Here is a 55,908-nt window from a genome sequence, read left to right as displayed (position 1 = left end):
CGCCGGTATTTCGTATCCAGCGATTCGGCGATGTTGGCCAGGTATTCGGGCTGATCCAGTCGATTGCCGCCACGCCGGGTTTCATCGGTCACCTGCAGGTCCAGGCGCAGCCGCGTGCCCGGCGTCGGCGCGTACCAGGCCTGCAGCCCGCCGACCTTGAGGTTCTTGCGGGTGATCTCGGTGTAGCCGTCACCGTTGTAGTCGATGCCGCTGTTCCAGTTGCGCTGGGCAATCACTGAAAGCCCGGCGTCGGCATCTTTCGCCACCAGGTCCAGGCGCACGTCGGCATTCTTCTGTGGTGTGCCCTTCAGGACATCCACGCCGGCCTGCACATGGCCTCCGCTGCGCGCCGGCAGCGGGGGAATCAGGTTGATCACACCGGCCACCGCACCCGGGCCGTACAGCGCCGAGCCACCGCCCTTGACCACTTCGATGCGGTCGACGAACCCGGCCGGGATCTGTTCCAGGCCATACACGCTGCCCAGCGTGGACAACAGCGGGATGCCATCGAACAACAGCTGGTTGTAGGCACCGGGCAGGCCCAGCAGCTGCACTTCGCTGGTGTTGCAGTTCTGGCAGTTGCTTTCCACGCGCAGGCCGTTGATCAGCTCGGCGGCGCGCGAGAAGTCGGTGGCCGCGCGCAGTGCGATGTCTTCCTTGCGCAGCACTTCGGTGCGGATCGGGACATCGGATAGCAGGCGTTCGCTGCGGGTGGCGGTGCTGACCTTGACCTGCACGCGGTCCAGCTCGGTCGGTTTCGGAGTGGCGGCCAGTGCGGGCAGCGGCAGGGTCAGGGCAATGGCGGCGGCCAGGGGCAGCCGATGGAAGAGGGGCGTGGCAACGGGCATGAGGGCGTCGTCCTTGGGAGAAGAAAGGCGGCGAGGGCGACCTGGCTGACGATATGAAAGCAGCGGCTTATGAATATAGCAAGTGCTATATAACGAAGCCGAGGCAATTGCGATTGGGGCGCCAGTCGAGTCAGATCATGCTTGTGTTATAACATTACATAAAACGACCGCAACCCTGCCGGTGGTCATGTCCATAGGATGGAGTTGCCGTGTAGGCGCGGTCGGATCGTCAGTCGCGACGGAATGCGGCGGGGGTACGGGCGCCGACGATGATCATGCGGATCATCGTGGAGATCTGTTCGACCAGTTCCGGATCCTTCTCCGGTGGCAGGTCCATGGCGGTGGCGCCCATCGCGAACACCAGCCGGGTGATGGCCTTGGCCACCAGTTCCGGGGCATGCAGTACCGCGCCATCCAGTGCGGCCAGGCGCACCAGATCGTGCTGCAGCTCTTCCTCGAAGTAGTGCAGCTCGCGTTCGACCGCGTGCTTGAAGTCGTCCGAGCCGACCGCGCCTTCCCGCAGCAGTACGTGCAGCAGCTTGTCGTCGGCGCGCAGCTGCTCCATGAAGGTCTCCACCGAGACCCGCACCACGCTGGTAGCGGTGGAGGTGGCGCGCTGGCGGGCCTCGCCGATGATGGTGCGCAGCGAACGGCCGGCTGCATCGATCAGCGCCACGGCCAGTTCGTCCATGTCGCGGAACTGCCGGTAGAAGCTGTTCGGCGCAATGCCGGCCTCACGTGCCACTTCGCGCAGGCTGAGCGTGGACAGGCTGCGGTGCGGCCCGATCAGTTTCAGGGCGGCGGCCAGCAGATCCTCGCGGGTCACCGTACGGCGGGCCGGGCTGTTGGCATCTTCGGGCGTCGACAAGGCGGTGGCGGCGGCCATGGGGGTTCCGGTAGGGCGAGGCTGAATCATACCCAATCCGGTTCAATATACACATGTATACACAGGTGTATGTGCGCCCGTATAGTTCACTCATGAGCGCTGTCGTCCGTCCGTCCCTGTTCTCTCCGTACCGCTGGGTGTCGCCGTCGCTGTTCGATTTCTGGGCGGGCCAGCTCAATCCCCTGTGGACCCTGCGCGAGCCGGTGGCCCGCCTGGTCCGCCGCGAGCCGGCTGGCGAGGGCGCGGCGACCCTGGTCCTGCGCACCAACCGGCACTGGGCCGGCATGCGCGCCGGCCAGCACGTTAACCTCGGCGTCGAGATTGAAGGACGCCTGTGGCAGCGCAGCTACAGCCCCACCGCACTGGGTAGGCGCGAGCTGGCGATCACCGTCAAGGCGATCGACGGCGGCCGGGTCAGCCAGCATCTGGTCAACCATGCACAGCCGGGCGAACTGTTCCGCCTCGATGCCGCCTTCGGCGAGTTCCATATGCCGGCCGCGGCGCCGGTGCTGCTGCTGGCTGCCGGCAGTGGCATCACGCCGATGCGCAGCCTGTTGCGCGACGCCTGCCAGCGGCCGCTGGCAGCACCGGTGGACCTGTTCTACTGGGAGCGCACTGCTGCCCATCTGCAGTTCCGTGATGAACTGCGGGCGCTGGCTGCGGCACATCCGAACCTGCGCGTGCATCTGCTGGCCACCCGCGAGGGTGAGGCGCCGGCCGCGCGAATTGATACCCATGATCTGCAGGTGGCCGGTGATGACACGCCGCTTGCGCAGCGCCATGTGCTGGCTTGCGGCCCGGACGGCTTCGTTGCCGCTGCGCGCGAACGCCTGGCGCACCAGGTGGCCGGCTTCCAGGCCGAAGCCTTCACCCCACCGGCGCCACTGCGCGATGCCAGCAGCGAAGGCGAGGTGTCGCTGACGCTTGCGCGCAGTGGCCGCCAGCTGAGCGTGCCGCGAGGCCGCTCGCTGCTGGAAAGCCTGGAAGCGCATGGCATCAAGCCCAAGCACGGTTGCCGCATGGGCATCTGCAACAGCTGCAGCTGTGACCGCGTCAGTGGCGCCACCCGCCATCTGCGCACCGGCGACCTGCAGTCCGAATCGGCACAGCCGGTGCGGATCTGCGTGAGCGCACCGACTACCGACCTGACCCTGGATCTCTGAGGATGCCTGCCATGACCCGCGCTACCGACCGTGCCCTGAGCACCGCCGAGATGCATGCCTTCGGTGAGGAACTCGATGCGATCCGCGACCGTGTGATCGGCAGCCTCGGCGCCTCCGATACCCGCTACATCCGCCGCGTGGCTGCCGCCGTGCGATGGTTCGGCGTGGGCGGCCGCGGCCTGCTGTTCCTGGCGGCATTCTCGCCGTTGTTCTGGATGCCGCTGCTGTGGCCGGCCGCGATCACCGGCACGCTGCTGCTGGCGCTGTCAAAGATCCTGGAGAACATGGAGCTGGGCCACAACGTCATGCACGGCCAGTTCGACTGGACCGGCGACCCCAAGCTCAATGGCAACACCTACGAGTGGGACATCGTTGCCACCGCCGACAACTGGCGAAAGACCCACAATTTCCGCCACCACACCTACACCAACGTGCGTGGCATGGACGATGACATCGGCTACGGTCTGCTGCGCATCTTCCCGGAACAGCGCTGGAAGCCGTTCTACCTGCTGCAGCCGATCATCGCGCCGATCTTCGCGCTGCTGTTCCAGTGGGGCGTGGCCGCGCAGGACCTGCGCCTGGGGCGTTGGCTGAAGGGCCGCATCAGCGGCCGTGCGATGTGGATGCAGACCCGCCCGGTGGCGCGGAAAATGGCCCGCCAGGTGCTGAAGGACTACGTGTTCTTCCCGTTGCTGGCCGGCCCGTTCTTCCTCACCGTGATGCTGGGCAACATGGTGGCCAACGGCCTGCGCAACATCTGGACCTACGTGATCATCTTCTGCGGCCACTTCACCGCCGAGTCGGAAACCTTCCCGAAGGAATGCCTGCGCAATGAATCGCGCGGCCACTGGTACCTGCGTCAGCTGCGCGGTTCGTCCAACATCAGCGGCGGCTTCCTGATCAATGTGCTGTCGGGCAACCTCAGCCACCAGATCGAGCACCACTTCTATCCGGACCTGCCGGCCAACCGCTATGCGGCCATCGCCAAGGAAGTGAAGGACATCTGCCGCCGTTACGGCCAGCACTACAACAACGGCTCGCTGCCGCGCCAGTTCGGCCAGGTGGTCTGGCGCATCCTGCGTCACGCATTCCCGAGCAAGCCGCGCCGCCTGCCGATGTCGGACATCATGCCCGCACCGGCATCGGCCAACGCGGGCTGATCGACTCAGCCCGCCTTCGCCAGGGCCGCCTGTTCGCGGTCCAGGCGGCGCAGGAACACCTGCATTTCCTTGCGTGCCTGCTGGTCACCCTTGCTGCCGGCCACGCTCAGTCCACGCTGCCACGCCTCGCGCGCCGCCTGCGGTTGGCCACCGGCCAGCCAGGCTTTGCCGAGCAGCTTCCAGGCGGCCGAGTACTGCGGATCAAGGACCACGCAACGGCCCAGATGGGTGGCCGCGCGCACCGGGTTGCCGGCATCCAGCCAGCCCTTGCCCAGGCCGAAGCGCAGCAGTGCGCCGTCCTTGCCGGCCGCAAGCATGCATTCCAGAGCTTCAATGTTCATCAGCGCACCTCCACCAGCAGTTCGGTGGGGCCGGGCTGGAAGCGGCCGCGATGGAACAGCAGCGGCGCGCCGCCGTTCTCGTGCACCTCGATGATGCGTCCGGCCAGCAGCAGGTGATCGCCCACCGGCCACATCGCGTGGCGGGTACAGGTGAGATGGGCGACTGCACCGGCGATGCGTGGTGGGCTGTCCTCGTCGTCATCCAGCATTGCCAGGCCGTCGAAGCGGTTGCGTACCTGTGGATCGGCAAAGCGACGGGCCAATGCTTCCTGGTCGGCTGCCAGCACGCTGATCGCAAAGCGGGTGGCGCGCTGGAAGGTGGACAGGCTCTGCGCGTGCAACGCCAGGTTCCACAGCACCAGCGGCGGCTGCAATGACACCGGCACGAACGAATTGATGGTCAGGCCGATGGGTTTGCCCTGCGCATCGCGCGCGCAGACGATGGCCACGCCGGTAGGAAAGTGGCCGAGCAGCCGACGCAGTGCCCGCGGCGGCATCTCGACCGACGGCACCGGGGCCGGGGCGGGGAAGACCCCCGCCCACGGCCCGGCGTACGGCAGTGTCTCGCCGCTCATGAGGCCCTGGCCTGGCGGTAGCGCCGGCCGACCTCGGCCCAGTTGATGATGTTGAAGAACGCACCGATGTAGTCCGGGCGACGGTTCTGGTAGTGCAGGTAGTAGGCGTGTTCCCAGACATCCAGTGCGAGGATCGGGGTGTTGCCGGACAGGCCGACGGCTGCACCCATCAGCGGGCTGTCCTGGTTGGCGCTGCTTTCCACCTGCAGGCGGCCATCGCGATCGCTGGTCAGCCAGGCCCAACCGCTGCCGAAACGGGTCTGCGCAGCCTTGGTGAACGCATCCTTGAAGGCATCGAAACCGCCGAGATCGCGGTCGATGGCCGCTGCCAGTTCATGATCGGGTGCGCCACCGCTGGCGCTGAGCACGGTCCAGAACAGGCTGTGGTTGGCGTGGCCGCCGCCGTTGTTGCGGACTGCGCCACGCTGCGCCTCGGGCACGGCATCGAGGTTGGCGATCAGCGCCTCGATCGGCTGCTCGGCGATGCCGGCCTGCTCGATGGCGGTGTTGAGGTTGTTGACGTAGGTCTGGTGGTGCTTGCTGTGGTGGATCTCCATCGTGCGCGCATCGAAGTGCGGCTCGAGGGCGTCATAGGCATAGGGAAGCGGGGGAAGCGAGTACGACATCGAAGCAATCTCCGTGGGGAAGGCCAGAGAGGCTGGCCGTGGGGAGATCGTTATCGCACCTCAACATTGGTTGAGGTCAAGGGGAAGGATTGAAATGCGTGAAAGGGAGCAAGAGCGACGTTGTAGTGCCGGCCACTGGCCGGCAATCAGCGAAGGTCGGGTTGGCGGCCAGCGGCCGGCACTACGAGAACCCGCTTTTCGAACCTCACCGGCGCGCTGATGTGTTGCCCGCGCTCGCAGGAAACCGTCGGGTGGCGGGGGAAGGGGCTGGCCGGGACCGTTGGCGCCATGGATGGCGCCATCGAGCCCCCAAGGATGGGTTTACGGCGTGTCCCGGCCAGCCCCTTCCCCCGCCACAACCGATATCAACAAAAGCGCCGGCAGACGAACCCGCCGCCAGCGCCTTCATCAACTCAACTCAACCAGTCCTTGCACGCACCATCCACCTGATCACCGCAGGCCTGCTGCATCCGCTGCTGCAGCCGCGCCAGTGTCTCCGCACCCTGGTGCTTGCCGCTCCACGTCTTCAACTGCCCGGCCAGGCGCTCGAAACGCTGGCGGGTACGCTGGTGGTAACCGGAAGGCTGCGCTTCCAGTTCGGCGATCAGCGAGGCGGTGGCCTGCTCGATGCGTGGTGCGTCGTCCGGCGCCAGCTTCAGCAGGCCCTCCACGTACAGCACGCCCCACTGCACGCGGGTGGCCGGGCCCTGCGCACCGTCGTAGGCACGCTTCAACCACTCCAGCGCACCGGCGGTGTCGCCGCGCTGCTCGGCCAGTTCGGCCAGCTCGGGCATGTAGTAGTACGGCTGTTCGCTGCGCTTCAGCTCAGCCAGCAACAGCGACTCGGCGCCTGCGTCGTCACCGACCTGGCGCAGTGCGTAGACCGCGCTGCTGATCGTGGCCTGGCGCGCATGCGCATCGGTGGCGGCAGCGTCGGCAGCAGCCACGCGCTGCTTGACCCGATCAACCAGGGCCACGGGCAGTGCGCCCTTCGGCTGCTGCTGGCGGGCCAGCGATACTTCGGTCAGCGCACGCGACAACGCGTCGTCGGCGCGGTCACCGCGCTCGGCATCTGCGCGCTCCAGTGCGACCAGCAGCTGCTGTCCCAGCGTGTTGCTGGTGGCCGGCCCGGCACTGGCCTGCTTGACCAGCTGCACGCCTGCATAGCCCAGCAACTCACGGTTGCGGCGTACTTCCGCCGGTTGCGCCAGCACGGCCTGCAGCAGCTCGCGTACTTCGGTGGGCGAGGCATCGGGCTTTTCGGCCGTTGCCAAGGCCAGCAGGGCGAAGCGGCGCTGCAGGGCGGCGTCGGGGGCGGCCTTGGACAACTGGCGCAGCACATCCTGGCTGCTGCGTTCGCCGGCCAGTCGGTTGGCGTCCACTTCCCAGCCGTAGTCACCCAGCACTTGCCAGTCTTCTGCGGCCAGTCGGTCCGGCGTTGCCAACGCGGTGGCCAAGGTGGCGGCAACAGCACTGCGGCGGCCCGCGGCGACGGTCAGTGCCCGGGTCAGTTCGTCGGCGTCATTGCCGCCGGCCACGCGGGTGATTTCGTTGCGCTGTGGGTCCAGCACGATCAGGGTCGGATAGCCGCGTACGCCGAAGCGCTCGCCCCAGGCCTGCGCACCTTCCTCGTCGCCATCCAGGTAGACGGGAACGAATTTGCTGGTCAGCGCGATGAAGGCCGGGTCCTTGAACAGGCCCGCCTTGAGCTGGTTGCACGGTGGGCACCAGACGGCGCCCCAGTACAGCAGCACCGGCTTGCCGCTGTCGGCGGCCTCGGCGAAGGCATCATCGACATCGCCCTGGCGCCAGGCGATTGCCTTGGCCGGCGCGGGCACCTCGGCGGAGTTGGCGATGGAAACCGGGGCCGGGGTGCAGGCGCTCAGCGCCGAAGCCAGCAGCAACATAGAAAGCGCGACGCGCATCGGCAGCATCTCGAAGGGCAGGGTGACAGGCCATTGTAGGAACGGCCGGGGAGCCTGCTGATTCAGTTTGCTTATGACGGGCGTGCGGCAGGGCATGACGCCCGCCGGGCATTGGCCGGCGGATGCCTTCAGGCCGCTGCCCGCACCATCTGCTGATACACCAGCCCATTGAACTCGCCGACGTCACCGTCCAGCGTGAAGCCGTAGCGCAGGTAGGTTGGTACTGCATTGAGTGAGGCGCGCACGGTCAGGACCGGCTCGCGCACCTTCGGCAGCACGGCTACGAACAAGGCATGGCCGATGCCCTGGCCCTGGCAGGCGGGATCGACGAACAGCATCGCCAGGTGCTGGCCTTCCTTCAGTTCGATCACGCCGACGACGCGGCCGTCCTGCTCGGCCACCAGGATGTGGTTGTCGCCCTGCAGGCGCGTACCGAATGCTTCGGCTGCGGCGATATTGCCGAAGGTGGCGATGCCGGCGGCGCTGAGCGAAGGTGCGACCGCCGCAGTGAATGCAGCCAGGCACACCGCGCTGATCGCGGGCAGGTCATCGACGTGGGCAGGGCGGATCCTCGGCATGCAGTGTTCTTCCAGTGGTGGGCGGCGCGTCATCGTTGCCGCAGGCCTGCACGCTAAGCTGGCGGCATGAGTGATTTCAATCCCGCGTACGCTGCCTTGTTTCCGCAGCAGGGTCTGAGCCTGGGCCTGATGACGCCCGTGGCGTCGCATGGATTGGCCGATCCACGTGAGGCGCGACGTATCGCGCGACTGGCCGATGACCTGGGCTTTGCCGCGTTGTGGACGCGCGATGTGCCGTTGATGGTCCCGCAGGGGCCAGATGCGACAGCCAGCGCGCTGGACGATCCGTTCCTGTGGCTGGGCATGCTGGCTGCGGCGACCGAGCGGATCGTGGTTGGCAGCGCGGCCATTGTGCTGCCGTTGCGCCAGCCGCTGCAGGTGGCGAAGTCGGCCTTGAGCCTGGACCGGATCAGTGGCGGCCGCTTCGTGCTGGGCCTGGGTTCGGGCGACCGCCCGGAAGAGTTCGCCGCATTCGGCGAGGATCTGGAGGGCAGGGCGGCGACGTTCCGTGAGCGCTGGACATTGTTGCGCGCGGCGCTGTCACCGGAGGCCGATGAGCGGACCGCCGTACTGCAGGTGACCGGTGGCTTCGACGTGCTCCCGGCCCCGGCCACGCGCATTCCGATGCTGGTGGTGGGTACCGCGCGGCAGAGCCTGCAGTGGATCGCGCGCGAGGCCGAAGGCTGGGCCACCTATCACCGCGAGGAGGCCGCGCAGGAAGGACGCATCGGGCTGTGGCAACAGGCACTGGTGCAGCGCGGTGGGCCAGGCAAGCCATTCGTGCAGTCGATGCTTCTGGATCTGCAGGCAGACCCGCAGGCGCCAGCCGAGCCGCTGCCGCTGGGCCTGAAGGTCGGCCGCGATGGCCTGCGTGATTACCTGCTGCGCGTGCATGCGCAGGGCGTGGCGCATGTGATGTTCAACCTGGTCGACAACGGGCGACCGATGGACGCGGTGTTGCGGGAGATCGGGGAGCACGTTCTGCCAGCGGTCTCCGCGCGCCGTATGTAGAGTCGAGCCGTGCTCGACTGCTTCTGCCTGATGAGCGGAATCAGCAGTAGTCGAGCATGGCTCGACTCTACACGGCGCGTGCATCTGCGTATCATTCGCATTTGATACGCCGATGCCGGAGCCCCGCGTGACCCAACGTTCCCCCATGCACCCGACCGGACGCCTGTTCGCCGCGGTCGCTTTCATCGAGGCTGTGACCTGGGCCGGCCTGCTCATCGGCATGTGGATGAAGTACGGCCCGATGGCCAACGTAGCGCTGGTGAAGCTGTTCGGGCCCCTGCACGGCGTGGCCTTCCTGGCCTATGTGGCGGTTACCCTGTTTGCGGCGGTGCGCCTGCGCTGGCCGTGGTGGGCCAGTGCCTTGGCGCTGCTGGCGGCAATCCCGCCGCTGGTGACGCTACCGCTGGAGTGGTGGTTCAAGCGCCGCGGCCTGCTGGGCCTGCGTGCGATGCGCTGAGCCCACTGTTGCATGCCCATTCAAGAGAATGGGTATCAAATGCAAATACGAGCCGTTATCATTTATGGGTGGCGTCCGGTTCTGAGTTGGACGGGTGCCGGGCGGGGCGTGCAGACGCGCCCGGCCAATCCTTTCCTGTTACGGCTGGTGTTCCATGCACGCACGTCCCGTCGTTCCCGGCTTGCCGGCGCTGGTGTTGGCTGCCCTGATCGGCACCATGGCGATGATGTCCTTCGTCGCCGTGATCGGCCCGGTGGTCCGCATGCTTGGCCTGTCCGAGTGGCATGCCGGGCTATCGGTCACCGCTGCAGGCGTGCTGTGGATGCTGGCCGCGCGCCCCTGGGGCCAGCTCAGCGACCGCATCGGACGCAAGCGCGTACTGATGCTGGCGATGAGTGCCTACACCGTGGTCTACATCGCGCTGGCGGTGTTCATCGACGTCGCCCTGCAGGCAGTGCCGCCGGTGCTGGTGTCAGTGCTGGTGCTGGTCGGCGCGCGTGGCCTGATCGGCCTGTTCTACGCGGCGGTGCCTCCTACCGCAGCCGCGCTGATCGCCGACAAGGCACCCTCCGGACAGCGTGCAAAATTCCTCGCCCGCCTGGGCAGTGCCAACGCGCTGGGCATGGTGCTCGGTCCGGCCGCCGCGGGCTGGCTGGCCTATACGAACCTGTCGCTGGCGCTGTACGTGGCCGCGCTGCTGCCGTTGCTGGCACTGGCATTGCTGGCCTGGCGGCTGCCGGCTACACCGCCGGTGGTGGGCGCGTCCGCACAGCGCCGCACGCCGATGAGCCGCCTCGACGCGCGCCTGCGCCTGCCGCAGCTGGCAGCGTTCATCGCGATGGTCTCGGTGACCATCGCGCAGGTCACGGTTGGCTTCTTCGCGATTGATCGCCTGGGCCTGGATGCGGCGGCTGGTGCACGCATGGCCGGCATCGCACTCACCGCCGTTGGTGTCGGCCTGATCCTGGCGCAGGCGCTGGTGATGAAGCTGGAGGTACATCCACGCCGCTGGATCGTCCTTGGCGCCCTGATCTCCGGCATTGGCTTTGCCTCGGTGGCAGGCGTGCAGCAGGCCTGGCAGTTGCCGGCGGCGTATGCGCTGGCCGCGTTTGGCATGGGCTTCGTATTCCCCTCGTTCCAGGCGCTGGCCGCCGATGCGGTGGAGGCGCACGAGCAGGGCGCCGCCGCAGGCACCGTGGCGGCCGCGCAGGGGCTGGGCATGGTGGCCGGGCCGATGCTCGGCACGCTGTTGTATCGCGGCGGGCCAAGCCTGCCTTACCTGCTGGTGGGCGCGCTGCTGCTGTTGCTGTGCGCGCTGGCCGCAGTGCATCGGATGAAGGAGACCCCATGAACGATTCCCTGATGCAGGGCGCGTGGCCGGAGGCTGCGCCAGCACCACAGGAGAGCACCGACGACGCGTCGCTGTTCCTGCTGCAGCATGCCGGCCAGCACGTGCACGCCCGCGGTTGCCGCGCCACGTTGCCAGCCGGTGCACTGGCGACATTGGCAGAACGCGTTTCGGAGTTCTTTGCCCAGCAGCGTGGCGGCCCGGGCCTGCTGGTTGGCGCGGTGCCGTTCGAGCCGCGTGCCGACGATGCGCTGTACCAGCCCGAGCGCCTGCTGCCGGCGCTGGCACTGCAGCCGCAGGCCGCACCGCCGCTGGACGGCGCCCTGCGGGCCGAACCTGTGCCGCAGGACTATGCCGCTGCAGTCGCTGCGGCAGTGCAGGCCTTGCGTGCGCCCGAGCAGAACCTGCACAAGGTGGTGCTGGCGCGCAGCCTGCTGGCACGCACCCGCCAGGTGCTTTCTCCGGACGTGCTGCTGGCACGCCTGGGCGCGGATCCGTCGGTGGCGACCTACGCGGTGCCGCTTCCGGTGGAGCTGGGCCAGGCACCGGCCTGGCTGGTCGGTGCGACGCCGGAGCTGCTGCTGCGCAAGCGCGGTGCCGAACTGTTGTCGCATCCGTTGGCGGGCTCCGCGCGGCGCAGCGCCGATGCCGCCGAGGACGAGCGTGCGGCGCAGGCGTTGCGGGCCTCGACCAAGGACCACGACGAGCACCGCCATGTGGTCGAGGCCATCGTCGAGGGCCTGGCACCGTACTGCAGCCACATCGATGCGCAGCCGCGGCCGGTGCTGCATGCCACCGCCAGCATGTGGCATCTGGGCACCCGCATCCACGCCACGCTGAAGGATCCGCAGGCGTCTGCCGCCGAACTGCTGGCGCAGCTGCACCCCACGCCGGCGGTCTGCGGTACGCCGCGGCTGGCGGCATTGCAGCGCATCCGCGAGCTGGAACCGGTGCCCCGTGGCTTCTATGCCGGCGCCGTGGGTTGGTTGGACGCACAGGGTGACGGCGACTGGTACGTGGCGATCCGCTGCGCGCGCCTGCAGGGCACGCAGCTGCGCCTGTACGCCGGTGCCGGCATCGTCGCCGAGTCGCAACCCGAGGCCGAGGTGGCCGAAACCGCAGCGAAGTTTGCTGCCCTGTTGAACGCGCTGGGTGTCCATGAATCCGCGCCCGCCATCGAGCCTGCTGCATGAACACTTCCACTGACGCTTCCCGCCTGCCACTGCAGCAGGTGTGGCCGGATGACCTGATGGCGCGCTATCGCGAGGCCGGTCACTGGCGTGGCGAGACCTTCCCGGCGTTCCTGCGCGAACGTGCGGAATGCTATGCCGACGACATCGCGGTGGTCGCCGGTGATGTCCGCCTGAGCTACGCACAGCTGTGGCATGAGGCCGGACGCATCGGCGCGGGCCTGCTGGCGCTCGGCCTGCAGCCCGGCGAACGGGTACTGGTGCAGCTGGGCAACACGGCAGGCTTCATCACCACGGTCTGTGGCCTGTTCCGTGCCGGGCTGGTGCCGGTGTACGCGTTGCCGGCGCACCGCATCACCGAGCTGGTGCACTTCGCCAGCAAGGCCGAGGCCAGTGCCTACATCACCACGGCACTGCACGACGGCTTCGATCACCGCGGGCTGGCGCGGGCGCTGCAGGCCGAGGTCCCGGCGGTTCGCCATGTGGTGATCGACGGCGATGCGGCGGAGTTCATCGCGCTGGAGGCACTGCAGGGCGATCGCAGCCAGCTGCCGCCCGATCCGGACCCGCAGTCGGTGGCGTTCCTGCAGATTTCCGGAGGCAGCACCGGGCTGTCCAAGCTGATTCCGCGTACCCACGACGACTACATCTACTCGTTCCGCGCCAGCAATGACCTCTGCGGCATCGACCGCGACAGCGTCTACCTGGTCGCGCTGCCGGCTGCGCACAACTTCCCGATGAGCTCGCCCGGCTTCTTCGGCGCACTGTATGCCGGCGCCCGCGTGGTGCTCAGCCCCGGCCCCGGTCCGGATGCGGCCTTCCCGCTGATCGCCCGCGAGAAGGTGACCTGCTGCGGGCTGGTGCCGCCGCTGGCGCTGCTGTGGGCGCAGGCCGCCGCCACCAGCAAGCATGACCTGTCCAGCCTGCAGGTACTGCAGGTAGGCGGGGCCAAACTGGTGCCGGAAGCCGCACGGCGCGTGATCGACGGTCTTGGCTGCACGCTGCAGCAGGTGTTCGGCATGGCCGAAGGCCTGGTCAACTACACGCGTCTGGATGACCCGGAGGAACTGATCGTGACCTGCCAGGGCCGGCCGATCAGTCCGGATGATGAAGTGCGCGTGGTTGATGACCATGACCAGCCGGTGGCCGAAGGCGAGGTGGGGCATCTGCTCACCCGTGGCCCGTACACCATCCGTGGCTACCACAACGATGCGGTGGCCAATGCGCGCTCGTTCACCGACGACGGCTTCTATCGCACCGGCGACCGCGTACAGCAGCTGCCCGGAGGCTACCTGGTGGTGCAGGGCCGTGCAGGTGACCACATCAACCGCGCCGGCGAGAAGATCTCCGCCGAGGAGATCGAAGATCATCTGCTGGCCCACCCCGGCGTGTTCGACGCCGCCGTGGTCTCCATTCCCGATGAGTATCTGGGCGAGCGCAGCTGCGCCTTCGTGATTCCACAGGGCGAACCGTTCAAGGCGCCGGCTCTGAAATCCTGGATGCGCGGGCGCGGCTTGGCGGCGTTCAAGGTGCCGGACCAGATCGTGTTCGTCGACAGCTTCGATACCACTGCGGTCGGCAAGATCAGTCGCCGCGAACTGCGCGCGCAGCTGCGTGCGCGTCATCTGCAACAGACAGGAGGAACGCGCTGATGGCGCTGCCCCGCATCACCGATTACCCCTTGCCGACCGCCGCTGAACTCCCGCAGGCGCGCGGACCGTGGCGCCCCCAGCGCGATCGTGTCGCGCTGCTGGTGCACGACATGCAACGTTACTTTCTGGCCGCCTTCGACGCTGGCAACGCGCCGCTGCGGCCGGCCGTGGACAACATCGCACGCCTGTTGGCACATTGCCGCGCGCACGGCATTCCGGTGTTCTACACCGCCCAGCATGGAGACCAGGACCGACGTGACCGTGGCCTGCAGGCCGATCTGTGGGGACCGGGCATGCGCCGCAGCGCCGACCACGAACCGATCATCGAGGCGCTGGCACCGCAGCCCGGCGAGCACGTGCTGGTGAAGCACCGCTACAGCGCGTTCCAGCGCAGCAACCTTGAAACGCTGATGCGGGTGCGCGGCCGTGACCAGCTGCTGGTCACCGGCGTGTACGCCCATATCGGCTGCACCGCGACCGTGGTGGAAGCCTTCCAGCGCGACATCGAAGCGTTCATTGCCGCCGATGCGGTGGCGGACTTCTCGCGTGCCGATCACGATCAGGCACTGCACTGGATCGCACGCACCAGCGGGGTGCCGATGACCACCGACCAGCTGCTGGAGGTGCTGTGATGGCTGCCGCCGGCGAGATGCTGGATCTGGAGCGGATGCGTGCCGATGTGGCGCGCGTGCTGGAGTGCACGCCGGCCGAGATCGGTGACGACGACAACCTGATCGACCTGGACCTGGATTCGATGCGCATGCTCGGCCTGGTTCTGGCCTGGGGCAACACCGGTCTGCCGCTGGAGTTCTCGCAGCTGGCCGAGCACACCACGCTGCGCCAGTGGTGGGGCGTGGTGCAGACGCTGCAGGCCGCACAGAGCGCATGAACGCCGTCGCGCTGGCCACGCCGGTGGCATTGACCGAGGCCCAGGCTGGACTGTGGTTCGCACAGCGGCTGGCACCGGACAACCCGTCATTCAATACCGCGCACGCGGTGTGGATCGACGGCCCGCTGGACGTGGCCGCGTTCGTCGCAGCGGCAGACCAGGCTGCGGGCGAGGCCGAGGCCTTTGCACTGCGTTTTGCCGAAGGGGCCGATGGCCAGCCGCTGCAGTGGCATGACCCGGCACACGTGCCGCTGCTTTCGGTGCGTGATGTTTCCGCCGAGGCGGATGCCGCCGCTGCCGCGCGCAGCCTGATGCACGCTGACCGGCTGAGTCCGGTCGATCCCACTCGAGACCGGATCAGTCAGCAGATGCTGCTTGAGCTGGGCGGGCAGCGCTGGGTCTGGTACCTGCGGGTGCATCATCTGGCCACCGATGGTTACGGCATGGCGCTGTTCACTGATCGCGTGTGCGCGTTGTATGCCGGTCGTACCGGTGAGCCACTGCCGGGGCTGACTGGCGTGCTGGCCGATGATGCGGCCTATCGCGCCGACCCGCGCCGCACGCAGGCCGGGCAATGGTGGCGCGAGCACATGCAGGGCGCACCGGCGGGCGTCGGCCTGGCCGGTACGCTCGCGGCCAGTGACGACGCGCTGCGCTGGGTGCAGCCGCTCGATGCGGCATTCCGTGAGCAGTTGCTGCAGGCATCGGTACGTTGGTTGCAGCCCTGGCCGGACGTGCTGGCCGCGTTGTCGGCCGAGTACCTGCGGCGGATGAGCGCGGCCGATGAAGTGGTGCTGGGCGTGCCCTACATGGGCCGGCTCGGCAACGCGTCGGCGCGGGTACCGGCGATGGTGATGAATGTGTTGCCGCTGCGCGTGGCCGCCGGCGAGGGCAGCGTCGAAACCTTTACCCGCAGCCTGGGCCGGCAGCTCAGCCAGGGCCGCAAGCACGGCCGCTACCGCGGCGAGCAACTGCGCCGGGACCTGGGCCTGGTCGGCGCGCAGCAGCGCCTGCACGGCCCCCTGGTGAATGTGCAGCCGTTCTACAAGCCGCTGGCGCTGACGGGCGCGCAGGCGGCGCTGGAGGTGCTGTGCACCGGGCCGGTGGATGACCTGACGCTGGGCTTCCGTGGCGATGGCCAGGCGCTGCTGGATCTGGAGATCGAGGCCAATCCCGCGCTGTACAGTCGCGAGGATGTCGAGGCGCACGCGGCGCGGCTGCTGCATTTCGTGTCCGCGACACTGCAGGCTGACGATATCGCAGCCGTGCCCCTGGCGACGCCCGAGGAGGCGCAGCAGGTGCTGCACGGATTCAATGCCACCGCGCACGCCCTGCCGGAGACGACCCTGGTCGAGCTGCTGCAGCAGGGCATGGATCGGGACCCGCACGCGCCGGCACTGGTGTTCGGCGACACTACGCTGGACTACGCAACGCTGGAAGCGCGCAGCTTCGCGCTGGCGGCACAGCTGCGGACAATGGATGTCGGCCCGGGCAGCGTGGTGGCGGTGGCATTGCCGCGCTCGCTGGAGCTGGTGATCGCGCTGGTCGCAGTGCTGCGAGCAGGCGCGGCCTATCTTCCGCTGGACCTGGCCCATCCCGATGAGCGGCTGGCACGTATTTTCGCGTCGGCACAGCCGGTGTGCGTTCTGGCTGCGGCGGACGTAGCGGCACGCATGGCCGGCGTGCCAGTGCTTGCGCCGGAGCAGTGGACTGCGCTGAGTTTTGCCGCACCGTGGGCCGATCCGGCACCTGACGATGCGGCCTACGTGATCTATACCTCCGGTTCGACCGGCGAGCCCAAGGGCGTGGTCGTCGAACACCGCGCCATCGTCAACCGCCTGCTGTGGATGCGCGAGCACTATGGATTCAAGGCAGACGACCGCGTGCTGCAGAAGACCCCGGCCACCTTCGACGTCTCGGTCTGGGAGTTCTTCCTGCCGCTGCTGTGCGGAGCCACGCTGGTGGTCGCCGGGCCGGACGCGCATCGCGACCCCACCGAACTGGCGCGGCTGATCCGCGAGCATGGCATCACCACGGCGCATTTCGTGCCGTCGATGTTGGATGCCTTCCTCGCTGCACCGGCCTCCGAAGGGCTGCAGCTGCAACGGGTGTTCACCAGTGGCGAGGCACTGGATGATTCGTCCCGGGACCGCTTCCACGCGCGTGTGCACGCCGAGCTGCACAACCTGTATGGCCCGACCGAAGCTGCGGTGGACGTCAGCTACTGGCCGGCTTCGGCGCAGGATCGTTCGCGGCCGGTGCCGATCGGGTTCCCGGTCTGGAACACCCGCCTGTACGTGCTGGACGCCCGGATGCAGCCGGTGCCGGTGGGCGTGCCCGGTGACCTGTACCTGGGTGGCGTCCAGCTGGCGCGTGGCTATCTCGGTCGCGATGACCTGACCGCCGAACGTTTCATTGCAGATCCGTTCCGGGCGGGCGAGCGTATCTACCGCACCGGCGACGTAGCCCGTTGGCGCCGCGATGGTGCGGTCGAGTATCTCGGCCGCAGCGACCACCAGGTGAAACTGCGCGGCTTGCGCATCGAACTGGGCGAGATCGAGGCGGCACTGCGCGAACTGCCGGGCGTGGAGCGCGTGGAAGTGCTGCTGCGCCAGGACGCGCCCGGCGATGCCCGGCTGGTGGCCTATGTGCCAACCGCGCTTGCCGATGCCGTAAAGCTGCGCAGCCACCTAGCCACGCGTGTGCCGGACTACATGGTGCCCTCGGCCTTCGTTGGTGTGGACCAGTGGCCGGTGACCGCCAACGGCAAGCTCGACCGCAACGCGTTGCCGAAGCCACCACAGCATGACGTCGCTGGATTGGCACCGCGCACGCCGCTGGAACAGGAGCTGGCGTTGCTGTTCGCACAGGCGCTCGGGCGTGAGGCGCCGGTGGCGGTGGATGCAGATTTCTTCAGTCTCGGTGGTGATTCGCTGTCGGCGGTGCACCTGCTGCTGGCGATAGAGCAGCGCTGGCGCTGCGATCTGGGTCTGGGTGCCTTGTTTGCGCAGCCCACCGTGGCCGCGCTGGCAGTTCGTATTGCCGAGCCGCCCGCGCTGGCTGATCACGCGCTGGGGCCGGTGATCGCATTGGCCGCGACCGACGCCGCCGGGCCCATGCCGCTGTTCGTGCTGCATCCGGCCGGGGGCATTGCCTGGAACTACCGCACCCTGGCCCGGGCACTGCAGCCGGCACGCCCGGTGTATGGACTGCAGTCGCCGGCACTGGACGCGCGGCAGCCGCTGCCGAGCAGCATCGAGGCGATGGCCAACGACTACGTACAGCGCGTGGTCGCATTGCAGCCAAAGGGGCCGGTGCACCTGCTGGGCTGGTCGGTGGGGGGCATCCTCGCCCAGGCGATGGCGGTGCGCCTGCATGAGATCGGCCGCGAAGTCGGCGAACTGGTGCTGCTGGACGCCTATCCCAGCGAGTGCTGGCGGGCCGAGCCGGAACCCGATCCCATTGCCGCATTGCGGGCACTGCTGGCGATTGCCGGCCACGATCCGGATACGCATCCGGAACTCGACAGCCGTGAACGCATTCTGGCGTTCCTGCGTCGTGGCGGCAGTGCACTCGGCAGCCTGCCGGATGTGGTGCTCGATGGCGTGGTGCGCGCAGTGACCGGCACCAATCGACTGATCCGCGAGCATATCCACCAGCCATTCGACGGCACGCTGGTGCACGTGCGTGCGGGCCGTGATCATCAGGCACGGCCGCAGCTGCAGTCGGCGTTGTGGCGGGCCCACGCGCGCAAGGTGCAGGCGCTGGAACTGCCGTTCCTGCACGCCGAACTGACCGGCCGCGATGCGGTGGCGCAGTTGGCGCCATGGTTGTCGGCGCGGCTGCGCCAATGGGACGAGCAACAGGAGATCGCAACATGCAGTTGACCGGTTTCGAGGGCCGCGTAGCGTTGGTTACGGGTGCATCCGGCGGCATTGGCGAGGCGTTGGTACGGCTGTTGGCCGAGGCCGGCTGCACGGTGGTGGCGACCGATCGCGAGGCGCCGCGCGTGGCCGATACCCGGGTGAAGTCGCTCGCACTCGATGTAACCGACAGCGCCGCCGTGGACGCCTTGGTGGATCAGGTCGAGTCCAGCATCGGACCGATCATGCTGGCCGCCAGCGTGGCCGGCGTACTGCATGTGGGCGGCGTGACCGATACCACCGATGATGAATGGCGCCGGGTGTTCGCGGTCAACGCCGATGGCGTGTTCCATGTCGGTCGTGCACTGTCGCGGGTGATGTCACCGCGCAGGCAGGGCGCGTTCGTTACCGTCAGCTCGAATGCGGCCGGCGTGCCGAGGCACGGCATGGCCGCCTATGCCGCATCCAAGGCCGCGGCCACCATGTTTACCCGCTGCCTCGGGCTGGAACTGGCGCCGCTGGGCATCCGTTGCAACATCGTGGCCCCGGGTTCAACACTGACCCCGATGCAGACCGGCATGTGGTTGGACGAGCATGGTGCCGAGCGGGTGATCACCGGCAGCCTGGAAACCTACAAGGCCGGCATTCCGCTGCGCAAGCTGGCCACCCCCGAGGACATCGCGCACTCGGTGATGTTCCTGCTCTCGGAACAGGCCGGGCATGTGGCGATGAGCGACCTGTACGTCGACGGCGGCGCCACCCTGCGTGGGTGAGCTTTTGTAGAGCCGAGCCCATGCTCGGCTGAGGGCGAAGGCAGCCGAGCATGGGCTCGGCTCTACAGCGGGCTGGCATCGGTTTGCGCTCAGGGCAGTGTGAGGCGGTACACCAGCACGCGGTTGTCGTTGTCGTACGGGCTGTCGCAGGCCTGGCCCTGCATGCGGCAGTGGCGGGCGATGAAGTCGTTGTCGTTTCCGATCAGCAGCAGCACGTCGTTCGGAAGCTGTGGGTCGAGCGCCGGGAGCACATCCATGGCTTCCCATTTTTCCGACAGCAGCCCAGCATGCAGGCCGCGCTTCGTGTCCAGGTCCAGCCCGGCACGCGCAAGCTGCGGGCGGTCGAGCAGGTTCAGCAGTTCGTCGCTGCGTGCGGGCATGATCTCCGGCTTCAGCGCGGTGCCGGTCGGGTCGGCCAGGACCGAGGTCGTGCCGGTTTCATAAGCACTTTCGGCCAGGTTGGTGGCATCGGCCACATCGACCAGCAGCACCGACTTGTAGACGATCGGGTCGTCGCCGTCCTTGCCCAACCCATTGCCATCGCGGGCCAGCAGCAGGAAGCGGTTGGCATCCAGCGCACGCAGCTCGCTCTGCGCCGCGGTTCGGTCCAGCTTGCCCTTGCCGTCGTGGGCGTAGGCAGGCAACGCCATCACGTAATGGCCGATCGGCTGCTGTGGCGTTGGCGAGGTCGTCACGTCGTAGACCAGCACGCGGGTGTTGATGCGACCGGCTGCATTGCCCCGTGCGCTGTCCTGCAGCGTCGCGCTCTGCAGGGCCACGAACAGGCGGCTGCCGTCGGGCGACAGGCCCATGCCTTCCACTCCCTGGTTGTTGCGGCGCCCAGTCTGCGGCGGCACCAGCGAACCAAAGGCGGGCTTGCCATCGCGCTGGGGACGGATCGCAGGCGGTGCCACGATCACGCCCTGCAGCTGGCCCTGTGCATCGAAGTAGTAGACGTTGGCGGTGTACTCATCGCCGATGTAGAAGTGGCCATCGGCGGTGAACTGCAACGATTCCGCGTCCAGCGAGACCTTGCCCGCACCGGCGCCGCTGGCCGGCGAGGGCAGCACCACCTCGCGCTGGGTGATCGTATGGTCGCCGGGGTCGGCGCCGGTGAACGACTGGCCGTTGAAGTCCTTCAGTACCACGCCCTTGTCCGGCACCATCGTCAGCGTACCCAGCGCACCGGCCTTGCCCGGGGTAACGTCGATACGCAGCTGCATGCGCTCGACGCGGCCGGCGTAGTCGTAGAACAGGCCGGCCTCGGGATCGTTGCGGCCACGGTCGGGCAGGGTCCACAGCACACCCTCGTAGCCGTTGGCGGTCCGTTTCCAGGTGCCGGGCTGCACCGCCAGCGACGAGAACGAGCCCAGCGTGTCGCCGAGGAAATCCACCGTGCCCGCGGGCAACCGCCCGGCGGCGACCAGACCTTTATCCACGTAAGTGCGACCGCCTAACTGCAAGGTGCGTGGCGGTGCGCCAGCGGCCTCGTGCGGAGCGGAGTATCCGCTGGCGGAGAGGGTGGCCAGCAGCAGGGCACTAGCAAGCATCGGTGGACTCCAGGCCGTCGATCAGAAGCGAAGGTCGATGGTACCGAACACCTGGCGCGGCGCCGAGGCATGGAACACGTACAGCTTTCCGGCCGGATCGCTGGGCGCGAACACGCTCGAATCCAGGTTGCTGGCGTAGCGCTTGTTGGTCAGGTTGGTCACGTTGAACGACAGGCGCATGCCCTTGGCGAAGCCGACCTGGCCGAAGTCATAGCCGCCGGCCAGATCGAACACGGTAAAGCCGCCGAAGCCCTGGTCGTTGGTGTAGGTGTAGAAGCGTTCGCCGGTGTACTTTCCGCGCAGGCTGGCGAACCAGCCGTTGTCGCGCCAGGTGATCTCGGTGGCCAGCAGTTGCTTGGGCGTATCGGTCTGGATCCTGCCCTTGATCTGCTGCTCGACACCCGCCTGCACGTAGTTGGACGCATAGGTCGAACGGTTCAGCGAGGCCGAGGTGTACCAGCTGAAGTGCTCGTTCGGGGTCCACAGCACGGTCAGCTCGGCGCCGCGGCTGTCGACGCCGCCCACGTTGTAGAAGCGGTTGCCGCAGGTCGGGCCGACCGGCTGGCGCGAGTCGCAGGGGTTGTACTGCAGCAGGCGGTTGTCGAAGCGCACGCTGTAGGCGGCGATCGAGGCCTGCAGGGTATCGGTGACGAAGCGGTAGCCGGCTTCCAGCGAGCGCGATTCCTCCGGCTTCAGGTTGCCCTGCGCATTCCAGGTGGCCTGGCTGACCGCCTGCGGGCCCAGCTTGAACCCGCCCTGGAACATGGCGATGTTCTCGGCGTAGCTGGCGAACACTTCGTGGTGCTCGGCTAGGCGGAAGTTGGCGCCGATGCTGGGCAGGAAATTCTTGCTGGCCTTCAGCGAGCCGGTGGCGAACTGGTTGTTCGAGGTCGGCGAGATCGGCGTCTTCGCGTCGCCCGGTAGTGCTTGTGCATCGGAGGTGGCATGCGGGCTCTTGGCGCCCAACTCCAGCGTCAGGCGATCATCAAGCAGGCGCCAGGTGTCTTTCAGGAAGAACTGATGGGTCTTCCAGCGCGTGCGCTGGGCGAACACGCCGACGTCGGAGGGCAGGGTGTTCATGCCACTCAGGTCGCGCGGGCCATCCACGGCGGTCTGGTAGCGCTCGGCACTGCTGGTGTTGCGCTCGTACCAGACGCCGCCTTCGATGCGATGTGCACCCAGCTCCCAGTCGAACGACAGCGTGCCGCCATCGCGGTCGATGGTGTAGATGGTGTTGCGGAAGATGATTGGAATCTCCTGCGCCGTGCCCTTGTTCGACCACGCGCCACTGTTCCAGTTGTGGCCTTCGCCGCGATCGTCGTGGTGATAGGCCAGCGCCCGCAGGCTGAAGCCATCGGCCAGGAAGAAGTCGCCGGCCAGGTAGTAGAGGTTGTCATCGCGCAGGATCTGCCCGGCGGTGAAGGCACCATCGGCATCCTTGTCCGGGCCGCTGTTGTCGCACTTCTTCGCGTTGAGGCTGGCGGTATTGCAGTAGGCCTTTGCAACGGCCTTGTTCCAGTCCGGTGCGTAGCCGCCCCAGTCCCAGCCGAGGCCGCGCGACATCTCGTCCTTGGACAGGTAAAAGTAGTCGGCCTGGGTGGTGCGCGAGGTATCGACGAAACCGGTGAGCTGGCCGCGGCCGAAGTTCCACACCCCCTTGGCGTTGAACTGCTTGGTGGTGGACGTGTTATAGGCGGTCTGGTCGTTCCAGAGGTCCGAGACCGCATTCATGCCGGAAACGTAGCCGGAGAAGCCGTTGTACTCGCCGCTGTCCACGCGCACGAAGGTGCGGCGGTTGGCATCGCTGCCGAAGGTCTGCACCACGCGACCGCCGAGTTCCTGCGCCGGGCGGTCGGAGGTGTACGAGATGGTGCCGCCGAGGTTGCTGGTGGACGGCGTGCCGAGGCTGCCGATGCCCACGGCCAGTTCGGCGCCGGCCATGTTCTCGCTGATCAGCGCGCGGTTGATGGTCAGTCCGTTGTAGTTGTTGTACGCACCGTCGCCCAGCGGCACGCCGTCCAGGGTGTAGCCGAGGCGGGTGGAGTTGAAGCCGCGCAGGCTGAGCGTCATCGACTGCTCATTGGTGCCCAGCGCATCGGCCGACTGCGCGTTGACGCCCGGCAGCAGGTTCAGGGTCTTCTGCAGGCTGGTACCCGGCGGCAGGATGTCGAGGTTCTCGCGAGTGATGCGCTGCACCTGACGCGCTTCACCGCTGCCGATTACCGAGACCGCATCGAGGGTGGTGGCCGAGGGCGTGCTGGAGGTCGGGGCAGCATCCTGCGCCCAGGCCGCGGGAGCAAGCGCGATCGACAGCGCGGCGGCCAACAAAGTCTTCGTCATGTTGCAGACACTCAGGCAGGCACGAGCTACCGCGCTGGCGCGGAGCTCATGGAATTGAAAAGGGGAGACAAGCGATGCGACTGCAGGCGCTGAAGGCGCCGTGGGTCCACGTGAAAATGGTGCGCTAGACAGATGACTGTCTGGTGACATGTTCAGTTGTTGTGAGGCGCAGGCCTGTAGAGCCGAGCCCATGCTCGGCTGCGTGTTCCCGGAGCCGAGCATGGGCTCGGCTCTACAAACGCTTCAGGGTCACGGTAGACGCCAACCTTGGTTGGCATGGGCAGCATCGTGGTGAAGGAGCGCCAACCGAGGTTGGCAGCTACCAAATGCTTACCCAGCGTTGCGCGGCTTGCGCGCGCGCTTCGGCTTTGCGGTATCTGCGCCGCTGGCGGCGCCATACTGCACCGCCTGCAGCCAGGACAAGGTGTCCACGTAGTCGATGAAGTGGCGCAGGTAGCCGGGGCTGGTCGCCTGCATCGTGTCCAGCATGCGTTGCACCAGCACCGCCGAGTTCAGCGGGCCGCCGTCGGCGGGGGCCTCGGTGCGCAGCGAGCGGCGCACCTGCAGTTCGCTGCGAAGTTCCGACCACTCGCGCTGCACCTGCTGCAGCATCGGCACCTGCGGGTAATGCGGCAGCGAGCGCGACCCTGCGTCCAGGTCGCGCACCAGTGCGCGCAGGCCTTCGAGCGCTGGCGGCTTACTTGGCATCCGGCGCCTTGGGCTTGGGAATCGGCGCGATCTCCACGCGACGGTTGCGTGCGCGGCCTTCCTCATTGGCGTTGGAGCTGACCGGCTGCTCGCTGCCGAATGCGGCGGCGAACACGGCGTCGGCCGGTACGCCATCGGCGATCAGGGTGCGGGTCACGGTCAGCGAACGCTGCGCGGACAGCTCCCAGTTGTCGGCGAAGCGGCGGTTGCCTTCGCGCACGGGCGCGTCATCGGTGAAGCCGCTGACCATGAGGATTTCTTCGCGACTGCCCAGATAGGCGGCCAGCGGTGCCGCCAGGCTGCGCAGCAGCTCCTGGCCTTCCGGCTGCAGCTGGTCGGAGTTGAGCGCGAACAACACGCTGCCGCTGATCCCGATGCGGCCGTCGACCAGCGTCACCCGGCCAGCAGCCAGCGGGCCGGCCAGTGCCTGTTCCAGGGTCTGCAGACGCTTGGCTTCGGCCTGGCGCTGCTTCACCTCCTGGTCCAGCCGCTGCGACAGCTCCAGCTGCACGGCGACCACGCCGACCAGGATCAACACGAACGCCCCCAGCAGCACTGACATCAGGTCGCCAAAGGCGGCCCAGATCGGGGCATGCGAGCCGCCATCGACCTCCAGTTCGTCGCTCATGCGCTGGCGGCCTTGCCGCGGCGCGCGGCCAGCTGCTGCAGTTCCTCCATTACCTGCTTCTGCGACAGCAGGCTGAGGTCGACCACCTCGCGCGCCTGCGCCACGTAGTAGGCCAGCTGCTCGTCGCTGCGCGCCAGCGAGGCATCCAGTGCGCCGCCGATCTGTTCCAGGCGGCCGGAAAGCTCGGTGGAGGCACTGCCGAACTGCGCGACCGCCTCACCAAAGGTGCTGGCCAACTGGCCCACTTCACCGGCGCTGCCGTTGAGCGCTGCGGCGATGCCGTCCAGCTTCCCGGTCTCGGCGGCGATATGGTCGGTGAAGCGGTTGCCGACGCGTTCCAGCAGCTCGGCGGAGCCGCCGACCAGCGCGTCCACGGCGGTGCGCTGCTCGTGCGAAGCATGATTGATCGCATCGAGCAGGGTCTGCACGGTGGCCAGCAGGCGACCGCGCTCTTCCAGCATTGCGTTGTCGCGCACCAGGCTTTCGGACAGGGTGCTGCGCAGTTCGTTGATGACGTCGGCAGCGGCCTTCGGCGCGGCTGCCGCGGTCTGCAGCAGGGTGGAGACTTCGGCCAGCGTGGCGCTGGCCTGCGCGCGACCGTTCTCACCGATCTGCTGCGCGGTGGCGGCCAGCGTGTCGCAGACCCGCTGCTGTTGTGCGGCGAGGCGTTCGCCGTTGGCCTGCAGGCGCTCGGCCAGGTCGGTGGAAACGTGCTGCAAGGCATCGCTCCAGCGCTGCAGGCGCTGTTCGTCGCCGGCCTGAAGCTGCGCATGCAGCGCGGCGTGGGCTTGCTGCAGTTCGGCGCTGACCGCGTCCCATCGCGCCTGGCGCTGCTGCTCGCGGCTGTCCAGGCTGGCCTGCAGTTCGGCATGCGCGGTTGCGGCGGCGGCCTGGGCGGCCTGCCAATCCTGCGCGCGTTGCTGTTCGTGGTCCTGCAGCAGCGACTGGCTGGCGCTGTGGCGCTGCTCCAGTGCCTGCAGCAACGCCTGCGCGTGCGCGTCCAGCTGCTGGCCGGCTGCGAGCAGCGCCTGCTGCTGGCGCTCGACCAGCGCGCTGTTCAGCGCATGCTGCTGTTCGGCGGCGGCACGCAAGGCCTCCGCATTGTCCTGTGCATCGGCCTGCAGGCGCTCGCCGATACGTGCGACCAGCGCTTCGGCATGCGTGGCCTGGCCATCGCTGAAGGCCTGCAGGTGCTGGCGCAGATCGCCCACCAGTGCCTGCTGTGCCTGGGTCTGTTCACTCACCACCTTGGCCCAGCTGGCCTCGGTCGCAATGCGACTGCGCTCGAAACCGTCGCTCAGGCCAGCCAGCTGCTGCTGCACGGCCTGCTCGACGCGGGCGTGCAGTGCCTCGCCATGGTGGGCCAGACCGGCCAACGTGGTCTCGGCCATCGGCTGCAGCGCGCCACCGATGGCGGCGGCACTGGCTTCGGCACCTTCGCGCAGCGACTGCTGCAGCGAGACCGCCAGGCGCTCCTGCAGCGCCTGGCTCTGGGTCAGGAATTCGGCCTGGCCGGCCAGCAGGCGCTCGTTGGCGGCCGTGCTGTGCTGTTCAAAGGTCTGTGTCATCGCCTGCAGGCGGTCGACCAGTGCCGGCAGCGCGGCGGACTGTACCTGCAGCAGGCGCAGCGACTCGGCGCGCTGCCAGGCCTGCGAGTAGGGATGCAGGTCGCTTGCAATGGCCCGGTCCAGCTGCTGCACGGCCTGCAGCCGGTCACGACGCAGCAGCGCCGCCAGCAGGCCGAGCATGGCCGAGCTGGCCACACCGGCGATCGAGGTGCCGAATGCCACCGCCAGGCCCTGTACCGGCGAGGCCAGCGAGCCGCGGATGGCGGCCATGTCGGTCGCGCTCTGCAGGGCCAGGCCGGTGCCGCGCAGCGTGTCCATCATGCCCAGCAGGGTGCCGAGCATGCCCAGCAGCACCAGCAGGCCGACCAGGTAAGGGGTCAGCACCGGTGCGGGCAGGGCGGTGCGCTCGCCTTCCACGCGCAGGCGCACGGCGTTGCGCAGGCCCACCGGCACGCGTTCCAGCCAAGGGGCAAGGCTTTCCCTGGCGCCGGACAGATCACTCAGCGCGGTGCGCAGGCCGTTGCTGGCCTGGCGGTAGCGGTACAGCTCCACGCCACCGGCGATGTAGCAGGCCGCGATGATCGCCGCCACCGCTGCACCCAGCGGATGCACCGAAACGTAGCCAATGCCGATCCAGCACACGGCCAGCAGGCCGACAAGGAAAACAACGACATGGAAAGCAGTTCTGGACATGGTGTTCCGGTCAGTGGGAGCGCAGGGCGTCTTGCAGCCCTTCGATCGGGTGGAAGCGCAGCTGCAGCTCGGCGAGCAGCAGCGTGCGCATGTCATGGCGGAAGGCCGTGCGCCAGCCGGGCTGGCCGTGCACGCGTTCAAAACGGGCGCCGAGCACCGCCGGCGCGGTGGCCAGCAGGCTGTGCTCGCGCGGGGTGAGGGTCTGTTCCATCACCGCATCGACCTCGGCCAGCCGTGCCAGCTCGGGCGAAACCTTCACCAGCTGGTCGCGCAGACGGCCGCGCAGGCGCCCGGTGGCGGTCTGGATGGCCTGCTGCAGTACCCGGTAGCGCTGGCGCAGCGAGGCGAAGTTGGGTGCGGCGGCAGCTTCGGCCAGGTCCAGCAGGCGCTCGGCCTCGGCATCCTCACTGATCGAGGCGAGCAGGCTGGCGTGCGCCTGGGCACAGTCGGCCAGCACATCCTCGACTGCCTCGGCGGCTTCACCGGGGTCGGGCAGGCGTCCACCGAGCGCCCCGGACAGGGCCACGGCACGGCTCCAGTCCACCCACTGGCCGAGGCGATCGGTCAGGGCGGGACTGGTGGCCGGCATCGCGCCGTCGCTGAGACGGGCGAGCAGGCGGAGGAACTCCGGTCCACCCAGGACCGGCTGCGCTGCGTTCGCCATCAAGGGGTGTGGGGCCAAAAACCATTGATTTTACAACCAGATGACCCGGCCTGGATGAAGGCCGGGCCGGGGGAGGGGACCCGCAGGCGCGACAAGGCTTAGAATGACCGGCTGCACCCATCCGTTCGACCCTTGGAGTACCCAATGACTGTTGCGCAGTTCTACCCGATCGGCACCCCCGGACAGCCCTGGGGCGACGCGGAACGCGCACAGTGGCGGGCCCGCCAGCAGCGCCAGCGCAGCTATCACGACGACGTGGTGGCCGCCCTTGAGCGGCTGGACGACAGCTTCGATGTGATCCAGTACGGCCAGCTGGACTATGCGCCGGACCATTACCCGCTGTTTGCCGTGGTCAACCACGACTGGAACCCGGCGCTGCCGACCGCGCTGATCACCGGTGGCGTGCATGGCTACGAGACCAGCGGCGTGCATGGCGCCCTGCAGTTCCTGGAACAGCAGGCCGAGCGTTACCTGGGCCGGCTGAACCTGATCGTGGCGCCGTGCGTCAGCCCGTGGGGCTACGAGCGCATCCAGCGCTGGAACCCGGATGCCATCGACCCGAACCGCAGCTTCCGTGACGGCGGCCAGATCGAGGAAGCCGCCGCGCTGATGCGCTGGGTGGCCGAGCGCAAGCCGAACCTGCTGGTGCACCTGGACCTGCACGAGACCACCGACAGCGACCTGCAGGAGTTCGATCCGGCCCGCTGCGCCCGCGACGGCAAGCCGTTCGAGCGCGACACCATTCCGGATGGCTTCTACGTGATCGGCAACAGCGAAGATCCGCAGGCCGAATTCCAGAAGGCATTGATCACCGCCGTCGCCCCGGTCACCCATATCGCCCCGGCCGACGCCGAGGGCAACCTGGTCGGCCTGCCGCTGCAGTCGCCAGGCGTGGTCTGGGGTGAGTCGCGTTCGATCGGCGCCTGCGCCGGCTTCACCGACGCGCGCTTTGCGACCACCACCGAGGTCTACCCGGACAGCCCGCGCACCAACCCGCAGGAATGCAACGACGCCCAGGTGGCGGCGGTGTGCGCGGGTCTGGATTTCGCCCTGGCGGCGCAGTAACGCGCCACGTTGCGGGCAGCGACCGGCATCAACCGGCGCTGCCTCGCTGGCGAGGTGGCCACGGCCGGCGAAGCCGACGGGCGACAGCCGGCGAAGACATCCAGTTCGCGCTGGTACACCGTGCTGTTGATCCCGAACAGGCCCAGCAGTGAGTGGAAGACGTTGTCGTGGCTGTGCGCCCGGTGCAGGGCATTCTCGCGCAGGCAGGCCAGGTCCACGCCCGCGTTGCGGCTGAATTCCGGTGAGAGCCACATCACCATCGGCACCTGGGTCTGCTCGCGCGGTGCGATGAAGTAAGGCGTACCGTGCAGGTACATGCCGCGTTCGCCCAGTGACTCGCCATGGTCGGACACATAGATCAGTGCGACATCACGCTGGTCCGAATAGCCCTGCAGCAGGTCGATGGCCTGGCCCAGCATGCGGTCGGTATGGACCAGGGTGTTGTCATAGGTGTTGACCAGCGCCTCGTTGCTGCAATGCTGGATCTGGTTGCTGTCGCAGGTGGGGCTGAATGCCCGCGACTGTGCCGGGTAGCGTTCGAAGTAGGTCGGGCCGTGGCTGCCCAGCTGGTGCAGCACGACCAGGGCGTCACCGTTCATGGCGTCAATGCGTGTTTCGAGCTGATGCAGCAGCACCTCGTCGTAGCAGGTGCCGTCGGCGTTGACACATTGGCCGGCCACCTTCAGCGCGGGCATGTCCTCGGTCGGCACGCGTTCGCACACGCCCTTGCAGCCGCCGTTGTTGTTGTTGCGCCAGAGCACGCTGATGCCGGTGCGCTGCAGGATGTCGAGCACGTTCTCCTCGGTCGCTGCGCGTACATCGTCGTACTGGCGGCGGGTCATCTGCGAGAACATGCACGGCACCGAGATCGCCGTTGCGGTTCCGCATGAGGAAACATCACTGAAGCTGATGACGCCTTCCTTGCGCGAGAGCCGGGGATTGGTCGCGCGTGGGTAGCCGTTGAGCTGGAAGTTCTGTGATCGCGCGGTCTCACCGACGACCATGACTACCAGCTTCGGGCGCGGCCCCGGTACGCGCCGTGCGTCCATGCCGATCGGGCGCAAAGGTTGCTGGCGGGTGCTGTAGAGGCCTTTCAGATAACCGTGGGTATGGCGCACGACGTTCAACGGCAGCACCTGGTCACGGAGATAGCGGTTGTTGCGCAGCAGCGAGGAGTAGTCCTTGTAGAGCGCGAAACCGATTGCCAGCAGTACCATCATGGATACCAGGACGTTGACTGGCCACACCAGCAGCGAACGTATCGAACCGGCCCCGCTGGTGGTGCGCACCAGGGCCAGCCCGGCAGCAGGCAGCACGCCCAGCGCCAGCAGGGTCAACAGCAGTGGCAGCGAGAGATAGGCGTTCAGCTCGGCCTGGTTGGTCTCGAACACGTTCTGCACCATGCTGCGATCGATCAGCACGTTGTAGTGCAGCATGAAGTAGCTGCAGGCGGCGCTGACGACAACGAGCAGCACCAGCAGCGGCCTGCGCAGGAACGGCAGTGCCAGCAGTGGCGTCAGCATCAGGTTGAACAGGCAGAACAGCACCACCGGCAAGCTGGCCAGGAACAGCACGCTGCGCAGGCTGCTAAGGTCGATCAGCCCCCACAGCGTCTTCCAGAGGGCGATGTTTCCAATCGTGGTGAAGAACAGTGCGGCGGCCCAGACCAAAGCGATCGGATGGAGCCGTGGAAAACGGAGGCATTGACGCACGAGCAGGTTCCGCGGAACGGGAGTGCGCGCAGTATCGAAACGGCTTTATCAGGAAGTTGTCAGGATTGCCGGGCTAGCCCAGCAGGATCACGCCCCACACTGCGCCGACCATCAACAACGCGGTGGTCTGCGCGGCGCTGCCCATGTCCTTGGCGTTCTTGGACAGCGGGTGCTGCTCCAGCGAGATGCGATCAACCACAGCCTCAATCGCGGAATTCAGCAGTTCCACCAGCAGGCTGATGAAGCAGACCGCCAGCACTATCGCGCGCTCGACCGTGCTGATGTCCAGTACGAACGCTGCAGTGATCAACAGCGCGTGCAGAAGCAGCAGCTGACGAAAGGCGGCCTCGCCGCGGAAGGTGGCGATGAAACCATCGCGCGAATGGATGAGGGTGTGGAAGATGCGGCTCAGACCGGTCTTGCCGTGCGGGTACTTGCCGCTGTCCTTGGGGTGCTGCATGCCGTTTCCGCCGTGAAGTAAGCAATCCCCAGCATGTGCACGCGTGCGTCAGGAAACCGTCAGAGCGGCCACTCCAGGCTGAACCGGCATCCCCGCTGCGAGGAATGCACCGTCATCCTCCAGCCCAGGTGCCCGACGATGCGCTGTACGATCGACAGTCCCAGTCCCTCGCCACTGTGCGGGCTGCCAGGCAGGAAACGCTGGAACTGCTGTGGGTCGATACTGGACGGCAGGCCCGGCCCAGTGTCGGCGATGATGAGTGCGGTGTCGTGGAGGGTGATCCGTACTTCGCCCCGATCGGTGTACTGGCAGGCATTGCGCAGCAGGTTCCAGATCACGCTGTGCGCCAGATCGGCGTTGGTGTCCAGCACGGGTTCGTGCCGGGCATCAAGCGCAATGATCACCGGCTTGCCGGAAATCCAGGGCTGGCAGCGCTCCATGCAGGATTCGATCAGCGGACGCAGGGCCACCTTGTTGCGCGGCACGGTACTGGGAGCGCGTGAGAGCAGCAGCAGGCAGGTCAGCTGGCGCTGCATCTCCTGGGTGGTGCGCAGGATGCGCTCGGCACTGGGAACCAGGTGGCTGTCGGCCGGAAGCTGGCAGGCGAGCGTCTCTGCGGCGCCTCCGATGATGGCCAGCGGCGTGCGCAGCTCGTGACTGGCATCGCCACTGAAGCACTGCTCGCGATGCAGGAACCGTTCGAGCTCGTCGCTGTGCCGGGCGAAGGCGCGGGCGAGTACACCAATCTCGTCGCGCGCGTCCTGATAGGGAAAGGGCTTCTGGCCGTCCTGCACCGCGTCCGCCAAGCGCGTGATGGGCGCGATGACGTGCGTCGCCACCTTGCGACCGATCAGGAAGGCGCCCAGCACGCAGATTGAAATGACCAGTGCCGCAAAGGCGTTGATCAGGTGTTCCAGATAGCCATAGTGCGCCGCGTCCTGCAGCAGGTAGTAGCGCTGGCCGCCGGTGTCGAACACGCTCAGGTGCCACTCGTTGGGGGCCTCTTCACCGTGATAGCCCGGGCCATACTGGCGCAGCACGACAGGCACGTCATGGGCATCGAACAGCTGGGTCCCCGGTGGCAGGGCGGGGCGTTGACCACGGGCCAGCGCGGCCTGCAGCCTTTGCACTTCGCTGTCCTGGGTCCGCGCGACGACAGCGGCCCGGACCTGGTCGTAGTCGACCTGCTCGGCCAGCACGATGAAGCCCATGGCACCGGCCATCGACAGCACGAACGAGATCGTGATGCGGGTACGCAGGCTCAGGCGGCGGTAGTGGGAGGCAGGACTCACGTCTGCATGCGCCAGCCGACGCTGTGCACCGTGGTGATCAGCGCGGTGTCGAAGCTGCGGTCCACCTGCAGGCGCAGCTCATGGATGTGTGTCCGCAGCGCGCCGCTGTCCGGTGGCTCGTCGCCCCAGACCAGGTACTGCATCTCCTGCTTGCGCACCACCGCAGGAGCCGCACGCACCAGGCACATCAGCAGCTTGTGCGACGTGGGCGTCAGCGTAATGCAGCGGCCTTGCCGCCAGGCCTGTGGCGAGCGCGTGTCCACCTGCAGATCCTTCCACGCCAGCACGCTCTGGACCTGACGACCCTGCGCCCGTCGCACCAGGGCCTTGATCCGCGCATCCAGTTCCGTCAGCGAGAACGGTTTGACCAGGTAGTCGTCCGCACCCAACGCAAGGCCCTGAACCCGGTCTTCGACCGGATCGCGCGCGGTCAGCATCAGGATCGGCACCGGGTTCTGGAATTCCTGGCGCAGCTTCTGGCACAGCGTCATGCCATCCAGGCGCGGCAGCATCAGGTCCAGCAGGATGGCGTCGTAGTCGTGCTGCGTGGCCCGGCGCAGGCCGCCGGCACCGTCGCGGGCGTCGTCCAGCACGTAGCCGAGAGGCTCGAAGAAGGCGTACAGGTTGGCTACGAGCTCGGGGTTGTCTTCGATGATCAGCAGGCGGGTCATGGCGTGAGTCCTTGCGCGTGGCCGAACTGTGCCCGATCCCTGACTGATTGCCAATGCGCATGCTGAATGGATCGCGGCCTGGGTTCGGCCCCGTCAAGCGACGTTCACTCGGCCGGGCTGCGTGAATCGCGGATCGAATAGATCACCGAAAAGATCTTCCAGCCCTGCTCGGTCCGGATCAGCTGCCACATTTCCTTGCCCCAGTTGGTCTTCACCCCATCGTCGTGGAAGCTGTAGTCGAACGACACCGAGGCCACGTCGCCATCCGTCTCGATCTTGGTGTTGGAGAATGTCTCTTCTTTTGGCTTGGGCGAAGCCACCGCTCCGTCGATCAGCGCGATGAAGTTATTGGTGGGAATCTGCCGGGCCTTGATCGCATCGGGCTTGGCCTTGCGGATGTCCTGCAGGCGCGCGTCCTCGGAGACGAACTGCCAGCCGATATCTTCCGGTTTGTCCGAAAAGAACAGGCTCATGTAAGTTGGCTTGTCCTTGTTGATCAGCGAGGTGCGGAACGATTCGATCACCTTTTCGATCGCTTTTACATCCGCAGCTGATGGGTGCTGGGTTGCGTGGGCCGGCTGGCCTGCGACAAGGAAGGCAGCGAGAAGCGCGCCTTGGAATCCGATGGTTCGCATCATTGACGTGGGTCGCAGCAGGGTAGGAGCGCCGCCGGGCCCACGGCTGCAGGGCCCCGGCGCGCTCCACATTCAACGATGCAGCGCGTCAACAATCAAGCCGGTTGCGATCTCCACCAACAGGTACTCGTTGTCGGACTGGCGCACCCAACGCCGGTCGCGGCCCGGCTCACGCAGGTGATAGCGCGCATAGTCGTCCACCCAGTATCGGCGATCCACTTCGGACCACGGCAGGCGCTCACCGCGTCGCCAAGCCTTCTTCTGCCAGCCCGGCGGCGGCGCATCACGGTTGTGGGGGCCGCCGGCATGCGGCGGCGGGCCGTTGCCGCGAGCGTGGTGCGGCGGATCAGCGAAGGCGGGAGCTGCGGCGAGTGCTGCGGCCGTACTCACGGCAATGGCAAGCAGACGTATGGATGTCATCGGGATGTCTCCGTCATGGCCGCGGTATGCGGCGCTGTGAACGCGAATGTAGGGCAGGCCATGTGAATGAATACGGGTGTCGGCATGCCGTTCATGAACAGATCGGGTTGCGCCTGCTGCTGCGAAGATGATCTCAGCGTGTCGCATCATCGGCTGTGTCGCCCGCAGCCCAACCGCCGCCCAGTGACAGGAACAGTTCCATCTGACGGTCGACCCGCTCCGCGCGCGAGGTGGCCAATGCGGACTCCGCATCTGCCAGCGCGGCCTGGGCCGAAAGCACGTCAAGAAAATCAATCCTGCCGAAACGGTAGAGTTGCTGTGCCTGCCCGGCGGCCCGCGCTGCGTCCATCCGCGCCTGCGCCAGGCTGCGCTCGCGTTCAAGGTCCTGCGTGCAGGCAGAAAGCGCGGTCTCGGTCTGGCGCAGTGCCCGCAGCACGATGCCGTCAAACGAAGCGAGAGCGGTATCTGCATTGGCACCGGCCGCTGCGATGCGGGCCTTGGCCACGCGGCGGTTGGGCCAGTGCCATGACAGCACGGGGCCGATGCTCGCACCGAAGCCGTCAGCCGACAGCAGATGCGCCGGCGTGCCGACCACGCCCGAAGAGGCGCCGAGGGTGATCTGCGGATAGAGACCCGCCGTCTCAGCGCCGATCATTGCAGTTGCGGCGGCCAGGCTGCGTTCGGCTGCGCGTATGTCAGGGCGCCGCTGGAGCAGCTGCCAGCCGTCACCGACCGGCAATGCTTGCTCCAGCTCAGGGGGCTGTGGGCACCCTTCCGCTTCCCTGGGATAGTCTGCCGGGAGCCTGCCCATCAGCGCGGCCAGTTCGAGCAGTGCGGCCTGGCGCTCTGCCAGCAGGTGCGGTATCCCCGCCGCGCTGCGGTTGACGGCGGCACCGGCACGGCTGACATCGAAGTCCGTTCCGCGCCCGCCTGCAGCCAGGCGTCGGGTTGCCTCCAGCGTGGCGCGCTGTATCGCCAGCACTTGCCGGGTTGCGGCGAGCGTGTGATTGCGGGTGCACACCTGGAGATAGGCACGGGTGACGGCAGCAGCGACGACCACGCGGACCTGGTCCCGTGCCGCAGCGACGGCCTCGGCGTCCGCGTTGGCGGCTTCGATACCGCGGCGGATGCCGCCTGCAAGATCCACTGGATAGGAGAGCTGAAGGCCCAGCGCGTACGACTGCGGCGCGGCCGACGCCTGGGTGTAGCCACCGGCATGGACGAGCGTGCCCGATGCATCCACGTCCCCTTGCACGGCACCGCGCGCGCGGTACTCCAGCACGGTTGCGCTGGCGCGCCGAAGGTTGGCATCGGCGGCGCGCAGGTCGGTATTGGTCGCCAGTGCTTCGCGTACGTAGGCGTCAAGCTGGGGGTCGCCATACAGTTGCCACCATCGAACCGGTGGCGCGTCGTGGCTGAACGATGCCTCCTGGCCCGAGACGAACGCCCGCGCCGCCCGTGGGGAGGCTGCGACAGCGCTCGCCGGCAGGTGATAGTCGGGGCCGGACACGCAGGCCGTCATCGGCAGCAGCAGGGCAAGCAGCCCACCACGTACTGTTCGCAAGCTCACTTGCAGGTTCCCTGTGCCGAGGGCGTGATCGTCACACTCGCAGTGCGGCCCACGATCAGGCGGGAATCCGACGGCGCATCATCGATGCGGATGCGTACCGGGATGCGCTGTGCCAGCCTCACCCAGGTATAGGTCGGCGCCACGGCCGGCAGCAGGTTGTGCGTGCTTGAGCGCTGATCGTCGGCAATGCCGGCGGCGATGGTATCCACGTGTCCGCGGACGTCGTGGTCGTCGCCCATCAGCCGGGCCACGGCGGCATCGCCCTCGGTGATGCAGCCCAGTTTGGTTTCCTCGAAGTAGCCCTCGATACGCAGGCTGCGGGTGTCGATCAGCGCCAGTGCCTGCGCACCGGGTTGCAGGTAGTCGCCCGCGTGCAGGTCCAGGTTGGTGATGATGCCATCGGTGGTCGCGCGCACCTCGGTGCGTTGCACGTTGAGCTGGGCCACGCGCTGTTCGGCTCGTGCCTGGGCCAGGGTGGCCAGCTCGGTATCGACCTTGGCGGCATTGCGTTCGCGTGTTTCCGAGGCGACCAGGTTGCCAAGTGCGTTGTCCCGGGCCGATTCGCGGCGGGCCAGCGCCAGCGTGGCATGCGCGCTCCTGACCGCCGCGTCTGCCTTCTCGAGCGTGGCGGCGAAGCGTGGCTGATCGAGCACCAGCAGCAGCTGGCCGGCGCTGACCCGCTGGTTGTCGTGCACCAGCACCTGGGTGACCAGCCCCCCCATGTCCGACGCAACGCGCACCACATCGGCGCGCACCCGCCCGTCCCGCGTCCATGGGCGCATTTCGTAACGATTCCAGATGGAGAGCGCGGCAATGATGGCAAGTGCACACACGGCCAGCGTTGCGCTCCAGCGTCCAATGACAGCAAGCAGGTATTTCATTTCATTTCTCGAGCAGGGGCGAGAGCCGGACCATCAGCTCCGCCAGGATCACGAACAGGGACAGGCCCACCAGGGGCCGCGCGGCGAACAACCGGTACAGACCGAGGCTGGCGAGCAGGCGTGAAGTCAGTATCGACAGCGCCAAGGCGGCAGCGGCCACGGCGAGCAGGCCGGGAATGAGCACGCCATCAATGGAAAGATCAGAAGGCATGAGGTCAGTGCCGATGGGTAAGCGGGGAAACGAGCAGATCGCGGCGCAATCCACAGAGCAGGTGCGACAGATGCTCCTGCTCAGCCCCGCTGCTGGCCGCCGCTGTCTCGCGCATGCGGTCCAGCAGTTCCAGAAGATGGGTGTCGACACTGTGTGCCGCGTGGGCGCGGATCCTGAAATGTGCGGCGACGCGTTCGATCAGCGCCGCATGAAGCGGCCGTACGTGTGGGTTGTCCAGATACTCTTCCAGAGCGCGGAGCTGGTTGGATGCATGTGCCGCACGAACGTCCGCAAACAATGCCCGCAGGTCGTGTGCTGCGCTGGAACGACCCTGCAACCTTGGAGCGAGCAGCCCGATGCGATCCAGCATGCGGCTGAGCCAGGCGCGGGTCACATCACCTCGTCCGGCGGCGTGTCGTGCGATGTCCCGACGGATCGAACGCTCCAACCGTGCGCGGTTGCGGCCCGCATCGGCGGTCTGGAACAGCTGCATGCTGCACAGTGCCATTGCCGTACCGACGAACAATGCAATGCTGTTGTTGAGTGCGCCGACGATGTTGACCGTATTGGTCGCACCCAGACCTGCGATGAGCGGAAAAGTCAGCACCACGCCCAGGGCGGCCATGATGAAGGGCGGCCTGGCCAGGAACGATCCGCACAGCAGCAGCACCGGCGCGAGCGCGGCAATCAGGCCGGTGATATCGGACAGCGCGGGGAAGATCAGCAGACCGTAGAGCAGGCCGACGGCAACACCGATCAACGACCCCACCAGATAGCGCATGACATGCGGCGCAGGTGCTTCGATTGTGCCGAACAGCACGCACGCCGTGCCGATGATGGACACCGCTGTGGCGCCCTCCGACCAGCCAGTAGCGATCCATAGAACGCAGCTCAGCAGGATGCCGGCGAACGCGCCCAGCGCGCTACGCAGGGCAAGCCGATGATCCCGGTGAAGTACCGCACCCTGCACATGTCGCGCAAGGCGAGCAGGTACATGCAGGCGCCAGTCGGGGCGGGCAGCGCATAGTTGTGCCTGCAGCACGCGGCAGTCGGCGTGGGCGAGGTCGAGCTCGGCCTGTTGCGCGGCGAGGCCGGCCTGCAGCAGATCGCGCCAGCCCGTTGCATCCATCGCGCCGGCCTGTGGTGAACGCAGCCGGTCGATGGAATCTTCCATCGCGCTGGACAGCATCAGGACGTCCAGCATCCGGTCATGCAGGGCACGCAGGATCTGCACCTGGGCCACGCCGTGGGCGCTGTCGAAGGGCAGGTGGATCGACAGCACATGCAGCTCGAGCAGGTCGGCGGCCACTTTCGAGCGGTCCGTCGCCAGCATCGTTTCCGATGCACCGGCCCGCATGTCGCGTGTCCATCGTTCCGCATCATCCAGCACAGCGGCAACCCGCGCGTGCACGCGCATCGAGACCCGGCGCGGCAGCACCAGCGCATGGACCAGCGTTGCGGCAAGGATGCCGATGGCGATTTCCTGCACCCGCGTGATGGCGATGGTGAACACGTCTCCCGGCACCATCACCGCAGGAAACCCAATCAGGCTGGTGGTATAGCCGGCCAGCAGGAACGCATACGCACGCGGCGTGCGGTCGAGCATCGCCAGGTACAGGCACAGCGCCATCCACGCCGCGAGCGCGGCGCTCAGCACCAGGGGGGCATTGGCAAATCGTGGCACCAGTGCGACGGTGGCGAAGGCCCCGCCCACGGTGCCGAGCAGACGGAACAGGCCGCGGCTGAGTGTCGCCCCGGAAAGGGGCTGCGACACCAGATAGACCGTGCCGATCACCCAGAACGGGCGGTTCAGGCCGATCCGCAGGGAGACATACAGCCCCAGCGACGCGGCGAGCAGGCATTTGAGCGAGAACAGCACCGCCTCCTGGTCGGTCCTGAGGGCAGGGCTTTTCAACCGGGCGAATGCCTGGAACAGGTGGGGAAGAAAAGGTGTGGGGAGGTGCATGCGGGTCATGCTAGTGATCGGCCGCACTAGCGAATTTCGCTACAATGACAACCAATCGCTAAAACCGGTCAATGTGAGAATGGCTCGCATTTCGCTCCCCGGCTTTGACCTGGACCCGGACGAGACCGATCGCCCGGCGGTCGCCAGCCGCCTGCAGGTGGCCGAGCACGACGCGGAGATTCCCGTACATGAGCATCGCAAGGGCCAGCTCATTCTTGCGCTGCATGGGGCGGTGACCTGCGAAGTGGCCAATGCGTTGTGGATCGTGCCGCCCCAGTGCGGCGTCTGGATTCCGGGCGGCATGCCGCACAGCAACCGCGCCACCGCGAACGCCCGCCTGTGCTATCTGTTCGTCGAACCCGGCATCGTCGATCTGCCCATGCAGTGCGTGACGCTGGCGATATCCCCGATGCTGCGCGAGATGATCCTGCACCTGACCGACGCGCCGCTGGACTACCCGCATGGCAGCCACACCGACCGGCTGGCGCGGGTGTTGCTGGACGAGCTGGTACAGATGCCGGCCGAGCACCTGTCGTTGCCGGTCAGCCATCACCCGAAAGTGCGTGCGCTGGCGGCGGCGCTGTCGGCGGATCCGGCAGACCGCAGCACCATCAGCCAGTGGGCCGTGCGCCTGGCCCTGGGCGAGCGCACGCTGACCCGGCTCATCGAACGGGAAACGGGATTGTCCTTCGGGCGCTGGCGGCAGCAGCTGCACCTGCTCATCGCCATTCGGGAACTTGCCGCGGGTGCACCGGTACAACGCGTTTCCGAGACGCTGGGCTATGAGTCGGTGACGGCCTTCATCACGATGTTCAAGAAAGCGCTTGGCCTTTCCCCGGCGCGGTACCTCGCGGTGCGCCTGCGAGGGCAGTAGCGGGGAACAACGGGCGAAGCCGTTGCCCGGAACGGCTACTTCGCGGTGTCGGAGACCGATGGAATCGCGGCCACCACCGCAGCAGGGTCCTCGCGCTGGAGGGTGTGGCCGGTTGCCAGGTAGCGGTGCCAGCCGCGCGTGAATTCCGAGAAGATCAGGGCGTGTGCGGCAGATTGTGCCGGTAGTGTTGTGAGCTATGAACACGGACTCCCTGTAGAAGAAGTCATGGGAGCCCGGCGTAGGCCGCTGAATGGCCACGGATGCTTGAATCTGTGACCGGTTACGCGGCTCCACACTTGAATGTGCAAGCGTCCTCAACGATAAAGGCGGCATGTAGCAATTGCCGCATTCCGGACCAGGGACGATCCGAAGCATGACGCGTGGGCACAGCTCCGCGTTCTCGTTCCCGCCGGCGCTGTGTTCGTCCAGGAAGGAGAACAGGGATGTTGGAACGACTGAAGACCATTTCGTGTGCCGTGCTGGCGATTGTTGCCGCTGGCTGCATTGCGCCGGCTGTTGTACAGGCGCAGGAAAGCAAGATCACCTGGCGTATTTCGCAGCCCGGTGGCGATGCGACCCAGTACAAGACCCAGCAGGCGGCGGTGGCCGGCATCAAGAATCTGCCGGCGCCCAGCCCCTTCCCGCCGGAGTTCCAGTTCGGCTGGCAGTACGTCGACAAGATCAAGTCGAAAGTCGTGGACTTGAACGGAAATACGTCGATTACCTACTGGATGGGAAAGACGCAGCCCTCCGACCCTGACTGGACTTACTACGGCGCGGGTGATGGTGGCTTCTTGTCCGAAGAGGAAGTGCTGGAAGCGCTCATTGCAGACTTGCAGGACATCAATCCCCAGTGTCCTGGGGAAACTGCTGTGCCGGAAGGAGAATGGGGCCCAACTGCTCCAGGGATGGACGGAATTTCGGAGGTCAGGGAGTACCGGGTCACCGGCATGCTGGGCAGCAATTCGGCGGAGTCTCCGTGCGTGCCCTTCGACGCAGGAACGACAGGGCTTGCTCGCATGCGACGCTTGAACTGCCCGATCCCCTTCACGCAGTGGTCCAACACACACAACGCCTGCGTCAGCGAAGAATTCGTTGCAACCATTACCTCGAAGTCGCAGAAGTGCGACAAGGACGGCGGCAACGGTAGCTGCCCCATGTCCCGCAACGATGCAGCGGCGAACATGAGTCCGATTCCCGACAAGGACCCGGCCTCCAACGGCGGTACCTGCGACGGCAATGTCGGCAACCCATGTGATGTCAAAACGGGCGAGAAGTACGAGATCGCGCCGGACTTCGATCTGGGCTGGATCGCGCTGACGCGCTTCTATCACTCCGGCATCTCCACCTCATCCGGTGGCTTCGGTTATGGCTGGACCCATTCGCTGGGCGCCCACCTGGCACTGGATGGCGTTGACAGTGTGGGCATCATTGAAAGCACTGGTTTCCAGCGTGCATTCAAGAAGATCGGGCAAGCCTATGAGGCGGACGACGACAGTGGCGATCGTCTGGTCCAGAACGGCAACTGGACACTGTACACGGCCGATTCCATCTCTACCTTCGGCGCGGACGGGCGTCTTGCCGCCAAGCGCTTCGCGGATGGCACGTCGCTGACCTACATCTATGACGACAGCGACCGCCTTGCAGCCGTCACCCACAGCAGTGGCCGCACGCTCGAGTTCGTTTACCAGTCCAACGACTATGAGGCGCTGATCAGTTCGGTGCTGGTCGAAGGCATTCCGCTCGCCACTTATACCTACACGCCGCAGAACCAGGTCGCCACGGTGACCTATGCGGGTGGTGGTGTGCGGACGTATCACTACGAGAACCAGGACTTCCCCCAGCACCTGACCGGCATCACCGCCGAGGACGGTCGCCGCTACAGCACCTTCACCTACGATTCCATCGGTCGTGTGATCTCCAGTCAGCATGCCGGCGGTGCCGATGGCGTGACGCTGGCCTACAGCCCCAATGGCGGTGCGGTGGTGACCGACGCGCTGGGGCGGCAGACCGACTACACCCTGACACCCGGAGGCGATAGCGCTCCGTCGCGCAAGGTGACCGGCCTGACGGATTCGCAGGGAACCGTCAGCCGAACCTACTACGACCAGAGTGTCGACTTCCGCCGGCGTCTGAATACCTACACCGATCGCCGCGGCATCCAGACCAAGCACACCTATGCGCAGGGCACCGATCCGGTGAGCGGTCGTGCCGTCAGCATCCATACCGTGACCGAAGCGGTCGGCTTTCCCGAGCAGCGTGTGGTGACCACGGCGCGCGACGTCGAAACCAATGCGGTACTGACCACCCGGATCGGTAGCCGCGAAACCCGCACGGCCTTCAATTCCCGACGCCAGCCGACGGCCAACACCGTGACCGACACCGCTTCCGGTCAGACGCGCATCACCAACTACACGTACTGCGAAGCCGCTGATGTGGCAGCGGCAGGCAGCTGCCCGGTGGAGGGGCTGCTGAAGAGTGTGGATGGCCCGCGCACGGATGTGGCCGATGCCGTTACCTATGCCTATTACTCGGCGGATGATGCAGGGTGCGCGACGGGAGGTGCCTGCACCTATCGCAAGGGCGACCTGCGCAGCGTGACCAATGCGCTGGGCCAGACGGTCGAGACTCTGGCCTACGACGCTTTCGGACGGCCGTTGTCGGTCAAGGATGCCAACGGCGTGGTCACCGACTACACCTACCATGCTCGCGGCTGGCCAACCTCGGTCACCGTACGTGGCGCGACCACTGCCGAGAATCGGGTCACCCAGATCAGCTACTGGCCGACCGGCCAGGTGCAACAGATCACCGAGCCCGACGGCAGCAGCGTTTCCTATGTCTACGATGCGGCGCTGCGCTTGACCGATATCGAGGACAACGCGGGCAACACGATTCATTACACGCTGGACAATGCCGGCAATCGCCTCAAGGAAGACACGCTCGATGCAGGCGGTACCCTGCGCCGTACCCTCGCACGGACGTTCAACACACTCGGCCAGCTGACCGCACTGAAGGACGCAGGCAACCACGCTACCGGCTTTGCCTACGATGCTAACGGCAACCCGCAGACCGTGACCGACGCCCTGCAGCGCGTGACCAGCCAGCAGTACGACCCGCTGAACCGCCTGGCCCAGACCTTGCAGGACGTGGGTGGCGTGGCCGCCGAGATCCGCAGCCAGTACAACGCGCTGGACCAGGTCACCCAGGTCACTGACCCGAAGGGCCTGCATACCACCTACGCCTACAACGGATTCGGTGACCTGACCGGGCAGGTCAGCCCGGACAGTGGCGCCAGCAGCTTCACCGTGGACGCCGCCGGCAACCGCAAGACGGCCACCGATGCACGCGGCATCACTGCCACCTATCACTACGATGCACTCAACCGCCTGATCGGCATCGCCTACCCGGACCCCAATCTGGACGTGGGCTACAGCTATGACGTGGCGCCGGCCGCCTGTGCCGCCGACGAGCGCTTTGCCAAGGGCCGCCTGGGGCAGGTGCTGCACGCCAATGGCAGCACCCAGTACTGCCATGACCGCTTCGGCCAGGTCACCCGCAAGGTGCAGACCGTCAATGGTGTGGCCAGCACCCTGCGCTATGCCTACAGCAAGACGGGTCGCTTGACCGCGTTGACCTACCCCGACGGCAGCGTGGCCGACTACGTGCGCGATACCCAGGGCCGCATCAGCCAGATCGGCCTGACCCGCCCCGGCCAGGCGCGCCAGATCGTGGTGAACAACGTGACCTATGCGGCCTTCGGCCCGGCGACCGGCTGGACCTATGGCAATGGCCGCCAGCTGCAGCGTCCGCTGGACCTGGACTATCGCCCGCAAGCGGTGCATGACCCGGCTGCAGGCGGCCTGTCGCTGGGCTATGGCTATGATCCGGTCGGCTCGATCACTGAGCTGAAGAATGGCGCAGGCTCGACGGTGCTGGCCAAGTACGCCTACGACACGCTGGGCCGACTGACCCAGACCCAGGACGGCGCGACCGGCACGCCGATTGAAACCTATGCCTATGACGCCACCGGCAATCGCACTGCGCTGACCACCTCAGCAGGCACCGCCAGCTACACCTATCCCGCAACCAGCCACCGGCTGACCGCCGTGGATGGCGAGGCGCGCAACCATGACGCGGTGGGCAACACCACCAGCATCGGCGGCAAGACGTTCACCTACAACGATGCCAACCGCATGAACGCCGTGAAGCAGGGCGATGCCGTGCTGGAAAGTTATGCCTACAACCACCGCGGCGAGCGCGTGCTGCGCACCCCAGCCGGTGGTGCGGCTCAGATCACCCTGTACGACGAGGCCGGGCAGTGGCTCGGTAACTACTCGGCCACGGGCCAGGCGCAGCAGCAGGCCATCTGGCTGGACAACTATCCGGTGGCGCTGATCAACACGCCGGCTACCGGCGTGCCGGAGCTGGCCTACGTGCAGCCGGATCATCTGGGCACGCCGCGCGTGGTGATCGACCCGGTGCGGAATGTCTCGATATGGGAGTGGAGCAACAAGAGCGAGGTGTTCGGCAACCAGATTCCGAGTCTTGATCCGGATGGCGATGGTGTGGCGTTCGAGTTGGCGCTGCGCTTCGCCGGGCAGCAGGCGACGGATGCGAGTGGGCTGTTCTACAACTATCGGAGGGAATACGACCCGGCAGTGGGGCGGTATACCCAGAGCGATCCGATTGGGTTGATGGGTGGACTGAACTCGTTCGCGTATGGAAGCGGAGATCCCACTGGCCGTGTCGATTCGCTAGGCTTGGCCGATAAAAAATACATACCTCAGGCCGTACCTGTTTCACCGGAGTTGCAGGCGGTCGGAAATCGGCTCCAGAGGCTGGCAAACCAAGCAGCGTCCACCATTGACGCCACCTGTGGATGGCGTTGCTCACTGCCTTGGATACGCGGAACGCTCATCCATAGTGAGTTCAAGCGCCTGGTGGATACCACATGCCCGACGTCTCAGTATGCGACTGAGGTGAGCTACGCTGGCCGTAGGGTTGTTAGGTATGGGTACCCGGGGTCCTCACGGGCGGACGCTGTGTACGGCCCAGTTGATGCACCTCAAGCCATCTTCGATCTGAAGACTGGTTGGGCTTACATCTCCTGGGATCAGTACAATAAGTACGTCAAGAATCTCCCCGAGGGAACTCTCGTGGTGGAACTTAAGCCTGAAGGCCGTTGATAAGATGAACAAGCGATACATTTGCAGCCTTCTGCGGAAAAGGTCCGGCCTGATCGGCGGGTCAAGCGGATATTTTTTCCGAAGTGACTATGACTATGTGGCACAAGGAATTGTTCTGGAGTTCGTCCCAAGGGGGCTCTATGTATGGAATTTTGTATTTCCATTGTTTGACTCCTTTGGGCCGCATCTTTCCTACAGCAGCCGAATCGCGGATCGGCCGTTTATCGGAAGGGATCAAATGGCAGACGATGATGTGGTTGAGAGCATTCTTTCATCGATCGAGCTGCGAAACGTTATTGAAGCGAAGTCTTCAATGACCTTGATGGAATTTGCATCATTTCTTGAGACGCGGGGCTTGAGAGGTGCTCACGCTCATATCAATCATGCAACTGCATTGGCGCTATTGGGGAAGACGGATCTAGCGCTGAAGTTGCTGAAGGAACTAGTCCCGGCGTTGGATGATCATGATCTGAAACTTTGCGATTCTCTAATAGTGGCCCTGAATCTTGGAGTTGAGGCGGTCAAATCGATGCTGGACGTGGTGAAGGAGAAGAATGTTAAGAAGCTGGGCGGCGCCTGATCCAAAGGTTAATCGTCCAGTGTTTACCGGGTAGCCATCAGCCGCCAAGAGCCTGCTGCGTCTCGAACTTTATCGGGGCGGCTCGTCGCTGGAGCGGTGGCGCTGTCTTGGGTTCTAGAACATCTCGATGTGCAGGGCGACGTTTGCGCGTGTCTCGTCGTGATTGCTTTAGATCCTCTGCTTTGTATGTTCCCGCTACTGTCGCTGGAAGAAGTTCTCCATCGATGCGTTGTCATGGCTGTTTCCCATCCGGCTCATGCTGCACAGGATGTCTGCTCGCGCAGAACGCTCTGCCAGTTTTACTGGGTGAAGAGCGAATTGAGTTCGCCAGGGTTGACGATAACGAGCCGGGACTTGCTGATCTTCTTGATCGTTGGAAAGCGGTCGGCTATCCGCTGTCCGGCCTGAAGTGTTTCCGTATCGAGACCCGCTCGACCGGAAGCGTCATTCTCATCTACGCCAAGACATGGCGGATCGAGCATCTGCTGATGGCGGGCGCGGTGCTCTGAAGGACATCCCGTGCCCAGATTCCTCACCCCCGACGAGGTCTCCCTCATCCACAGGCTGCTGCCTGGGGCGACCGAGCTGTCCGAACGGTTGTTGAAGGATCTGGCGCTAGCCCAGGTGGAGGACGTGGAGGTCGTCGGATTTGGGGGTGTAGTGTTCCTGTCCAGCACGACCCAGCTCTTCGGCAGTGACATTGCTACGGCCATGCTTGCCGATGCCGACGGCGTGCCGGTGAGAGTCACCCTGTGCCTGGACAATCACGATCAGCTCTTCGAGCTGGAGCTGTGGAAGGCGGACTTCTCACCGATCATCGGCGTCGATCTGAGGGGCGCTTTCAGCGAGCATTGACGCCTGCTGAAAGCGTTCCTCGCTTAAGGGCGTTGCGCATCGCGCTCACCCTTCGGGCTGCAACCGCCCCACCGCCTGCGCGCACAACGACTGGCAGGCCTTGACCAATCCCTCCATCACCCGGTCGCCCACGTACTCTTCCGGTTCGCCGTTCTGCCGGGTGCGTTCCGCCGCCAGCAGCATTTCCAGCACCACCCGCAACCCGCTCAACGCGCAATCGGCATCGGCCAGGGCCAGGCAGCGCCCGGGCAGCTGATGCCGCTCCGGCCAGGGCTGTTCGTCGGCCGCCGCACCGCAGCCAATGCGGTTGAGGTTGGCAATATCGGAACGGGCAGGGAGGGCCTATTGCGACAGGTGGTGCCAATTCAGGTTTGGCACTTCCCGGGTTGACGCTTTCACCGCCCCAGCGCACTCTGCGCTCTGGGGTCGACAACCCGTTCAGGGGGAAGGCTGCAGGGTGGTACCAGGAGGTGGAACAGCCATGAGCCAACTCACCGACAGCTTCGGACGCAGCTTTCCGTACCTGCGCTTGTCGCTTACCGAAGCCTGCAACTTCCGGTGCAGCTACTGCCTGCCCGACGGGTACCAGGCCGACGGCCACCCGCGTTTCCTGCAGGTGGATGAGATCGGCCGCCTGGTGCGTGCGTTCGCCGCGCTGGGCATGAGCAAGATCCGCCTGACCGGCGGCGAGCCCAGCCTGCGCAAGGATCTGGACGAGATCATAGCCACCGTGGCGGCGGTGCCGGGCATCCGCAAGGTGGCCATCACTACCAATGGCACGCTGCTGCCGCGGCGCCTGCCGGGCTGGCACCGGGCGGGCCTGACTGCGCTGAACGTGAGCATGGACAGCCTGCAGCGCGAGCGTTTCCACACCATCACCGGGCACGACCGCCTGCCGGAGATCCAGCAGGGCCTGGCCCTGGCGCAGGCGTTGGGCCTGCCGGCGATCAAGCTCAACGCGGTGCTGCTGCGCGGCCTGAACGACGACGAGCTGCCGCAGTGGATGGAGTACCTGCGTGACCGGCCCTTCAGCGTGCGCTTCATTGAACTGATGCGCACCGGCGACAACGAAACCTACTTCCAGCGCCATCACCTGCGCGCCGATCGGGTGATCGAGCAGTTGCTGGCCGCTGGCTGGCACGAGCGGCCGCGCGCCGCCGATGCCGGCCCGGCGCGCGAGTTCGGTCACCCCGACCATCGCGGCAGCATCGGCATCATCGCCCCGTATTCGCGTGACTTCTGCAAGGGCTGCAACCGCCTGCGGGTGACCGCCAAGGGCGACCTGCGGCTGTGCCTGTTCGGCGAGTTCGGCGTGCCGCTGCGCCCGCTGCTGCAGCGCGACGAGGACCATGACGCGCTGCTGGCGCGCATCACCACCCAGCTTGGCCTGAAAGCGGCCGGGCATGGACTGCACCAGGGCCAGACCGGGCTGACCCCGCACCTGGCCTCCATCGGAGGATGAGCAACACGATGAGTGGGGAATTGAATGCGGCCTTCCACATGGCCGATGTCCGTAACAAGCGCATCAGCCGCCGCCGTGCGGTGGCGGTGGGCGAGCTGCATGCCGGTCCGGTGGCCTATCCGCTGATCGTCGAGCGCCGCCTGCCCAAGGGCGATGCGCTGGTGATGGCCGAGATTGCCGGCCTGCAGGGCGCCAAGATGGCCTCGATGCTGATGCCGCTGTGCCACCCGCTGCCGCTGGAACTGGTGCAGGTGTTCTGCGCGCCGGTGCCGGAACGGCAGGCGATCCGCGTGTGGTGCGAGTGCGCCAGCGAGGCGCGCACCGGTGTGGAGATGGAGGCCCTGGCCGGCGTCAACGCCGCGCTGCTGACGTTGTATGACCTGAGCAAGCCGGTGGAGCCGGCGTTGCGCATCGAAGGCATCCGCCTGCTGTTCAAGGAAGGCGGCAAGCGCGGTGTGTGGCTGCACCCCGACGGCATGGACGATGCGGAGCGCGCGCGTTTCAAGCCGCGTGCGCCGAAGGGCCTGGAGGGCGCGGCCTGCGCGGTGATCACGCTGAGCGACCGCGCCAGCGACGGCACTTATGAAGATCTCTCTGGCCGGGCCCTGGTGACCGGGTTGAACACACTGGGCGGAGAGGTGGCAGCCGCCGAGGTACTGCCCGATGGCATCGAGCCGTTGGCCGGCCGCCTACGGGCCCTGGCGGCCGACGGCGTGCGCCTGTGTCTGTGCACCGGCGGCACCGGGCTGGGCCCACGTGACCTGACCCCGGAGGCGCTGCGTTCCTTGAACGCGCGGCCGGTGCATGGCCTGGCGCAGATGGTGCGGGCACTGAGCGCGCAGCACACGCCGATGGCCTGGCTGAGCCGCGCCGAGGTGGTGCAGCTGGGCAACATGCTGGTGTTCGCGCTGCCGGGCAGCCCGAAGGCGGCGGCGCAGTGCCTGGACATCCTGGCGCCGGTACTGGGCCACGCCCTGGCGATGGTCGATGGCGGTGGCCACTGATGATTGCCTACAGCGAGGCCTTGCAGCACCTGCTGGACGCGGCCACGCCGCTGCCGGCCGAGCATCTGCCGCTGCATGAGGCCAGCGGCCGTACCCTGGCCAGTGACATCCACAGCGGGCAGTCGTTGCCGCCGTTCGACAATTCGGCAATGGACGGCTTCGCGCTGCGCGCCAACGGCGCGGCGTTCGAGGCCGGTACCGAATTCGCGGTGCAGGGCTGGCAGGCAGCCGGCGATGCCGGTGCCGAAGGTGGCGAGGGTGCCTGGGAAATCATGACCGGTGCGCGCATGCCCGCCGGGCTGGATACGGTGGTACCGGTCGAGAACGTGGAGATCCTCGCCAGCGAGGAGGGACGCCCGACCCGCATTGCCCTGAAAGCATTGGTGAAGCCGGGCCAGAACGTGCGCCTGCGCGGCGAGGATGTAAGCGACGGCGAGCGCGTGCTGCAGGCCGGGCAGGTGCTGGACATCAACGCGCGCACCCTGCTGCATGCCATCGGCGTGGGCGAGGTGGCGGTGGTGGCGCGGCCAAAGGCGGCGGTGATTGCTACCGGCAAGGAGCTGGTGACCGAGGCGGCGCAGACGCTGGCATCCGGGCAGATTCGTGACAGCAACCGCCCGTATCTGGTCGGCCGCCTGCAGGCCGCCGGTGCCGAGGTGGTCTGGCAGGGCACGGTGGGCGACGACGTGGCGCCGTTCAACGCGGTGCTGGATGAAGCGCTGGACGCGGGTGCGCAGCTGTTGATCAGCACAGGCGCGGTGTCGGCCGGCCGCTACGATTTCATTCCCGACGCGCTTCGCGGCCGGGGTGCGCGCATCGTGTTCCACAAGGTGGCAATCCGCCCGGGCAAGCCGTTGCTGTTTGCGGCGCTGCCCAATGGCGCACTGTACTTCGGCCTGCCGGGCAACCCGGTGTCGGCTGCGGTGGGCCAGCGCTTCTTCGTCGAGCCGGTACTGCGCCGCCTGCTGGGGCTGGCACCGGAGCCGGTGTTGACATTGCCTCTGCAGGCCGACGTGCGCACGCCGCCCGGCCTGCGCTTCCACGCGCGGGCGCGGGTGGAGGTGGACGCACAGGGGCGGCTGAGTGCGCGCGTGCTGGCCGGGCAGGAGTCGTTCCGTTTGATGTCCATGCTGCAGGCCAACGCCTGGGTGGTGCTGGAAGGCGAGGGCGGTCTGGCCCCTGCCGGCACGCCGGTGCGTGTGCAGGGCTGGGGTCATCAGGACCCGGTGCAGCTGGCGAGCCAGGAGCCGTGATGAGACAGGTAAATCTGCAGTTGTTCGGCGCGTTCTCCGATCTGGATGCCAGCCGCGAGATTGCCGTGGAGGTGGCCGGCGGCACCGTGGCCGATCTGCGCCAGGCGCTGCGCGAGCTGCTGCCGCTGCGTTGGCCGGGGTTCCGTGCCGGCCTGCTGGATTACTCGGCGTTCGCCGACCAGCAACGCGTGCTGCGCGACCACGAGGCGTTGCCCGACGATGGCCGGGTGGCGATCCTGCCGCCGGTGAGCGGGGGCTGAGCGATGAGCGAGAAGATCATCACGAAGGTGGTGGACCGCGCGCAGGCGGCGATCGATCCGGCCGAAGGCATCGCGGCGGTCTCCGATCCCGGCTTCGGCGGCATCGATGTGTTCATCGGCAAGGTGCGCGACGTCAATGTGGGCCGGCGGGTGACCGGGATCACCTACGACCTGTTCGAACCGCTGGTGTTGAACGAGTTCAAGCGGTTGGCGGCCGAGGTCGAAGCCACGTTCGGTCCGAAGCTGAAGCTATATGTGGCGCATGCCAAGGGCCGGCTTGGCATCGGCGATGTGGCGGTGGTGGTGGCCGCCGGCAGCCCGCACCGTGACGAGGCGTTCCGGGCCTGCCGGCAGTTGATCGAAGTGGTGAAGCACCAGTGCCCGATCTGGAAGCAGGAGCATTACGAGGACGGCGACAGCCAGTGGAGCGAGGGTTGCAGCCTGTGCCATGCCGACGGCGAAGCCTTGCACCCCCATGGCCACGGGCATTGACCACGCCCTTCAGGGCGCGGGATTCAGTAGATCCACGCCATGCGTGGATGAGGCCTTTCCCGCGCATCCGGCCGGCGCAGCCACGCATGGCGTGGCTCTACTGCGATGAGCATCAACGGCATCGTGCTGGCCGGGGGCCTGTCCACTCGGATGGGCCGCGACAAGGCGCTGCTGCCCTGGCAGGGACGCACGCTGCTGGAACACATGCGGGGCCTGTTGAAGCAGGCGGGCGCGCGCGAGGTCTGGGTCAGCGGCAACTATCCGGCGTTTGGCGGGATCCCGGATCGGGTTGCGCGCTGCGGACCACTGGGTGGACTCTACAGCGTGGCGATGCAGATGACTGATGGCCCCGCCTGGGTGGTGCCGGTCGATACGCCGCAGGTGACACCCATGCTGTTGCAACGGCTGCAGGCCGATCAAGCGCGTGCCTGCACGGTATTCGACGATGAACCGTTGCCGATGCGGTTGCAGATCGATGATCATTGCCGCCGCGTGCTGCAGGCCTTCATCAATGACCCCATGGCGCGCCGTTCACTGCGCGTCCTGCAGGAGCGCCTGGGCGTGACGCGGTTGCCACTGGCGCGGGAGGATCAGGCGTTGCTGCTCAACTGCAATACCCCGTCGGAATGGGAGTCCATCACAGCATGAAGGTCCAGCTGCAACAGCAATCGATGCGCCTGCGCGTGGATGAAGAGGAACTGGCACGACTGCTTGGGGGGGAGTCGGTGGAGAGCCTGACCCGCTTCGGTGGGAGTGGCGGCTGGGGCGCAGCGGTCTCGTTGCATGCAGGCGATCAGGCCGTGCTGCTTGATGGCGGCACGTTCTGCCGGTTGGTGTTGCCACGCGAAGCTGTTGAAGGGCTGGCGGGGCGGCTGCCCTGCCGCGATGGCCTGGGCTTCGGTATCGCGTTGGACGACGACAGCATGCTGCAGCTGCAGTTCGACGTGGACGTGCGCGACAGCATGCGCCAGCGTGGCCCGCAGCGACGTTCTGAACCTGCGCCAGAGTAGGCGCATGGTGCGCAGGGAAGGGCGCCCCGCTGTCGTATGATGACGGCCTTCGTTCCTGCGTTGCTGCAATGCCCCTGAACCCCTCCGCTCCCTCTGCGTCCCGACCGGCCACGCCCAATCCTGCGGCGGCCGATGACGGTGATGCGCTGCATTTCTGCAGCACCTGCGCGTTCTCCGATGCCTGCATGTCGCAGGGCTATGACAAGACCGCGCTGGGCGAGCTGCATGTGCTGGTTGACCACGTGGGGCCGTTCCAGGCCGGTGACTACCTGTTCCGTGCCGGCGATCCGTTCGATTCGATCGCCGCCGTGCGTGCCGGCATGGTCAAGACCTTTGTCGATGACAGCCAGGGCAACGAGCAGGTGCTGGGCTTCAGCCTGCCCGGTGAAGTGATCGGGCTCAATGCCATCCACGGTGCACGCTTTCCCTGCAATGCCGTGGCGCTGGACACGGTCTATCTGTGCCGCATCTCCTTCCCGCGATTGAGCCTGCTGGCCACCCGCATGCCGGGGTTGCAGGCACGGCTGTTCAGCCTGCTCAGTGCCGAGATCGGCAAGGTCGCTACGTTGGCCGCCAACCATCGCACCGAGGAGCGCATGGCGGCGTTCCTGCTGGATCTTTCCGAGCGCTATGCCCGGCGCGGATTCTCGGCCACCCGGTTCAACCTGAGCATGGCCCGTACCGAGATCGCCAACTACCTGCGGATGGCGCCGGAGACGGTGAGCCGGGTGCTGCGCCGGTTGAGCGACGAGGGTGTGATTGCGGTGAACCAACGTGAGATGCTGTTGCTGCAACCCGAGCGGCTGGCGGAACTGGCCGTGACCCGGGAATCCGGACTGGACTGATCAGACAACCAAGGGGCCGACCATGAAGCGAGCGGGGCTGTTGTTGCTGGGAATGCTGGCTGCAGTTCCGGCCTGGGCGGCCGACCTGACGGTGTCGGCGGCGTCGAGCCTGACCGAGAGCTTCCGTGAACTGGGCGCGGCCTACGAGAAGGCGCACCCGGGCACCAAGGTCGACTTCAACTTTGCCGCGTCTGGCGTACTGCTGCAGCAGATCAGCCGCGGTGCACCGGTGGATGTATTCGCCTCGGCCGACGAAACCACGATGGACCAGGCGCAGCAGCAGGATCTGCTGGCCGCCGGTACCCGCGAGGTGTTCGCGGTGAATGCGCTGTGGGTGGTGGTACCGCCGCAGGCCAAGGCGGCGCCGCGTACCTTGAAGGACCTGGCCGGTGCTGGTGTACAGCGCATCGCACTGGGCAACCCGGACAGCGTGCCGGTGGGCCGCTATGCCAAGGGTGCACTGGAAGCGGCGGGCCTGTGGCCGTCGGTGCAGGGCAAGGCCATCACCACGCAGAACGTGCGCCAGTCGTTGGACTACGTGGCACGCGGTGAAGTGGATGCCGGCTTCGTCTATGCCACCGATGCGCAGGCGATGCCCGACCGGGTGCGCCGCGCCTTTGCGGTGCCGGTGGCCGGTCGCATCGCGTATCCGCTGGCCGTGATCAAGGCCAGTGCACAGCCGGCGGAGGCCAGGCGCTTCACCGCCTTCGTGCGCTCGGCACAGGGCCACGCGATCTTGGCCAAACACGGGTTCGGCAAGCCCTGAGGCATGGATCTGGACTGGAGCGCGCTGGGGTTGTCGCTGAAGGTGGCCGGTTGGGCCACCGCGATCAACCTGGTGCTGGGCGTAGCACTGGGCGCGCTGCTGGCGCGCCGGCGCTTTCCCGGCCGCGAGCTGCTGGATTCGCTGCTGACCCTGCCGATGGTGCTGCCACCGACGGTGCTGGGGTACTACCTGTTGGTACTGATCGGTCGCAACGGCCCTATCGGGGCGTGGCTGCAATCGTGGTTCGGCATCAATCTGGTGTTCACCTGGCAGGCGGCGGTGATCGCTGCGGCGGTGGCCTCGCTGCCGTTGGTGTTCAAGCCGGCGCGCGCGGCGTTCGAGGAAGTGGACGGGCAGCTGGAGCAGGCCGCACGCACGCTCGGAGTGTCCGAAGCGGCGGTGTTCTTCCGCATCACGTTGCCGCTGGCCTGGCGCGGCATTCTTGCCGGGCTGCTGCTGGCGTTTGCACGCGCGATGGGCGAGTTCGGCGCGACGCTGATGGTGGCTGGCAGCATTCCAGGTCGCACGCAGACGCTGTCGATCGCCATCTACGAGGCGGTGCAGGCCGGACAGGATGGCAAGGCCAATGCGCTGGTCATCCTGACCTCGGTGGTCTGCATCGTGATCCTGTTGCTGGCCGCGCGGCTGGTGGGCGGGCGTCGCCGGGAGCTGCGCGATGTGGCTTGATCTGCAGGTGCAGCGCCGCCTGCAGGCGGCCGGCCAGGATTTCGTGTTGGACGTATCGCTGCAGTGCACGCAGCGCCAGGTGGTGCTGTTCGGGCCTTCGGGCGCGGGCAAGAGCCTGACGCTGAAGGCGGTGGCCGGGCTGCTGCGGCCGGGTCGGGGCCATGTGCGCGTGCAGGGGCAGACTCTGTTCGATGCGGCCACCGGCGTGGATCTGCCGCCGCAGCGCCGCCGGTTGGGATATGTGTTCCAGGATTACGCGTTGTTCCCGCACCTGAGCGTGCGCCAGAACGTGGCGTTCGGTCTGCAGAAGGGGTGGTTGAATCCGCGCGTGGGCCAGCGCTTCGATTCGGTGGAGCAGTGGTTGCACGCATTCCGCATCGACACGGTGGGCGAACTGCTGCCCGCGCAGGTCTCCGGTGGCCAGCGCCAGCGCACTGCACTGGCGCGCGCGCTGGTGACACAACCGCAGGCGTTGCTGCTGGATGAGCCATTCTCCGCGCTGGACCATGACCTGCGCCAGCACCTGCGGCAGGAGCTGGAGGCCGTGCTGGACAAGACCGGCATCCCGTTGTTGTTGATCAGCCACGACCCGCAGGACGTGGCCATGTTCGGCCAGCAGGTGGCGCGCGTGATGGACGGCCGCATCGTCGGCGATTGACCTGCACCTGTAGAGCCGAGCCCATGCTCGGCTGCTCTGCGCGACACCGCCAACAGCAGCCGAGCATGGGCTCGGCTATACAGGATCAAAGGATCAATACAATTCGCAGTGCGTGCGGCCTTCGCCCCGCAGTGTGTCCCAGTGTCCTTCACCACCGATGGCATCGATGGCCTCGCGCACCGCGCCCTCCAGATGGTTCTTGTTGCCGCACAGGTACAGATGCCCGCCGCGGGCCAGCACATCACGCACCTCGCTGGCGCGCTGCTGCAGCACATGCTGCACATAGACCTTTTCGACGCCATCGCGCGAGAACGCGGTATGCAGGCCGGCCAGCACGCCACGCGTGTGCCAGTCCTGCAGCTGGTCGCGATACAGGTAGTCGTGCTGGCTGTGCTTCTCGCCAAACACCAGGTGCACTTCGCGTTCGCAGGCACCGGCCTGCAGTTCCTGCATCAGGCCCATCAAGGGTGCGATGCCGGTGCCGGTGCCGACCAGCAGCAGCGGTGCCTCGCCCGTATCGGGCAGGTGGAAGCCGGGGTTGGAGCGGCAGTACACACGGGCATGGTTGCCGCCATGCAGCAGGCTGCCGGTGGCAGTGCCGAAGCGTTCGCGGCCGCGCAGGGTGTAGCGCACTTCGCGCACGCACAGGCTCAGCTGGTCGTCGCACGGGTGCGAGGCGATGGAATAGGCGCGCGGCAGTCGCGGTGACAGCAGTTCACGCAGTCGGGCCAGCGGCACGCTGCCCGGACTGGCGTGGTCCTGCAGCACGTCCAGCAGGTCCAGGCCGTGCAGGTAGGCGTCCAGCTCGCGCTTCTGGCTGACCTTCAACAGGCCCTTCAGCAGCTCGCTGCCACCGAGCTTGGCCAGTTCGCGCAGCACGCCCTTGCTCAGCAGGCGCAGCTCGCGGTCATGCAGGGCGGCCACGGCGGCGGTGTCGCCAAACCAGGCGGCCAATGCCTGCAGCAGGGCAGGGTCGTTCTCGGGCATCACGTGCAGGGTGTCGCCCGCGCGGTAGGCCATGCCACTGCCGGCAATGTCCAACTGCAGGTGCCAGGCGGCCGGGTCGCTGCTGTTCAAGCGGCGGCGTTCGAGAATGGGGGCGGCAAAGGCATTGTCTTCGCCATAGGCGGTGACCTGCAGGTGCAGGTCCTGGCCAGCGTTGAGGTCGCCAGCCAGCACCTGGCCCAGCACCGGCTGCCATTGCTGGAAGAACTGCTCGTAGCCCAGGTCGGCGTCCACGCGGTGCAGCAGCGGCTGCGCCTGTCGCTCGCACAGCGCAGCATCCAGCGCCTTGGTGAAGCCGCAGAAGCTGGGGTAGCCGGTGTCACCAAGGCCGAACACCGCATAGCGCAGGCCGCTCAGCGTCGGGGTCTGGCGCAGTGTTTCGAAGAACTGCTCGCCGTTGGCCGGCGGTTCGCCATCGCCGAACGAGCTGGAAATCGCCAGCAGCACATCGCCTTGGCCGAGACTGGCCACGTCGATGTCGTTGAACGGGAGCACCTGCGGCGCGTGCGGCTGCAGGTCCGCGCCCAGGCGCTGGGCCAGGGCGCGGGCATTGCCCGACTCGGATGCGAAACCCACCAGCAAGCGGCTGAAGGGCGTACTGGTCGGGAGGGCGTTCACGCGGCCTCGTAGAAGTCGTCGAACTTTTCCTTGC

The 55,908-nt window shown here is 66.8% G+C and carries 52 protein-coding genes and 3 pseudogenes (2 of these 55 running past the window's edge); 27 read left to right on the top strand and 28 right to left on the bottom strand.

The genetic code is table 11. From position 1 onward, the window contains the following. Together AC13FN_RS10055 and fabR are read right to left on the bottom strand one after the other, a co-directional pair. On the bottom strand, positions 1-848 hold the start of the coding sequence (locus AC13FN_RS10055; protein ID WP_049437666.1) for a TonB-dependent receptor plug domain-containing protein. The gene continues 1,312 nt to the left of window position 1, outside the view; 848 of the gene's 2,160 nt are visible here — the first part of the coding sequence; it begins with the start codon at positions 846-848; the stop codon falls past the left edge of the window. 229 nt (positions 849-1,077) lie between these two features. Next, a complete protein-coding gene (gene fabR / locus AC13FN_RS10050) occupies positions 1,078-1,734 on the bottom strand; it encodes an HTH-type transcriptional repressor FabR (protein ID WP_482984671.1) in 657 nt (218 codons plus the stop codon). Between the two features lie 92 nt (positions 1,735-1,826). On the opposite strand from fabR, the gene AC13FN_RS10045 reads away from it, so the two are divergent. Both AC13FN_RS10045 and AC13FN_RS10040 read left to right on the top strand, forming a co-directional pair. Continuing rightward, positions 1,827-2,897, top strand: coding sequence for a ferredoxin reductase (locus tag AC13FN_RS10045; protein WP_478412642.1), 1,071 nt, complete (start codon positions 1,827-1,829; stop codon positions 2,895-2,897). Positions 2,898-2,908: 11 nt separating this feature from the next. Continuing rightward, positions 2,909-4,057, top strand: coding sequence for a fatty acid desaturase family protein (locus AC13FN_RS10040; RefSeq protein WP_482984672.1), 1,149 nt, complete (start codon positions 2,909-2,911; stop codon positions 4,055-4,057). A gap of 5 nt (positions 4,058-4,062) precedes the next feature. Here AC13FN_RS10040 and AC13FN_RS10035 read toward each other — a convergent pair whose 3' ends face one another. From AC13FN_RS10035 to AC13FN_RS10015, 5 genes are all read right to left on the bottom strand, one after another. Continuing rightward, positions 4,063-4,398 (bottom strand): tetratricopeptide repeat protein, encoded by a 336-nt coding sequence (locus AC13FN_RS10035; RefSeq protein WP_010485209.1) that lies wholly within the window; start codon positions 4,396-4,398, stop codon positions 4,063-4,065. Further along, the gene (locus AC13FN_RS10030) at positions 4,398-4,973 is read right to left on the bottom strand and encodes a flavin reductase family protein (RefSeq protein ID WP_029379998.1); all 576 of its coding nucleotides are present in this window, start codon (positions 4,971-4,973) and stop codon (positions 4,398-4,400) included. Before AC13FN_RS10030 ends, AC13FN_RS10035 begins: the two co-directional genes overlap by 1 nt. Beyond that, positions 4,970-5,599 (bottom strand): superoxide dismutase, encoded by a 630-nt coding sequence (locus AC13FN_RS10025; RefSeq protein ID WP_049437660.1) that lies wholly within the window; start codon positions 5,597-5,599, stop codon positions 4,970-4,972. Before AC13FN_RS10025 ends, AC13FN_RS10030 begins: the two co-directional genes overlap by 4 nt. Positions 5,600-6,012: 413 nt before the next feature. Next, on the bottom strand, positions 6,013-7,533 hold the full coding sequence (locus AC13FN_RS10020; protein ID WP_054171925.1) for a thioredoxin family protein: 1,521 nt from the start codon (positions 7,531-7,533) through the stop codon (positions 6,013-6,015). Positions 7,534-7,652: 119 nt separating this feature from the next. Beyond that, on the bottom strand, positions 7,653-8,102 hold the full coding sequence (locus tag AC13FN_RS10015; RefSeq protein WP_054171924.1) for a GNAT family N-acetyltransferase: 450 nt from the start codon (positions 8,100-8,102) through the stop codon (positions 7,653-7,655). Positions 8,103-8,168: 66 nt separating this feature from the next. On the opposite strand from AC13FN_RS10015, the gene AC13FN_RS10010 reads away from it, so the two are divergent. From AC13FN_RS10010 to AC13FN_RS09970, 9 genes are all read left to right on the top strand, one after another. Further along, positions 8,169-9,113, top strand: a complete 945-nt coding sequence (locus tag AC13FN_RS10010; RefSeq protein ID WP_054171923.1) for a TIGR03571 family LLM class oxidoreductase — start codon at positions 8,169-8,171, stop codon at positions 9,111-9,113. Positions 9,114-9,258: 145 nt separating this feature from the next. Continuing rightward, the gene (locus tag AC13FN_RS10005; RefSeq protein WP_053443181.1) at positions 9,259-9,570 is read left to right on the top strand and encodes a DUF3817 domain-containing protein; all 312 of its coding nucleotides are present in this window, start codon (positions 9,259-9,261) and stop codon (positions 9,568-9,570) included. A 154-nt stretch (positions 9,571-9,724) separates the two neighbouring features. Continuing rightward, a complete protein-coding gene (locus AC13FN_RS10000) occupies positions 9,725-10,921 on the top strand; it encodes an MFS transporter (RefSeq protein ID WP_054171922.1) in 1,197 nt (398 codons plus the stop codon). Continuing rightward, positions 10,918-12,111: an isochorismate synthase gene (locus tag AC13FN_RS09995; RefSeq protein ID WP_217013512.1), complete on the top strand. Its 1,194-nt coding sequence runs from the start codon at positions 10,918-10,920 to the stop codon at positions 12,109-12,111. Before AC13FN_RS10000 ends, AC13FN_RS09995 begins: the two co-directional genes overlap by 4 nt. Next, entirely contained in the window at positions 12,108-13,760 is a 1,653-nt protein-coding gene (locus AC13FN_RS09990) for a (2,3-dihydroxybenzoyl)adenylate synthase (protein ID WP_054171920.1), read from the top strand. The genes AC13FN_RS09995 and AC13FN_RS09990 overlap by 4 nt, the downstream gene beginning before the upstream one ends. Beyond that, the gene (locus AC13FN_RS09985) at positions 13,760-14,392 is read left to right on the top strand and encodes an isochorismatase family protein (protein WP_024958585.1); all 633 of its coding nucleotides are present in this window, start codon (positions 13,760-13,762) and stop codon (positions 14,390-14,392) included. The genes AC13FN_RS09990 and AC13FN_RS09985 overlap by 1 nt, the downstream gene beginning before the upstream one ends. Then, positions 14,392-14,649 carry a phosphopantetheine-binding protein gene (locus AC13FN_RS09980; protein WP_049437644.1) on the top strand — a complete coding sequence of 86 codons (258 nt, stop codon included), beginning with the start codon at positions 14,392-14,394 and terminating at the stop codon, positions 14,647-14,649. The genes AC13FN_RS09985 and AC13FN_RS09980 overlap by 1 nt, the downstream gene beginning before the upstream one ends. Further along, the gene (locus tag AC13FN_RS09975; RefSeq protein WP_217013509.1) at positions 14,646-18,536 is read left to right on the top strand and encodes an enterobactin synthase subunit F; all 3,891 of its coding nucleotides are present in this window, start codon (positions 14,646-14,648) and stop codon (positions 18,534-18,536) included. Before AC13FN_RS09980 ends, AC13FN_RS09975 begins: the two co-directional genes overlap by 4 nt. Beyond that, positions 18,527-19,285, top strand: a complete 759-nt coding sequence (locus AC13FN_RS09970; protein ID WP_054171918.1) for a 2,3-dihydro-2,3-dihydroxybenzoate dehydrogenase — start codon at positions 18,527-18,529, stop codon at positions 19,283-19,285. Before AC13FN_RS09975 ends, AC13FN_RS09970 begins: the two co-directional genes overlap by 10 nt. A gap of 89 nt (positions 19,286-19,374) precedes the next feature. On the opposite strand, the gene AC13FN_RS09965 is transcribed toward AC13FN_RS09970, so the two are convergent. The 6 genes from AC13FN_RS09965 to AC13FN_RS09940 form a co-directional block, all read right to left on the bottom strand. After that, a complete protein-coding gene (locus AC13FN_RS09965) occupies positions 19,375-20,835 on the bottom strand; it encodes an esterase-like activity of phytase family protein (protein ID WP_054171917.1) in 1,461 nt (486 codons plus the stop codon). A 21-nt stretch (positions 20,836-20,856) separates the two neighbouring features. Then, positions 20,857-23,175, bottom strand: a complete 2,319-nt coding sequence (locus AC13FN_RS09960; protein ID WP_054171916.1) for a TonB-dependent receptor — start codon at positions 23,173-23,175, stop codon at positions 20,857-20,859. Positions 23,176-23,505: 330 nt separating this feature from the next. Continuing rightward, positions 23,506-23,949, bottom strand: a complete 444-nt coding sequence (locus tag AC13FN_RS09955) for a DUF2894 domain-containing protein (protein ID WP_482984673.1) — start codon at positions 23,947-23,949, stop codon at positions 23,506-23,508. Then, complete coding sequence (locus AC13FN_RS09950; protein WP_005409939.1) at positions 23,873-24,511, bottom strand: OmpA family protein; 639 nt, start codon at positions 24,509-24,511, stop codon at positions 23,873-23,875. The genes AC13FN_RS09955 and AC13FN_RS09950 overlap by 77 nt, the downstream gene beginning before the upstream one ends. Beyond that, positions 24,508-26,772, bottom strand: coding sequence for a DUF802 domain-containing protein (locus AC13FN_RS09945; RefSeq protein WP_049437632.1), 2,265 nt, complete (start codon positions 26,770-26,772; stop codon positions 24,508-24,510). The genes AC13FN_RS09950 and AC13FN_RS09945 overlap by 4 nt, the downstream gene beginning before the upstream one ends. A 10-nt stretch (positions 26,773-26,782) precedes the next feature. After that, a complete protein-coding gene (locus tag AC13FN_RS09940) occupies positions 26,783-27,436 on the bottom strand; it encodes a DUF3348 family protein (protein ID WP_049437630.1) in 654 nt (217 codons plus the stop codon). 144 nt (positions 27,437-27,580) lie between these two features. Between AC13FN_RS09940 and AC13FN_RS09935 the strand changes: the two genes are divergently transcribed. Beyond that, positions 27,581-28,501 (top strand): M14 family metallopeptidase, encoded by a 921-nt coding sequence (locus AC13FN_RS09935; protein ID WP_049437628.1) that lies wholly within the window; start codon positions 27,581-27,583, stop codon positions 28,499-28,501. On the opposite strand, the gene eptA is transcribed toward AC13FN_RS09935, so the two are convergent. From eptA to AC13FN_RS09885, 10 genes are all read right to left on the bottom strand, one after another. Beyond that, positions 28,405-30,213, bottom strand: coding sequence for a phosphoethanolamine transferase EptA (eptA, locus tag AC13FN_RS09930; protein ID WP_049437626.1), 1,809 nt, complete (start codon positions 30,211-30,213; stop codon positions 28,405-28,407). The two genes, AC13FN_RS09935 and eptA, sit on opposite strands and share 97 nt — an antisense overlap. Positions 30,214-30,286: 73 nt before the next feature. Further along, positions 30,287-30,673, bottom strand: a complete 387-nt coding sequence (locus AC13FN_RS09925; RefSeq protein ID WP_053443171.1) for a diacylglycerol kinase — start codon at positions 30,671-30,673, stop codon at positions 30,287-30,289. Between the two features lie 59 nt (positions 30,674-30,732). Then, complete coding sequence (locus tag AC13FN_RS09920) at positions 30,733-31,965, bottom strand: sensor histidine kinase (protein ID WP_482984674.1); 1,233 nt, start codon at positions 31,963-31,965, stop codon at positions 30,733-30,735. Beyond that, on the bottom strand, positions 31,962-32,636 hold the full coding sequence (locus AC13FN_RS09915; RefSeq protein WP_482984675.1) for a response regulator transcription factor: 675 nt from the start codon (positions 32,634-32,636) through the stop codon (positions 31,962-31,964). Before AC13FN_RS09915 ends, AC13FN_RS09920 begins: the two co-directional genes overlap by 4 nt. A 104-nt stretch (positions 32,637-32,740) precedes the next feature. Then, positions 32,741-33,271: a Cif family virulence factor gene (locus tag AC13FN_RS09910; protein WP_478413685.1), complete on the bottom strand. Its 531-nt coding sequence runs from the start codon at positions 33,269-33,271 to the stop codon at positions 32,741-32,743. A 72-nt stretch (positions 33,272-33,343) separates the two neighbouring features. Further along, entirely contained in the window at positions 33,344-33,691 is a 348-nt protein-coding gene (locus tag AC13FN_RS09905) for an RcnB family protein (RefSeq protein ID WP_049437616.1), read from the bottom strand. 133 nt (positions 33,692-33,824) lie between these two features. Next, positions 33,825-35,261, bottom strand: coding sequence for an efflux transporter outer membrane subunit (locus tag AC13FN_RS09900; RefSeq protein ID WP_482984676.1), 1,437 nt, complete (start codon positions 35,259-35,261; stop codon positions 33,825-33,827). Further along, a complete protein-coding gene (locus AC13FN_RS09895) occupies positions 35,258-36,142 on the bottom strand; it encodes an HlyD family secretion protein (protein WP_049437612.1) in 885 nt (294 codons plus the stop codon). Before AC13FN_RS09895 ends, AC13FN_RS09900 begins: the two co-directional genes overlap by 4 nt. A gap of 1 nt (position 36,143) precedes the next feature. After that, positions 36,144-36,353, bottom strand: coding sequence for a DUF1656 domain-containing protein (locus tag AC13FN_RS09890; protein ID WP_019659903.1), 210 nt, complete (start codon positions 36,351-36,353; stop codon positions 36,144-36,146). A 4-nt stretch (positions 36,354-36,357) separates the two neighbouring features. Next, positions 36,358-38,232: an FUSC family protein gene (locus AC13FN_RS09885; protein ID WP_482995109.1), complete on the bottom strand. Its 1,875-nt coding sequence runs from the start codon at positions 38,230-38,232 to the stop codon at positions 36,358-36,360. 166 nt (positions 38,233-38,398) lie between these two features. Here AC13FN_RS09885 and AC13FN_RS09880 point away from each other — a divergent pair, with 166 nt between their 5' ends. Then, a complete protein-coding gene (locus tag AC13FN_RS09880) occupies positions 38,399-39,193 on the top strand; it encodes an AraC family transcriptional regulator (RefSeq protein WP_482984704.1) in 795 nt (264 codons plus the stop codon). A gap of 35 nt (positions 39,194-39,228) precedes the next feature. On the opposite strand, the pseudogene AC13FN_RS09875 reads toward AC13FN_RS09880, so the two are convergent. Beyond that, positions 39,229-39,363, bottom strand: a pseudogene (locus AC13FN_RS09875) (alpha/beta fold hydrolase); the annotation flags it as partial. A 273-nt stretch (positions 39,364-39,636) separates the two neighbouring features. Between AC13FN_RS09875 and AC13FN_RS09870 the strand changes: the two are divergent. Both AC13FN_RS09870 and AC13FN_RS09865 read left to right on the top strand, forming a co-directional pair. Beyond that, entirely contained in the window at positions 39,637-44,379 is a 4,743-nt protein-coding gene (locus AC13FN_RS09870; RefSeq protein WP_482984678.1) for an RHS repeat-associated core domain-containing protein, read from the top strand. Between the two features lie 4 nt (positions 44,380-44,383). Next, a complete protein-coding gene (locus AC13FN_RS09865; RefSeq protein ID WP_224328223.1) occupies positions 44,384-44,959 on the top strand; it encodes a hypothetical protein in 576 nt (191 codons plus the stop codon). A gap of 37 nt (positions 44,960-44,996) precedes the next feature. Here AC13FN_RS09865 and AC13FN_RS09860 read toward each other — a convergent pair. Then, a pseudogene (locus AC13FN_RS09860) lies at positions 44,997-45,258 on the bottom strand (IS3 family transposase); the annotation flags it as partial. Positions 45,259-45,478: 220 nt separating this feature from the next. Here AC13FN_RS09860 and AC13FN_RS09855 point away from each other — a divergent pair. Then, positions 45,479-45,814, top strand: coding sequence for a DUF6984 family protein (locus AC13FN_RS09855; RefSeq protein ID WP_482984679.1), 336 nt, complete (start codon positions 45,479-45,481; stop codon positions 45,812-45,814). Between the two features lie 45 nt (positions 45,815-45,859). Here AC13FN_RS09855 and AC13FN_RS09850 read toward each other — a convergent pair. Continuing rightward, positions 45,860-46,135, bottom strand: a pseudogene (locus AC13FN_RS09850) (hypothetical protein); the annotation flags it as partial. 160 nt (positions 46,136-46,295) lie between these two features. On the opposite strand from AC13FN_RS09850, the gene moaA reads away from it, so the two are divergent. The 11 genes from moaA (at position 46,296) to AC13FN_RS09795 (ending at position 54,251) form a co-directional block, all read left to right on the top strand. Next, the gene (gene moaA / locus AC13FN_RS09845) at positions 46,296-47,276 is read left to right on the top strand and encodes a GTP 3',8-cyclase MoaA (RefSeq protein ID WP_482984680.1); all 981 of its coding nucleotides are present in this window, start codon (positions 46,296-46,298) and stop codon (positions 47,274-47,276) included. An 8-nt stretch (positions 47,277-47,284) separates the two neighbouring features. Beyond that, entirely contained in the window at positions 47,285-48,280 is a 996-nt protein-coding gene (gene moaCB, locus AC13FN_RS09840; protein WP_482984681.1) for a bifunctional molybdenum cofactor biosynthesis protein MoaC/MoaB, read from the top strand. Next, positions 48,280-49,533 carry a molybdopterin molybdotransferase MoeA gene (locus AC13FN_RS09835; protein WP_482984682.1) on the top strand — a complete coding sequence of 418 codons (1,254 nt, stop codon included), beginning with the start codon at positions 48,280-48,282 and terminating at the stop codon, positions 49,531-49,533. Before moaCB ends, AC13FN_RS09835 begins: the two co-directional genes overlap by 1 nt. Then, positions 49,533-49,793, top strand: coding sequence for a MoaD/ThiS family protein (locus AC13FN_RS09830; protein ID WP_005413671.1), 261 nt, complete (start codon positions 49,533-49,535; stop codon positions 49,791-49,793). Before AC13FN_RS09835 ends, AC13FN_RS09830 begins: the two co-directional genes overlap by 1 nt. Positions 49,794-49,796: 3 nt before the next feature. Further along, a complete protein-coding gene (locus AC13FN_RS09825) occupies positions 49,797-50,285 on the top strand; it encodes a molybdenum cofactor biosynthesis protein MoaE (protein ID WP_482984683.1) in 489 nt (162 codons plus the stop codon). Between the two features lie 105 nt (positions 50,286-50,390). Then, positions 50,391-50,933 carry a molybdenum cofactor guanylyltransferase gene (gene mobA, locus AC13FN_RS09820; RefSeq protein ID WP_478412618.1) on the top strand — a complete coding sequence of 181 codons (543 nt, stop codon included), beginning with the start codon at positions 50,391-50,393 and terminating at the stop codon, positions 50,931-50,933. Then, entirely contained in the window at positions 50,930-51,295 is a 366-nt protein-coding gene (locus AC13FN_RS09815) for a hypothetical protein (RefSeq protein WP_329921496.1), read from the top strand. The genes mobA and AC13FN_RS09815 overlap by 4 nt, the downstream gene beginning before the upstream one ends. 68 nt (positions 51,296-51,363) lie before the next feature. Beyond that, on the top strand, positions 51,364-52,140 hold the full coding sequence (locus tag AC13FN_RS09810; RefSeq protein ID WP_227853078.1) for a helix-turn-helix domain-containing protein: 777 nt from the start codon (positions 51,364-51,366) through the stop codon (positions 52,138-52,140). A 22-nt stretch (positions 52,141-52,162) separates the two neighbouring features. Next, complete coding sequence (gene modA / locus AC13FN_RS09805; RefSeq protein WP_482984684.1) at positions 52,163-52,906, top strand: molybdate ABC transporter substrate-binding protein; 744 nt, start codon at positions 52,163-52,165, stop codon at positions 52,904-52,906. A 3-nt stretch (positions 52,907-52,909) separates the two neighbouring features. Further along, entirely contained in the window at positions 52,910-53,593 is a 684-nt protein-coding gene (gene modB / locus AC13FN_RS09800; protein WP_006371078.1) for a molybdate ABC transporter permease subunit, read from the top strand. Then, positions 53,583-54,251, top strand: a complete 669-nt coding sequence (locus AC13FN_RS09795; RefSeq protein WP_197645379.1) for an ATP-binding cassette domain-containing protein — start codon at positions 53,583-53,585, stop codon at positions 54,249-54,251. The genes modB and AC13FN_RS09795 overlap by 11 nt, the downstream gene beginning before the upstream one ends. Before the next feature lie 93 nt (positions 54,252-54,344). On the opposite strand, the gene AC13FN_RS09790 is transcribed toward AC13FN_RS09795, so the two are convergent. Then, positions 54,345-55,874 (bottom strand): diflavin oxidoreductase, encoded by a 1,530-nt coding sequence (locus AC13FN_RS09790; RefSeq protein WP_482984685.1) that lies wholly within the window; start codon positions 55,872-55,874, stop codon positions 54,345-54,347. Beyond that, positions 55,871-55,908, bottom strand: partial view of a PAS domain-containing protein gene (locus AC13FN_RS09785; RefSeq protein WP_049403401.1) — the 3' portion only. The gene runs 391 nt beyond the window's last position; the window shows 38 of its 429 coding nt (coding positions 392-429); its start codon lies off the right edge, out of view; its stop codon occupies positions 55,871-55,873. Before AC13FN_RS09785 ends, AC13FN_RS09790 begins: the two co-directional genes overlap by 4 nt.

The organism is Stenotrophomonas sp. 115C5 (assembly GCF_056861055.1).
The sequence above is the reverse complement of the archived record's forward strand: the minus strand, read 5'-3'. Positions and strand labels throughout refer to the sequence as shown.

What these genes read in the sequence shown, in the direction of transcription:
- moaA (WP_482984680.1), top strand. Translation starts at nt 46,296, where the DNA reads ATGAGCCAACTCACCGACAGCTTCGGACGCAGCTTTCCGTACCTGCGC.
- AC13FN_RS09975 (WP_217013509.1), top strand. Translation starts at nt 14,646, where the DNA reads ATGAACGCCGTCGCGCTGGCCACGCCGGTGGCATTGACCGAGGCCCAG.
- AC13FN_RS09990 (WP_054171920.1), top strand. Translation starts at nt 12,108, where the DNA reads ATGAACACTTCCACTGACGCTTCCCGCCTGCCACTGCAGCAGGTGTGG.
- AC13FN_RS09835 (WP_482984682.1), top strand. Translation starts at nt 48,280, where the DNA reads ATGATTGCCTACAGCGAGGCCTTGCAGCACCTGCTGGACGCGGCCACG.
- AC13FN_RS10035 (WP_010485209.1), bottom strand. Translation starts at nt 4,398, where the DNA reads ATGAACATTGAAGCTCTGGAATGCATGCTTGCGGCCGGCAAGGACGGC.
- AC13FN_RS09815 (WP_329921496.1), top strand. Translation starts at nt 50,930, where the DNA reads ATGAAGGTCCAGCTGCAACAGCAATCGATGCGCCTGCGCGTGGATGAA.
- AC13FN_RS09870 (WP_482984678.1), top strand. Translation starts at nt 39,637, where the DNA reads ATGTTGGAACGACTGAAGACCATTTCGTGTGCCGTGCTGGCGATTGTT.
- AC13FN_RS09890 (WP_019659903.1), bottom strand. Translation starts at nt 36,353, where the DNA reads ATGCCTTCTGATCTTTCCATTGATGGCGTGCTCATTCCCGGCCTGCTC.
- moaCB (WP_482984681.1), top strand. Translation starts at nt 47,285, where the DNA reads ATGAGTGGGGAATTGAATGCGGCCTTCCACATGGCCGATGTCCGTAAC.
- AC13FN_RS10000 (WP_054171922.1), top strand. Translation starts at nt 9,725, where the DNA reads ATGCACGCACGTCCCGTCGTTCCCGGCTTGCCGGCGCTGGTGTTGGCT.
- AC13FN_RS09895 (WP_049437612.1), bottom strand. Translation starts at nt 36,142, where the DNA reads ATGAAATACCTGCTTGCTGTCATTGGACGCTGGAGCGCAACGCTGGCC.
- AC13FN_RS10045 (WP_478412642.1), top strand. Translation starts at nt 1,827, where the DNA reads ATGAGCGCTGTCGTCCGTCCGTCCCTGTTCTCTCCGTACCGCTGGGTG.
- AC13FN_RS10005 (WP_053443181.1), top strand. Translation starts at nt 9,259, where the DNA reads ATGCACCCGACCGGACGCCTGTTCGCCGCGGTCGCTTTCATCGAGGCT.
- AC13FN_RS09945 (WP_049437632.1), bottom strand. Translation starts at nt 26,772, where the DNA reads ATGTCCAGAACTGCTTTCCATGTCGTTGTTTTCCTTGTCGGCCTGCTG.
- AC13FN_RS09950 (WP_005409939.1), bottom strand. Translation starts at nt 24,511, where the DNA reads ATGAGCGACGAACTGGAGGTCGATGGCGGCTCGCATGCCCCGATCTGG.
- AC13FN_RS09925 (WP_053443171.1), bottom strand. Translation starts at nt 30,673, where the DNA reads ATGCAGCACCCCAAGGACAGCGGCAAGTACCCGCACGGCAAGACCGGT.
- AC13FN_RS09955 (WP_482984673.1), bottom strand. Translation starts at nt 23,949, where the DNA reads ATGAGGAAGGCCGCGCACGCAACCGTCGCGTGGAGATCGCGCCGATTC.
- AC13FN_RS10040 (WP_482984672.1), top strand. Translation starts at nt 2,909, where the DNA reads ATGACCCGCGCTACCGACCGTGCCCTGAGCACCGCCGAGATGCATGCC.
- AC13FN_RS10015 (WP_054171924.1), bottom strand. Translation starts at nt 8,102, where the DNA reads ATGCCGAGGATCCGCCCTGCCCACGTCGATGACCTGCCCGCGATCAGC.
- AC13FN_RS09825 (WP_482984683.1), top strand. Translation starts at nt 49,797, where the DNA reads ATGAGCGAGAAGATCATCACGAAGGTGGTGGACCGCGCGCAGGCGGCG.
- AC13FN_RS09980 (WP_049437644.1), top strand. Translation starts at nt 14,392, where the DNA reads ATGGCTGCCGCCGGCGAGATGCTGGATCTGGAGCGGATGCGTGCCGAT.
- AC13FN_RS09830 (WP_005413671.1), top strand. Translation starts at nt 49,533, where the DNA reads ATGAGACAGGTAAATCTGCAGTTGTTCGGCGCGTTCTCCGATCTGGAT.
- AC13FN_RS09940 (WP_049437630.1), bottom strand. Translation starts at nt 27,436, where the DNA reads ATGGCGAACGCAGCGCAGCCGGTCCTGGGTGGACCGGAGTTCCTCCGC.
- AC13FN_RS10010 (WP_054171923.1), top strand. Translation starts at nt 8,169, where the DNA reads ATGAGTGATTTCAATCCCGCGTACGCTGCCTTGTTTCCGCAGCAGGGT.
- AC13FN_RS10025 (WP_049437660.1), bottom strand. Translation starts at nt 5,599, where the DNA reads ATGTCGTACTCGCTTCCCCCGCTTCCCTATGCCTATGACGCCCTCGAG.
- AC13FN_RS09910 (WP_478413685.1), bottom strand. Translation starts at nt 33,271, where the DNA reads ATGCGAACCATCGGATTCCAAGGCGCGCTTCTCGCTGCCTTCCTTGTC.
- AC13FN_RS09795 (WP_197645379.1), top strand. Translation starts at nt 53,583, where the DNA reads ATGTGGCTTGATCTGCAGGTGCAGCGCCGCCTGCAGGCGGCCGGCCAG.
- AC13FN_RS09905 (WP_049437616.1), bottom strand. Translation starts at nt 33,691, where the DNA reads ATGACATCCATACGTCTGCTTGCCATTGCCGTGAGTACGGCCGCAGCA.
- modB (WP_006371078.1), top strand. Translation starts at nt 52,910, where the DNA reads ATGGATCTGGACTGGAGCGCGCTGGGGTTGTCGCTGAAGGTGGCCGGT.
- AC13FN_RS10030 (WP_029379998.1), bottom strand. Translation starts at nt 4,973, where the DNA reads ATGAGCGGCGAGACACTGCCGTACGCCGGGCCGTGGGCGGGGGTCTTC.
- AC13FN_RS09810 (WP_227853078.1), top strand. Translation starts at nt 51,364, where the DNA reads ATGCCCCTGAACCCCTCCGCTCCCTCTGCGTCCCGACCGGCCACGCCC.
- AC13FN_RS09915 (WP_482984675.1), bottom strand. Translation starts at nt 32,636, where the DNA reads ATGACCCGCCTGCTGATCATCGAAGACAACCCCGAGCTCGTAGCCAAC.
- AC13FN_RS10020 (WP_054171925.1), bottom strand. Translation starts at nt 7,533, where the DNA reads ATGCTGCCGATGCGCGTCGCGCTTTCTATGTTGCTGCTGGCTTCGGCG.
- AC13FN_RS09935 (WP_049437628.1), top strand. Translation starts at nt 27,581, where the DNA reads ATGACTGTTGCGCAGTTCTACCCGATCGGCACCCCCGGACAGCCCTGG.
- AC13FN_RS09985 (WP_024958585.1), top strand. Translation starts at nt 13,760, where the DNA reads ATGGCGCTGCCCCGCATCACCGATTACCCCTTGCCGACCGCCGCTGAA.
- modA (WP_482984684.1), top strand. Translation starts at nt 52,163, where the DNA reads ATGAAGCGAGCGGGGCTGTTGTTGCTGGGAATGCTGGCTGCAGTTCCG.
- AC13FN_RS09965 (WP_054171917.1), bottom strand. Translation starts at nt 20,835, where the DNA reads ATGCTTGCTAGTGCCCTGCTGCTGGCCACCCTCTCCGCCAGCGGATAC.
- fabR (WP_482984671.1), bottom strand. Translation starts at nt 1,734, where the DNA reads ATGGCCGCCGCCACCGCCTTGTCGACGCCCGAAGATGCCAACAGCCCG.
- AC13FN_RS09970 (WP_054171918.1), top strand. Translation starts at nt 18,527, where the DNA reads ATGCAGTTGACCGGTTTCGAGGGCCGCGTAGCGTTGGTTACGGGTGCA.
- AC13FN_RS09880 (WP_482984704.1), top strand. Translation starts at nt 38,399, where the DNA reads ATGGCTCGCATTTCGCTCCCCGGCTTTGACCTGGACCCGGACGAGACC.
- AC13FN_RS09865 (WP_224328223.1), top strand. Translation starts at nt 44,384, where the DNA reads ATGAACAAGCGATACATTTGCAGCCTTCTGCGGAAAAGGTCCGGCCTG.
- AC13FN_RS09995 (WP_217013512.1), top strand. Translation starts at nt 10,918, where the DNA reads ATGAACGATTCCCTGATGCAGGGCGCGTGGCCGGAGGCTGCGCCAGCA.
- mobA (WP_478412618.1), top strand. Translation starts at nt 50,391, where the DNA reads ATGAGCATCAACGGCATCGTGCTGGCCGGGGGCCTGTCCACTCGGATG.
- AC13FN_RS09960 (WP_054171916.1), bottom strand. Translation starts at nt 23,175, where the DNA reads ATGACGAAGACTTTGTTGGCCGCCGCGCTGTCGATCGCGCTTGCTCCC.